This is a genomic window from Bacillus cereus group sp. BfR-BA-01379 (assembly GCF_022663605.1).
Lineage (GTDB): Bacteria > Bacillota > Bacilli > Bacillales > Bacillaceae_G > Bacillus_A > Bacillus_A mobilis.
Window position 1 is genome coordinate 1 of the sequence record NZ_JAKUFT010000029.1, and the last position, 57,671, is coordinate 57,671.

Below are 57,671 nucleotides of genomic sequence, written 5' to 3' on the forward strand. Positions count from 1 at the left end.
CTTCTTAATAACATACTTAATTCCAGCTATTCCCCCTGCGGCAATTAACCCTGTACCTGTAACAGCAGTTACTATACTAACGATTGTCATAATTGTAGATCCTGTGTCTATTAAGTAAATAATTCTATTCGCCGAGAGATGGGTGAGTCCTAATTTTGTAGCTAAAAAACTACTTTGATCCGAAAAACCAGTACTTGTTACAGAGATATCCCCAGTAACTGTACCCAGAAACCCTATCGTGATAATCGCAATCAAAACTAAAGTTGAAACTATCACCTTTTCCTGCTTAGATGCATTTAGATTCATCCACTACCTCCTCTTAATTATTTAAATTCGCTCCCTTTAAAAAACATTTTTATACATTAAAAGAAATAACTGGAAGTGATATTTATAGTTTATATTATACAAGATATTTACATAATAACAAGATTTAAATTAGATTTTTTATACAATTAGAATTATAGAATAGCGACAATTTCACAATAAAGTTTGCGAAGCAATTTGAAATAGGTAATACGTAACACAATAAATCACTATAACTATTTTTTTTAATTTAGTCGTACTTAATAATCTATAAAAAACATATATAGCCAACATTAAAAATGGATTAAACATAACAAAATATATATTTGTAGATGGCGTTATTAATTTATCATCTTCGAATAGATTTAAACAGCCTAATGGGACAGTAATTAACATATTAAAGAAAACCACAACACTTATGATGTATAGGTATTTAATTTTTGAAGTATCATCCTGCATTAACACACCAAAAAAGTAAAATATTATACTAACTAACATTAGACCTACTAATATAAATATTAAAACTAGTATTTGTCCAGTTACTATAAGAGTGATTAACGTCGAATCTTCTAACGAATTTACCCCACTCTGTTTTACTGTATTAAGTACACTATCTAAAAGACTATATTGATAAAATGTGTACATTGTAATTATACCTATCCATACCATTAATACATTTTTAAACGATATTTTCTTATTCATAAATATCTCCTTTTTTAAATACTCACCAACAAAGCCCAGAATAGTCCTAAAGATATAACAACAAAACTAATTAATATAAATTTTTTCATATATGCATTAGAAAAATATTTATATGCTATGATAGAATATAAAATTAAAGCTACTTCAATTAAAGGTAATGCTATAATACTAAATTCCTTATTAATAAAAATAATAATAAAAGCGATTATTATCATTAAAGTGGCAACCTTGTCCATTATTTTCATTGTATTCTCCTTTCCATTATTAAGAAGGCGTTATATACCATTCTATTAATCCGGCTAAGCAAATCAAAATTAAAACTAAAATAATTAGAGTTAGTATCTCTAAAAACCCTTGATAAAGTACTATCCTTACTCTTTTTTTACTAAAATACATTCTTATAATTAGGTCTACCGCTTTAAGTCCTATAGCTGATGCAAGAATTAGGGCTGGAAGCTCCAATATACCATGGGGAATTAATTTCACTAGTATTTCTGATATATCCATATTATTTTGGAAAGCATCCCTTATGGCTACCCCTATAATTAAACCATTAAATAATCCATAAAATAGAGTTGTGCCACCAAGTGTTAAAATGCCAGATGCTAAAAATAAACAAGCAACTATATTATTTATTATAAGATGAAGAGCACTATCCGCCCTAATATACGTATCCATATAAGATTCACTAGTAGATATGTTAAGCCCCATTAATACCCCACTACATAATATGAAAAACGCCATCAAAATAATAACTATATTATTCTTTAAAGATATAACAATTAAACTGCTTGCTTTTCTAATCATTTATATAAATTCCTTTTATAATATCTTCAATCTCAGCCAATGAAAATTCATTTGTAGATAATTGTTCTCGAATGTTTCCTTTGTGCAAAATAAATATTTTTTTGCTTAGTGAATAAGCTAACTCTAAGATATGAGTCGTAAAAATTACAGTATTTAATTCTGCATAATCTTTCAAATAACTTTTTATAGAATCTGTACTTATAAGATCAACTCCTGTTAAAGGTTCATCTAAAAATAATATATCTGGATTATCAATAATAGCCGAAGCTATAGCTATTTTTTGCTTCATCCCATTACTGTAAGTTGTTAGTAATTTATCCTTAGAGTTATATAAGTTAAAAAGCTTTAACTTATCTCTAACAATATCTGAACGCTGTTCTTTCGGAACCCCTAAAATAGAAGAAACAAACATTAAATACTCTTCTCCACTAAGGTATTCATACAAAGAAGGTGTATCTGGTACAAAGCCTAATCTCTCTGTATTTATATTTATATCTCCACTATCATATTTGACATAGCCTAATATCGTTTTAAATAGCGTTGTTTTCCCCACACCGTTTGTACCAACTATAGAATATATACCATTGGATTCAATACTAAAACTTAAATTATTCAATACCTGTTGTTTTTGATACTTTTTATTTAAATTATTTATTTGTAGTATTGTCATTTAATAAAAACATCCTTTATATATTTATTCTTTAAAAATTTTATTGTCAGGAATTGAGCTAATATATATAACGCTAAAATTACAGGGATTAATATAATTAAATACAATTCACTCAAAGAATATATACCCAATTTTTCAGAAAGATATGTAGCTATTAACAAAGGTAAATATAAGGGGATTAATATAATACTTAACAAATTATTAACCCTGGTCCCTTTTTCTGATCCCCCAATTTCAAAATGGTGTTCCCAATTTAGTTTAGGATATAAACCAGTCGTAGCTAATTGAAATAAACCAGATAACATTCCAAATGAGAAAGAAATTGTAGCGGTTAAAAACATTAACAAAAGACTTCTTGACAATAAAAAAACTATTAACCCTACTGTACTAGTTGTTATCAAAACAAAAAAACTATATATATATAATTTTTGTCTTACTAAATTCCATACAGTGTATCCTTTATTTATAAACAAATGAATGCTATTTTTTTCAGCATCAACCGATAATATCGTCCTTAAAGCATCTCCGATTAATTGAAAAGAAGGTATTATAAGTATTAAACATATCGCAATAGCAGATGTATAAGGCGATTCACCGAAGTAATAATAAATAAATGGTAAAGTCATCCCCATAAAAAATAATAGTCCTAGCGTAGTTTTAATAATATATTCAATAAACCAACTCCCTGCTCTTTTCATATGAATCATATCCTTAGTATAAAAAGGAATATCACTTTTTATAAATAGATTCCCTTCACCCTTAACCAAAACATCGCTAGCTAGATTTCTAAATCCTATTAGGTCAAATTTCTTTATTGTATATAGCCACAAATAAGAAAGCCCTACTATACATAAACTTATCAAAAATATGTAAAAGTAATACATATCTCGAATGAGAACAATCCTCATATATTCTATCGCAATGTTTATCGCATCAATTTCTGATATTTCCCTTATTTTATTAAGTACAAATTTATCATTCAAGACTAACGATAGAATCAAATAAGGTATTAGAAAAAGAAATACCCCCATAATAAAATAGTTAAAAACTCTCATAGCACTAATTTTTTTATTTGAATAAAGGATTTTCGAGATATTAAATTGTATATATGTTATTAACAGACTTAATCCTACATTGAATAAAATCATAAAAGGTATAATTTTAATCCAAAATACCATTTCAAAATCCTTGATAAAAATTATAGGTAAAATAAACGGTAAAAAAATTCCTCCCCATATAAAAAACGACTTAAAAAAGGCTGAAAATGTAATACTAGATAAAATTCTCATTTGCTTAAACACAGTTAACGAATCTAGTATTTTTGTTTCATCTAAAAGAAATAAATGTTTATTTTGATAAAAATAACCAAAATTATTTAACATAGATACACAAAATAAAAAAAGTACAAATAATGGTAATAAATCTAATGTTACCTGCGTTTTAACAGTAAAGTATATTGAAAATGTAAAAATCACTAAAAATAAAATAGCAAAAAAAGAAAAAAGGTATTTTATGAATAGTTTAAAGTTGAAATTATGTATATCCCAATCCGCAAAAAACTTTCGATATTTATATTTGGAATTGAAAACAACAAAAGAATAATATTGTTCTAACTTTTTTCTCATTTAAATTCTTCCTTTCACAAAAATCAATCTTTTTCTATTTCCATATTAAGTTGATGGCATATATTTATTATAGATACTCTGAACCTAAAAATAAACCCTTATGCAACCTTTTTTGTAAAATTTTATAAAATAATCCTTTATCAACCTTTTTTGTAATTGTTTTTTATCTTACAACTGAGTCCATAACATACTTTATATCTATGAAATTGATTTCCTACCTTCCTTTACTAACTTATGTTGGTTCTGGGGTAAAGTTATGACCAATTCTTACATCAATATCTTCCGAAAATTGAAGGTGTTCTTAACGATCATCTACAATCTCTTTCAAATAGTTGAGCTTTTCTTTCACATTTGGATTTTCTCGAATCATCTCGTCTTTTTCTACCACTTGAATGACTTTTTGGCAGTATTTAATTTCATCAATTCAGTCATTCGTTATATACACATCATCCTATTTTTGGCAAGAAAAAAAGACCAACATTTTCCTGTTGGTCTTTCGTATATGTATCACTTTTCAAAGCGATCTAACATCTCATCTCTCATTCCGAAACTCACTACCGCAATTCCTACATACATAAACAGAAGGAACGCAGGATGAACTGTGTTGTACCAAGTGCTATCAACAATTAAATAAATCGTTAATGCGACAACAAGAACAAACGCTAAGATAAACATATAAAAGTGTCTTGTACTACCCATAATAAACTCCTCTCTTCTCACTTCACCATTCAACAGTATATTTTATCGAATAATTCGATATGACTCAAGGTTAACTTTCTGTTATGTAATCAAGTTCCACCTTTACAATGTCCTCACATGCTATTGAAATGATCGTTCCTTGCTTATCAATTGCCGTCACTTCTCTATTATCCATTACACGATGCGCTACTCTTTCCAGCACTTTTCCTTGGTCTCGATAACAAAATTCTTTTACATCTTTAATCGTTTTTCCGTTTTCTAAATGGTATATCATTCTATAACACCGATATCCCACATTTTCACCCCCAGCTTGCTCGTTTTTTCACATATACATAAAAATGAGTCATTCCTATCTCATTACATCTTCTTAATTTCAATAAAATTCTAACAAAAATAAATACTTTTATCAAACTGACTTTTTCAACAAAATCACCTATGAAACTGCTTCTTTACGCCATTATGAAACAAAAAATATAAAATAGTAACATTTTCTTCACCACTTCTGCATAAAGTGAAACTTTAATCAGTGGGGGATTTTTGTTCATCTCCATTGATTATCAGCCCACAAATCGCGGGACAAATTCTCCATACAAAAAAGAACCCGCATATAGCGAGTTCTTCCTTTGTTATTTTAATCAAACTTGTACAGGAGCTGGTTTTTCATAACGTAAAACTGGTTTACGTGCAGCCATCGTTTCGTCTAAACGTTTAATGACTGTTGTATGAGGTGCTTCTTGTACAACTTCTGGATTTTCTTCTACTTCTTTAGCAATTTGAATCATCTTATCAATGAAACCGTCTAATGTTTCTTTTGATTCTGTTTCTGTCGGCTCAATCATAATACATTCTTCCACATTTAATGGGAAGTAAATTGTTGGTGGATGGTAACCGAAATCAAGCAGGCGTTTTGCAATATCTAATGTACGTACACCAAGTTTCTTTTGACGACGACCTGATAATACAAACTCATGCTTACAATGTCTATCGAATGGAAGATCATAGAATGGTGCTAGTCTTCTCATCATATAGTTCGCATTTAATACTGCATACTCCGTTACTGCACGTAGTCCATCTGGACCCATAGAACGAATGTATGTGTATGCACGAACGTTAATTCCGAAGTTACCATAGAACGGTTTTACGCGCCCAATTGCTTCCGGACGATCATAGTTAAAACGATAGCCATTTTCCGTTTTCTCTAAGATCGGTTTTGGTAAGTACGGAATTAAATCAGCTTTCACACCTACTGGACCAGAACCTGGACCACCGCCGCCGTGAGGACCTGTAAATGTTTTATGAAGGTTTAAATGTACAACGTCAAATCCCATATCTCCTGGGCGTGCTTGGCTTAATACCGCATTTAAGTTTGCACCATCATAGTATAATTTACCGCCTGCATTATGGACGATTTCTGCCATTTCTAAAATATTTTCTTCGAATAAACCTAATGTATTAGGATTTGTTAACATAAGTGCTGCTGTTTCTTCGTTTACAACACGTTTTAAATCTTCTAAGTCAACAAGACCATTCTCATTTGATTTTACTGTAATTGTTTCAAAACCAGCTACAGTTGCAGATGCTGGGTTCGTTCCGTGAGCAGAGTCAGGCACAATTACTTTCGTACGGTTAAAGTCACCATTTGCTTCATGGTATGCACGAATTAACATTAAGCCTGTCCATTCTCCGTGTGCACCAGCTGCTGGTTGTAATGTAACAGTATCCATACCTGTAATTTCAATTAAATGCTCTTGTAAGTCGTACATTAATTCCATTGCACCTTGTACTGTCTTTTCATCTTGCAACGGATGAATATTTGCAAATCCTGCAAAACGAGCTACACTCTCATTAATTTTTGGATTATATTTCATCGTACAAGATCCAAGTGGATAGAATCCAGAATCTACACCGTGGTTACGGTTTGAAAGTGCTGTATAGTGGCGCATAATGTCAAGTTCAGATACTTCTGGTAGCTCTGCATCTTCTACTCGAATATAATCGCTCTCAAACACATCTTCTAGTTTCACTTCTTCTATATCTAATTTTGGTAGGCTATATCCTATGCGTCCTTCTTTACTCACTTCAAAGATAAGTGCTTGGTCTTGGTTCTTCATTGGATAGCCCCCATTTCGTTTACAAGTGTGTCAATTTCCTCTTTTGTACGAAGCTCAGTTACTGCTACAAGCATATGATTTTCATGCTCTTTATAATCACGGCCTAGGTCGTAACCGCCGATAATATTCTTTTGTAATAATGCATCGTTTACTTCTTTAACTGGACGCTTGCAATCTACAACGAACTCATTGAAGAACGGTCCAGCAAATGTTACAGTGAAGCCTTTCGCTTCAAATTGACGTTTTGCATATTGTGCTTTAGAAATGTTTTGACGTGCCATTTCTTTCACACCTTGTTTACCAAGTGCCGTCATTGCAACTGATGCTGCTAATGCATTTAACGCTTGGTTTGAACAAATGTTAGACGTCGCTTTGTCACGGCGAATATGCTGTTCACGCGCTTGTAACGTTAATACGAATCCACGTTTACCATCTGAATCTACAGTTTGTCCAACAAGACGCCCTGGAATTTTACGCATAAATGCTTTCGTTGTTGCAAAGTAACCACAGTGTGGTCCACCAAACTGCGTTGGAATACCAAATGGTTGTGCATCACCGATTACAACATCCGCACCAAATTTTCCTGGTGGTGTTAATGCGCCTAATGATAATGGATTTGAAGAAACGATAAATAATGATTTTTGTTGATGAACGATTTTTTCAATATCAGCTAATTTCTCAACTTGTCCGAAGAAGTTTGGATATTGAACGATTACACAAGCAACTGTATCATCTACTTCACTTTGTAATACGTCTAAATCTGTTACACCATCTTTATGATTAATTTCAACAACTTCAAGATGTTGACCTTTTGCATACGTTTCAAGTACTGCTCTTGATTCTGGATGAACTGCGCTAGATACAAGAATTTTCTTTTTGCGAGTATGGCCAGCTGCTAGCATTGCCGCTTCAGCTAAAGCTGTACCTCCGTCGTACATAGAAGAGTTTGCTACATCCATTCCTGTTAATTCACAAATCATTGTTTGGAATTCAAAAATTGCTTGTAATTCCCCTTGTGAAATTTCTGGTTGGTATGGCGTGTAAGCTGTATAAAATTCTGAGCGAGAGATAACGTGATCTACAATTACTGGAGCGTAATGATCATATACACCTGCTCCTAAGAAAGAAGCGTACTCTTTTAAGTTAGCATTTTTACTAGCCATTTGAGTTAACTCTTTTAAAAGCTCTGGCTCTGATTTTGCTTCTTTAATTTTTAAATCCCCTTTAAAACGAACACTCTCTGGAATATCAGAGAATAACTCATCGATCGTTTGAACGCCGATCGTTTGTAACATTTCTTTTTTGTCTTCTTCTGTCATTGGAAGATAACGATGCAACATGAAATCTACCCCTCTCCCCGTTACTTTGAACGTTTATAAAATGGTGTTGGAACAACTACTGCTTTGACGCGTTTATTACGAATTTCAATTTCTACTTCTGTATCAACTGCTGCGTATTTTACATCAATTAGTGCTAAACCAATGCTTTTCTTTAACGTTGGAGATTGTGTACCACTCGTTACTTCCCCGATTTTTTCTTCTCCAATAAATACAGGGTAATGCGTACGAGGAATTCCACGTTCGATTACTTCGATGCCGACTAACTTACGAGGCGCACCGTTTTCTTTTTGCTCTTTTAACGTTTCTTTTCCAAAGAAGTCTGCTTCTTTATTTGGTTTTACCGCAAAGCCAATTCCAGCTTCAATCGGTGTAATATCTTTTGATAATTCTTGGCCATAAAGTGGTAATGTAGCTTCGAAGCGAAGTGTATCACGAGCACCTAAACCACATGCTTTTATGCCTTCTTCTGCTCCAACTTCAAGAAGTTTCTCCCAAAGTTTTGCAGCATCTTCACTCTTACAGTAAATTTCAAATCCATCTTCACCTGTGTAACCCGTACGAGATACAAGTGCTGGAATTCCATCTACAAGAATATCGTTTTTAAATTTAAAGAACTTAATTTCTTTCAAATCTTCTGACACAACTTTTTGTAAAATGCCTTCTGCTTTTGGTCCTTGAATTGCAAGCTGTGCAACTTCACTAGAAACATTGACTACTTTCGTATCGCCAATTACATGGCTAGCTAACCATTCGTAATCTTTCTCGATATTTGATGCATTGATTACTAATAAATAGTCTTCTTCACCACGTTTGTAGATTAATAAATCATCTACTGTACCACCATTTTCGTAGCACATAGCTGTATATTGTGCGCCTCCTACCTTTAAGGTAGAAACGTCATTTGTAACAACACGTTGTAAAAATGCTAAACTATCTACACCTTTTACCTCAACTTCTCCCATATGAGACACATCGAACAAACCTGCAGCCGTACGTACAGCTTCATGTTCTTCTTTAATGCTTGAAAATTGAACTGGTAATTCCCAACCACCGAAGTCGATTGTTTTCCCACCATACTTCGCGTATACATCAAATAACGGTGTACGTTGTAATGTAATCATGCTCTCTCCCCCTTATGCTTTGACAAATCAATAAAAGTTGCTCGCCATATCTAAACATTTTCACTCTGAAAAGATAGGATATACGGAATCTCATTATATTTTTTTATGAAAGCGTAAATAAAAAATCACTTTCTTGGATAAAATACGAAAGATTCCACACATTTCACACCATTATCCTAACATTATTCGCTATATTTCATCAATATTCTAGCATAAAAAATAATTTAGAATTTTTTATTCTTAATCTAATTAAATACAACTTTCAAAATTTAGCCCTTTATCTTTGCCTATTCTTTAACTTTTAGTATGTGTAATAGCGCCTTATTACAAGGCTTATATAATAAAGATTTTTTTAAAAATTACTTTAGTTTATAAAAGGTGGGAGAGTCGTAATGAATGTCGATATTTCCGTAGATCGAACGTGGCAAAACAATTTTTTAAATAGAATTGACGAAGATGGCCCTTGGACAAACTGGGATTTATATCATTTAGCTTATAAAACAGAAAAATCGTTACTTGTTCCTACTTTCGATGGATTACAAGCACCGAAGCATTTATCTCATTTCACACCACTTCCTCATCAATTAGAAGTCGCTCAAAATGTCATTGAACAAATGAATGGCAAAGCGATACTAGCAGATGAAGTGGGACTTGGGAAAACGATTGAAGCTGGGCTTATTTTAAAAGAATATATGGTCCGCGGCCTTGTGAAAAAAGTACTTATACTCGTCCCTGCCTCTCTCGTATCACAATGGGCATACGAACTAAATACAAAGTTTTTCATTCCAGCTGTAGCCCAAAGGAAGAGCTATTCATGGGAACAAGCCGATGTGATTGTATCATCAATTGATACTGCAAAACGTTCACCGCATCGCGATATCGTTTTGAACTTAGAATATGACCTTATTATTATCGATGAAGCACATAAACTTAAAAATAACAAAACAAAAAACTATGAATTTGCACAGCGATTAAAAAAGAAATTTTGCTTATTATTAACTGCTACTCCTGTTCAAAATAAGATTGATGAAATTTTCAACCTTGTTTCTTTATTAAAACCAGGACATTTAGGCAATCAATCCAACTTTGAAGAATATTACGCTTCCAAAAATCGTTCCGCCGAATCTGATGAAGATTTAAAAGCTCTTATTAATAAAGTAATGGTCCGAAATCGACGGCATAATACCGGAATTGATTGGCCAAAGAGACATGTACGTACAATTTTCGTTGAGTTTAATGAAGAAGAGCAAGCTTTGTATAACGGGATTGAAAATTGGCGAGGACAAGACGCCTTCACATCCGCTTTCTCATCGTTAACTTTAAAACGAGAAGCTTGTAGTAGTCGTGAGGCTGTGTACTATTCATTAAAAAAACATGTAGAAAAACGACAGAAGGAAAATGAGCATTACATAAAAGACCCGCATATTGATGTGCTAATGGACAAAATTAATCATATTCCTTTCAACTCAAAAGCGAATAAAGCTCTTGAGCTTATAAAAGAAATTGACGATAAAGTCGTCATCTTCACAGAATATCGAGCATCACAAATGTACTTACAATGGTTTTTACAACAACACGGCATTTCTTCCGTTCCATTCCGCGGCGGATTTAAACGTGGGAAGAAAGATTGGATGAAGGAGCTTTTCCAAAACCACGCACAAGTATTAATTGCAACTGAAGCTGGTGGTGAAGGGATTAACTTACAGTTTTGTAGCCATATGATCAATTATGATTTACCATGGAATCCAATGCGCCTTGAACAAAGAATCGGACGTATTCACCGTCTTGGTCAAAAGAATGATGTTCATATTTATAACTTAGCTACAAAACACACTGTTGAAGAACATATTTTGAAACTGTTATATGAAAAAATCAATTTATTTGAGCGTGTTATCGGGGAACTTGATGAAATTTTAACGAGAATTAATATGAAAAACATCGACGCGCACATTCAAGAAATATTTGCGCAATCAAAAAGCGAAGGAGAAATTCGAATTAAGATGGAAAACTTAACATCTATTATCGACTTCGCGAAACGAAATGAAGCTGAGGTGCAAGGCTATGCAGCAACATGAAATTCATAATTACTTATACAATTTTTTCGAGGCGAATAACTGTGAAATTTTAAACCGTTCCCCTCATCTATTAGATGTGCAGCTAACAATTGAGATGGATAAATTATTAATGAATCGCCCTTTTTATTGGCACTATCTTGAGAAAACAGGAGGCGTACCGAATCCGATGCGCCTTACTCTTATTACAAATCCAGAAAATGAAGAAAACGATGGCGAGCTTATTCACTACGGTTCACCACGTCTTCATCAAATTTTCCAAACGACAAAAGAATTAGGCTCTTACATACGTTTATATGAGGAAGTAAGGCATAGCGGGGCAACACATACACCGCTCCATCCGTGGCTCGGTGTAAATATTAAAGTTTCCTATCAATGTGATCGAAAAAAAGACATCCTTCACTCCATTGGGATTCATCTCATTTCTGGCACAATGATCGCAAACTTTCATGAAACATTAGCCAAAATTAAACTTACACCGAAAATACCTGACTTTTGTTTTACGCTCTCGCCCATCATTAAACCGCAAAGTGGTTTACAACGTATAGAGGATGCTTTAAAGAATATTATTGCGGAAGATGACCATACGTGGGCGAAAGAAGCAAGAGTGCGCTGGAATCACGATTTAGACCTTTTAAATCGTTTTTATGAAGAAAGTGATGAACTTCCCGAAAGCTATGAAATTGAAAAACAAGCACTGCAAGAACAATACGAGCCACGCATTACCGTGCAAATTATTAACGGTGGACTCTTTTATGTTACCGCGAATCATTTTCTAGCTTAAAGAAGCCCCTTCTGTTTTAGAAGGAGCTTTTTTTGAGTTATCCTCTATCGCCATTACGCTCTTGTTGTTTTTGCTTTGCCATACGTTTTTGATGCGCACGATCTTTTGCACTCACATGATTTGCATCAGTAGGAAGGTTTTCTTTTGAACGGCCAATTCCATTACTCATCTTTTCCACTCCTTCTTATGTCTTTCAAAATACACCCTTATTTTCAGCTAGAGATACAATCCTTATACAAAAAAATAAGAGCAGCCATTGGCTACTCTTACTTACTCACTCACATATTTTTGAAACATATCATGGATGCCTTTATTTACGAGGTTCGAGATCTGCTCGTCAGATTTATTCGGATAACGATCACGCAATCTGATAGATGCCTTCACCATTAAATTTTCTAATACAGAACGGCCACCTTCTCCATAAATAATTTCAGCATACTTAACAAGCCTTCCATCCTCTACTGTTGCCGGATTATGATTGAAGAAAAATTTACTCATTGTCTCCACCTCTCTTTTTTGATAACGTTTACATTTATATAGATTATTTATGTTATTTATTTCACAATATTGTATGCATGTATATTTAATTAGTTTCATTATAAAGCAACATATCGATAGTAAATATGTGATTTTCCGTCCATTTTGTGAACAAACTAAAAATGAAAGCGTTTCCTTTATTATATACTAAAAAAACTTACTACGCTAGGGGCAATTTTTTCAATCTACTAATCCCTCAAAAAGCGATATATTTTTTCTTTTCCCATTAAACCTTATACAATTTTCAGAAATTATATTATAAAATATATGTATGACTTAAGGAGGCCCTATATGAATCAAAATAAAAAAGCTATATTAGATCTTGTCTTTTATCTCGTAATCCCATTCCTCATTTGGAAATTTGCAAAACCTTATATCGATCCTTATTACGCGATGTTACTTTCCTCTGTTCCAGGAATTATTTATACACTGTATACCTTTAAAAAAGAAAAACAGTTTAACGTAACAGGATTCTTTATTTTAATTACACTCATTTCTAATACAACAGTGGATTTATTATCTGGATCAGCTGAACGCATGTTGTGGAACGATGCGTATTATCACATCGTACTAGGTATTATCGTTATATGTACCATTTTTATAAAAAAACCACTTATGTTATATTTCGCAGCAGATATTGCCGCACTGCAAGGCCATGACCGTGATAAAAGTCGTGAACTGTATCGTGATAGTCGTATCTATCCGGCACTCCAATATTTAACGCTATTTTTCGGGCTACAATTCATATTAAAAAGCTTCTTAAAGATTTATTTCATTTCTGTTTTCGGTGTAGATGGCTATGGTGAAATGAGAGCGATTATGACCGCTGTTGGATGGGGCATTTCCATTTGTATCGGAATTGGATTTGTCTGGGTGAACAATAAAATACATGCCGTTACAGAAGAAAAAGAATCCGTACAGTAAATAAAAATCCCCTAGTAGCATCATACTACTAGGGGATTTTTATTTTGCTACACATATTACGAAATCGTTAACTTGATTTTTTCCTTTTATCTTTTACGTTTCGATAAAACAAAGCAGCACTTAGTGGCATAACACCAAACCATTTATTCATAAATGGCTCTTTTTCAGCACGGCGTTGTTCTTTCTTTTGTTTACGATCTTCTTTTGGAGCATCCATATACGACACAAACTGCTGTGTCACAAAGCGAACATAATCATTAGTAGACATATTATCATCACCTCTACTTGATTAGTATGTCCACTTTTTTATTCATTAATCTTTTCTTTTAAGTCATTCATAATTTGCTTTACAGACTTATTTGTCGTATCGATATAAATATGAGCCTCTTCATAATAAGCTCGGCGCGATTCAAATTTTGCCACAAATGCCTCTATATCTTTCTTCTGAAATAGTGGCCGTGTCGTATCTTCCCGAAGTCTTTCTGCAATTACATGTGGATCACAATATAAATACACGACAGTTCCATTTTCCTTCATCCACTTTCGGTTTTCCTCTCGTTCAATGATGCCACCACCAGTTGTAATAATTACATTACAACTCGGTAGTGAACGTAACATTTCACTTTCATATTCCCGAAAAGCCATTTCGCCTTCTTCAGCAAAAATATTACGAATCGCCTTTTCTTGCTTCTCTTCAATTTTTTGGTCTGTATCGACAACATCCATATGAAGTTCTTTACTTAACGCTTTTCCAATTGTTGTTTTCCCAGCTCCCATATAACCGGTTATGTATATAGATTTCATGTTCGTTCCTCTCAATCATCCGTTATTATTTGTTATTATAACGAATGATTACATTATTTAATAAAAAAACGTTTTGTTCTTCTTATAAAATAAAGAACAAAACGTTTCATACACGCTTTTACTTATAAGCGCCTCTTCTTACCCACTGCGTTGCAATCCATTTCTCACCTTTCGTTACAGGTGCCCCTCCATGTAACGTAAGCTCATTTAATGATTGGTCTTGATAAAAATACTCAAAGTATACTGCCATTCCCTTTCTAGGGTGCACAGAAAGATTTAATTTAGGGAAGAACGTTTCTCCGCCCTCTTCTACATCATTTAAGTACATGACAAGCGTACTAATACGATTATTAGCAGCTGATCTACTATGTTCCGCAAAATAATCATAGTGTGCTTTATATTGTTGATCCACTTCATAATTTAAAATGTGTAATCCTTCTCCATGCGACGCAGGAACATTCATGATAGATGAAATTCGTTTTTCAATCTTCGCAGTAAGTTCATTATCGTCTAAAAATGCACCCTTACTCGTTCGAATATCATTTACATCACGTGATGAACCCACTTTAGAACGTGCTAACTTACTTTTAGACAATTCAATTAATTCATCACATTCTTCATCGCTTAATACATTTCCTAACACGACAATAAGAGGTTCTTCGAATTTTGAAATAATGTGTATTTCCCTATCTTCCGTCATAATTGCATTTCCTTTATGATCAAAAATAGTTTGTTCCTTATTTTCACCTATTTGATTGTTATTTGTCATTTCCCTATTCTCCCTAAAAAAATATGTTTGGATAGCTTGAATATATCACATTCTTTCTACCTTTCTCTTTTTTGAGAAAATTTAAACTTTCAATTGTTTTAAAATGAGAAATTATGGTTTTTGTTCACACATTAAACAGACTATCCTTCTATCCAATCGAATATTTTTCCATCCTTTTTTCTATATCGAAAGCTTACTTTATAGAAAACTTCCTGCTTTATTTTGCACTGCAACGAAACGAGAATATCATCGTTTTCAAAGACGTAATTTCCACTTGCTTCGCCCTTTTCATATTGAAAGAAAAATGTATCTTCCTTTTCTTGTTGCTGTAAACCTTTTTTTATACTTGTAATCGATCGATTTAGTAGTTCCTCCAGTACAAACTTTTGCTCTATTTCAATATAAAATTTTTTATCTATAAGCAACATATTCGTTTCGTATACAAAGAAGGAAGTTAATAATACAAGAAAAATGATTGTTCCTGGCATCGTAAATCCATCTTGTTTTCTCATATATTTATTTCCATTTTGCTATATCTTACAGCTACACCTTCATATATTTTCCCACTCATATCTTTCACATTTATAAAGAGCAAATGAGGTGTTACTTCATACGAAACCATTTCAATATTTTGTAATATAAATTCTCTTCCGCGCATATTCACTTTTCTTATCAGATGATTATTCAATTTTTCATACGTCACTTCATCTCCAGTGCGAAGACGGAAGCGCAAAAGGGTATCTTTATTTTCATTGACTACTTTTTCTACAAAAGATACTTCCCGAAACTCTAACTGTACTTGTCCTAAAAACACATCCCATTCCCAATTATTTAATCCTTTTGATTGATTATTTTCTATCCCAATAAAATTTAAACGTGGCAAGAGTAAAAAGAACAGTGATAACAGAAAAAAACATACGATCATTTCTATTAATGTAAACCCAACTTCTAATTTATTTGTTCTCCTGCATAAAAGCATTGTTCCACCATTCTTCCTTTCACATCTTTCCACATAGCACAAACTTCATTTCCTCCCCAGTATGTGTAATATACATTTCCGTTTACGACTTTTTCTTGTTGTTGTTTCGCTCCATTTTCATATATATATAAAGCCGCTTCTCTTTTTAATAATGCAAATGCTTTATAACGAATTTGTATGTTTTTTCGTTCTTGCATAATCAATACTGTTTGCGGAAGTAGTAAAGACACTGCCATCATTACTATACTTAACGCTACAAGCATCTCAGCCATCACTGACCCTTTTTGACATTTCACGATACGTAAATCTCCCTCTTCCAAGCTGAAATACAATCTCATATTTATAACTTCGATACGAAAATAAAATCGTGCCACCTCTATTAATATTTCCACTCGGATTATATGTCATCGGATTTGGAAAAGTATTCAAATCAATTTGTATATCGCTATCATATTCTCTTTTAATGATAGTAAGATTCGTACTTAGTTCCCCTATATAATACGTATGTCTATCTTTATGCCATCGTAATGTATAGTGTTTTTGACGGTTTATCGCTAATTGTTGCATATACAAAATATCATTTGAAAACTGTCTTAAAAATTGGTCGACTTTTTGTTTTTCATGTAATGAATGTACGTTAAAATATGTGACCATACTTAGTACAGAAATTGCAAATAGAACGAGTAGCATTTCTAAAAGAGTAAATCCTTTTTGTTTCACAGTTTCCCAGTTGTTACTGTGCCATCATTTGAAATGTGAATGGATTCACCGTTTGGACACTTATCAGCTGTAATATATTTTTCATCCCTTAGCTCTTTTAGCGAGGGAATTTTATTATGTTGTAATTGGTATACTTGTATTTGAGCTTCTATAGATTTCACATAGGCTTTACATCCTGTTCCTTCGACGGATGAACGCTGTGTGACTACATTCGGAATAATTAATAGTAATAATACAGTTATGACGACCATAACTAATAACATTTCTAAAAGGGTAAATCCTTCCTCATTCTGCATGCAAACACCCCCTAAATAGAATTCATCATTTGAAACATTGGCATAATCATCGCTAAATACATAAGAACGACTATTCCTCCAATACACGTAAATAAAATCGGTTGAATGATTACTAACATACGTTTAACTTTTTGCTCCATCTTTTCCATAATAAGATCGCTATAGTCACCTAATTCAATCGCCAAATTACCGTTTGCTTGTCCATGCGTAATAATATAAGAAAGTTCTTCCTCATAATATCCACTTTTAGCAATAATAGATTGCAACGGTTCTCCCGCAATTAATTGGCGTTCAATTCGGCCCGCTTCATACTGAAAGAACGGATGATATTTTTGCTCCATCATTATTGTTAGAGCCTCAAGTACTGATAGTCCGCCGTGTAATAAACCGCTTAATTGAGTGGCGAAATAATGTGAATGCTTTAAAATAAGAAATGTTTTTATGAAGGGGATACGAAGCTTAATTTTTACCTGCTTCATATGCGGAAGTTTCCGAAAGTAAAATATATATACGCTACAACCAATCATAACGATAAAAATAGTACTAAAAATAAGATAGGGTAGTAGCTTAATTGCACTTAATATTTGTTCTGTAAATAACGATGCTGTAGAACCGAATGAACTATATACCATATCAACTTGCGGTAATAAAATGCGGTTAAAAATCAAAATCATGATTATTAAAAAAAACGCCAAAAACATAGGATACTGCATGATTTTCATCATATCTTTCCTATACTTATCCTTTTTATAAAGAAGTGCGCTCCCTTGTTGCAATGCAAAAGAAATATCACCATGTTGCTCGGCATAAAATAAATAACTTAACATATCCTGATGAAACTTTAACTGATGAAAAGAATCGTGTAGACTTTTTCCATCTTTTAATTCATCAATCATGTGCTGCAATTGTCCTTTCTTTTCCAAAGGTAATTGAAACCGTAAAAATTCTAATGCCTGCAAAAGGGAGTATCCTTTTTCTAATAGTTCTCCTAATCGTTTCAGCAATACTACTTGATCACTTAAACTCCATATTTTCTTAAACATACACATCCTCTTCTAAAAATCCTAAAGCGTATCCTTTTCGTATCGAAGCTTCTAATGTTTCGTGCTTGTATGTGACACATTCCCCATTTGCTTCTTTAATCGCTTGTTTTAACTCATATCCATATAACAACTCATAAATACTCGCTTGTCTGACTTGCCTCATTGATTTACATAAAGTTGAGCACTTTCTTTTGCAAAACGGACACTTCAATTCGACAAGTCGCTGTGCAGCTATAGCCAATAAAGATTGTTCAATTTCTTGCCTCGTTATACCAAAATCCATGAACCTGAGTATCGCCCCTTTCGCATCATTCGTATGCAGTGTCGTCATTACTAAATGTCCAGTCAAACTTGCTCTTATAGCAATTTTCGCTGTTTCTTCATCACGAATTTCACCGACTAAAATAATATCCGGATCATGGCGTAAAATAGCCTTTAACCCTGCCTCATATGTGATACCTGCTTTTTCATTTATTTGAATTTGTAATACATCGTCATTTCTTTTTTCAACTGGATCTTCCAGCGTAACGATGCGACGTGTTTTCTTTTTTCTAATGACCTCTAATAATGCATACATTGTTGTTGTCTTTCCAGAACCAGTCGGTCCAGTAAATACGAGTAACCCATGGGAGTAATGTAAAAAAGAGAGTAGTTTCTTCGCTGTACTTGGAAATAACGAAAGATGAGATAACGGCTGAATAGATGCTTGTAAATGAAGACGAATAACGAGACTTTCTTGATATACAGTTGGTAGCGTGGAAAGGCGTAAATATACTTCTTGCCCATCCATTTGTAAATACAGTGAACCATTTTGTGGCTTCCGCCTTTCCCCTATATCCATGGATGCTAAAAATTTAAAGTGTGAAACAAGTTTTTCTCCAAATTCCTTTTCGATACAATGCTTCGTCATTAAATCTTTCCCTATACGCAGTTGAACCGCTACATCCTTCTTCCGGGGCACAATATGTAAATCCGAAGCTTGTACCCTGCACGCTTCTTTCAAAATCGTATTCGCAAAACTTTCAATTCCATTCATCATTTTTCCCTCCCCACTATGTATATAGCATGAAAAAATTCATAAGAAAAATCAGTATTTTTGTATTTTCACTAGAGAAAAAAGGAAAAATATGTTTGTGAAATTATGAACAATTTCCGAATTATTGTCTGAAATTACCTATATGAAAGTTTATCTGTATTATAATGTTATTATCTTGGATAAAGTGATAAAGGTGGAGATCCTCATGGAACAAGCTTTAAAAATTACAGGTGTATTATCTGATCCAACTCGTTATTACATTTATAAATATATTTCTCAAAAACATAGTTACGTAACTGTACAAGAAATTGCAGATGAGTTTGAAATTCATCCAAACGTAGCGCGTTTACATTTATCTAAATTAGAAGATGTTCATATGCTGAAATCTGAAACGAAGAAAACTGGAAAAGGCGGACGACCAAGCAGATTATATGTATTATCTGAAGATGTTATCCAATTACAATTTCCATTCCGTGATTATCAATTGTTAGCAAGAATCGCATTTAATTCTTTACTTAGCCTTGGCGCTGCTGGTGAAAAAGCGCTATACGAAACTGGAAAACAGTTCGGAGCCGAATTAATGCAACAACATATGATGCGTTTAAATGTGAATGAAGATGCTTTAACAGTCGAGCAAAAAGTTCAAATTGCAAAAGAAGCTTTCTCAACAGCTGGCTTATCACCTGCATTTGAATTAAGTGCAGATGGAACGAAAATTTTCTATGATGTACACAATTGTCCATTTAAAGAAGTTGCTGTTCATCATCCAACTGAAATTTGTAATATGCACGGAGATATGATGAAAGGGATTTTTGAAATCCTATTCCCTAACACGGAATTAACACGAAATGACAGTCTACTAGATGGATGTAAATCTTGTAATTATAAACTAACAATTTAATTTCTCATATAAAAAGAATCCATTTATAAATGGATTCTTTTTATATGAACGAATATTTACAATAGTAAGAAAAATAAACTATAATGAAGTGAGGTTTACTTTTTTTAGAAAAGGAGGGAGATGGCATGGAGCGCATGTTTCGCGTTCTCGGCTTTTGGACTGGAATTTTCTCGGTTATGTTTTACGTAGGGGATATGCATTCGACCGCACTACTATTTTTAGGACAAACAGGATTCTTCGTACTTTTAAGCTATTTAAATTTAACAGAGCGTATGTATATATACGTATTCGGGGCATATTTGACTGTTTTCTTCATAGGATTTACATACTACACGACGTTTTTACTTGTCCCTGGAGCTGGACATTAAAAGATGGCATTTTGCCATCTTTTTTTTAATTCCGTAATTTCCTAGTTGACTTATAGGTTTTATTACTTTATATTCTATATAACAGATTGGAATTAGGGGGAATCAACATGAATACACTGCTTGTCGGAATTAACGTTGCAGTCATGCTCATCTTAGTTGGCGTATTATATTATATGCAACGTAAGCATGTATCTTTTAATAAACGTGTATTTACTGCTTTAGGAGTCGGAATTATCTTCGGTCTTATATTACAATTTATTTATGAGCCAACTTCTAAAGTAATTATTGAATCAAATACTTGGTTTGGCTTAATCGGTAACGGCTATGTGAAATTACTTCAAATGATCGTTATGCCACTTATTTTAGTATCTATTATTTCAGCCTTTACAAAATTACAGTTAACGAAAAACCTTGGTAAAATTAGTGGTCTTATTATCGGAATTTTAATTCTTACTACAGGAATCGCTGCAGCTGTCGGTATCGCTGCAAGTGCAGGATTTGATGTATCTGCAACAGGCCTGCAACAAGGTGATGCAGAATCAGCTCGTCTGAAGCTAGTTGAAGAAAGATTTACTTCTATTGAAAAAACAACAATTCCAGATAAATTATTAGAACTATTGCCTACAAATCCGTTTCTTGATTTAACAGGCGCTCGTCCAACATCAACAATTTCTGTTGTAATATTTGCAGCATTTATCGGTATCGCCTTTATAGGTGTAAAACGAAAATATCCAGAACAAGCAGAACTATTTAAGAAAATGCTTGATGCTGTATATGCAATCGTAATGCGTATGGTAACATTAATTTTACGTCTTACTCCATACGGCGTATTAGCTCTTATGGCAAAAACAGTTGCTGGTAGCGACATAAATGCTATTTTAAAACTTGGTAACTTCGTGTTAGCGTCTTACGTAGCACTTATCGTAATGTTCGTTATCCACTTATTATTAATTGCTCTATCTGGTTTAAATCCAATTCAATATTTAAAAAAGGTATTCCCTGTATTAACATTTGCATTCACATCTCGCTCTAGTGCTGGTGCAATGCCATTAAATATTGAAGCGCAAAAAGAAAAGCTTGGTATTTCCGAAGGGATTGCCAACTTCGCAGCATCATTTGGAGTATCTATCGGGCAAAACGGTTGCGCAGGTATTTATCCAGCAATGCTTGCAATGATGGTCGCTCCAACTGTAGGAATCGATCCATTACAACCACAATTTATTTTAACTTTAATCGCTGTCGTTGCTATTAGCTCATTCGGTGTTGCCGGTGTTGGTGGCGGTGCAACGTTCGCGGCGTTAATCGTACTATCTACAATGAACTTACCAATCGGTATTGTCGCTCTGGTTATCTCAGTTGAACCATTAATCGATATGGGTCGTACAGCTCTTAACGTAAGTGGTTCTATGACAGCAGGTCTTATTTCTAGTAAATGGCTTGGTGAATTAGATCAAGATACGTACAATCAAGATGATACAAAAACTGGTGAAATTGCTTCATAATGAAAAGGCCGCTAACAAAAACTGTTAGCGGCCTTTTTTAGTTCTTTTCATCTTTCTCTTTGTCTTTTATACATAAGGCATCACGTATAGATATAACGAAAATATACCGTTTTTCATTTTTTAATAACTATTTGTTTTAAACTAAAGACTAACTATTATTCCTCATCTGCAAACTGTAAAAACTCTTCCAAGCGCTCCTTTAACTCCTCTTCTATCTCACAATAAGATTCATCAACAAGCTCACCACTTAACTTACTTCCCCAAAGCCTTATTTGAAGCGGTACTCCTAAAAAATAATTACAACATTCCCAGATAGGAACAGTATAAAATTCAATCATCTTCCCTTCTTCATCTAATACAGCTATCGAAACGGATGAAGAATATCCTGTTTCAAAAGGATATTCTTTATCTCTGATGAGTTCTATAAATAATTCCATGTTTTTCTCTATGTAAAAATATGAATAATCTTTAAAAAGTTTAAATGATATTCGCTCTATTTCCTTCTCCATACATTGAATATTCTCTTTTAACTCCAATGTAAACTCCTGTTCTTTATATTTCATTTTCGCCTCCTTAAACATAGAAAAAGAGAATACAATAACATATCCTCTTCTCTCAAATATATTTCATTATCTCACAGCCCGTCCTTCTCACAAATAACCATTTTGTTCGCACCATTTATGAAATTGTCCTACGTCTACTCCAACTAACACGATATCCTTTAGCTCTACATCAATGCTTTGTTCTCCAATTACAATAGCAAACTGCGATTCTAATTTTGTCTCGTCTTTCTTTACAATTCCAATTCGGTTCCGATGCGGTCCATCTTTTATATATGCTTTTTGTCCTACAATATCAAAGTTCAAGATTTTCACCTCTTTTACTGCGCTCAAATTGGAAATACGATCTCCACCTCGGAAAATTTCCTTTCATTGCACTATTTCTCTATATATATGACGAAACAATAAAAGAGTCCTTCCTTCTTTACAATTATTTTTTCTTTGTTTCATTTTTGTGATCGAAACGTAAAGTTTATAATAAAATACACTTGGAAGCGCTTTCTATGTAATTTTTTATGTTATACTATATAAGTAGAACTTCGTAAAGAGGGTTAAAAAATGAATATAAAAATGATAAAAAAGGTAATTGAAGCATTAAAAGTATATGGCTTTCAGAATGTATCATTCTGTGACAAAACGAAGCAATTTTTATTTCATAACGAAATGGATATTATGAGCGGCTATGCAGAAATAACATATAGTAGTCAATTTGAAAAATTCAACGTACAAATTCATCCGATTGAAACACATCACCAAGCAGAGTTGCAAGAGGTTGAAAGACATATACAGGCCTGTATAAGAAAAGTGGAATATTTAAACGCACTTCTTAGCGGACAGACAAAACTAGATGATAAAATTATTATAATGTAAAAAAAAGAACGTGATAGCCTCACGTTCTTTTTTTACATTATACGTTCATCTTTTCCTTCAGTTGTAATCCTGTAATGGATTGTAATACATCCATTGCTTCTCCAAATGTCATATCAAAAATTGTTTTATCTTCTATGTATGGAAACTGTCTAAAACGCTTTTCTAACATTTTCACGGCGTCCGACGTAAAGTTTGCACTATCAATTCCAAATTCTGTTTCAAGAAGAACGATCCAATCTAACACGTGAAAACCTAATCCATTTACGAATGAAATAAGTTTTTCTTCTGGCTGTGAAGATAAGAATACACATCGTTCCATCTCACTAAAAAGTTCTTCTCCTAAAATATCAGCTAATTCCTCATCATGTTCACGGTCAATAATTTCTTCATAACCATAATCATCAACAAGCTCCTCAACTTCTTCACTATCCTCACAAAGCAATTGACTAAGAAGTGCATCTTTCTTAAATTCACTATTTTGTACGACTTCTAAAAAGCTCGTTTCCCATCCATTTTCTAATTTCATATTATATACTCCTTTATATACGTTTCTTATCATCACTGTACCCAAAAGATCACTTTTATAACCTTTTAGACAGTTATTATTATTTCACGTGATCCATAACATAAGATGCAAATTCAGTTGCATCTCCTTCAAAAATATTTATTTCTGGCAAATGATAGAACGTTGTTTGAAGCGGGTTTCTTTCATGGTATACATATATCTTTTTCTCTAGCGCAATCGCCATTCCAAACTCTGTATGGCTCCCGTTTCCGCCATCTAATATAAGTAAAAAGACATCCGCTTCTTTTATAGCATTCTTTTCTGCCTGACCAATTTCTCTTAATTGATCTTGATTCACTGCTCTTTCGTTTCTTGTCCAATCATATGTATGGTGCCATCCTGCATGTTTCAGTTCATTTGCTATAGAACGTACAAGATGTTTATTTTGGAATCCTGAGGCGACATAAAAATTCATTTATATACACTCCTTCATTATGTATGGGAAACTCCTTTTAGCGTTACTTGCTATACACATAATAAAGAACGACTTCAAAAAAAAATCCCCATCTTTAAAACTTATTTGCGTTTAAATGATGGGATTCTTCATGCTCTTCTTTTATTTTTTTCTTTTTATAACTTTCATCAGCTAACATTTCTAGTTCAGCTGTTATTTCTGATTTTTCAAGTTCTCTTTCTTGCGAAAATTTCCTTGAAATATAAACAATAACACTACCAACGTACAACACAAAGCATATAATAAGTGCAGTATTTTCATAGAGACTTAGCTCCAACACAGTCACTCCTAATCCATTCGTATTTTCACGCTTCATTAATTGGAATTCCCCTACTAATCCATTTGTTATTGTAACATAAAAACACTGTTTCTTGGAATCTTTCATCCTATTAAAAGAGGCATGATTGTTTCATCATGCCTCTGAAATATGTTGAATAATTGTTTGAATTGCTTCTTTTCCATTATATTTTTTCAATGCTGTTTTATACATCTCATTATTTTGATTTAATTCTTCGACATGCTTTATAAGAGATTTTACAGTCACATCTTCTTCGTACAATACAGAAGCATATCCTTGTCTTTCAAAAGACTCTGCATTTAATATTTGATCTCCACGACTTGCAAATTTCGATAGCGGAATTAAAACCATCGGCTTTTGCAATGTTAAAAACTCAAAAATGGCATTAGAGCCCGCACGCGAAATAACAAAGTCTGTTATCGCTAATATGCCTGGCAGCTCTCCATGTATATATTCAAATTGTCTATATCCTTCTTTATTTTGTAAACTTTCATCAAGATTACCTTTTCCGCAAAGATGAACGATTTGATATTTTTTCAGAAGTTCTGGTAACGCCTCTCGAACCGTTTCATTAATTTTCTTTGCGCCCAAACTTCCTCCCATGATTGTAATAACTGGCTTTTTACGTGAAAAACCTAAAAACGCTAAACCTTTTTCACGATTTCCCTTTAGCACTTCTTCACGTACAGGAGATCCTGTATAAATTACTTTTTCTTTCGGTAAATGTTTCGCAGCTTCTTCAAATGTAACAAAGATTTTCGAAGCAAAACGGAGCGCAATTTTATTTGCTAGTCCTGGCGTCATATCAGATTCATGTAATAAAACAGGGACTCTATTTAGCCATCCTCCAATTACGACTGGTACAGATACGAAACCACCTTTTGAAAAAATCACATCCGGTTTTAGTTTTCGGATCCTTACATACGCATCCATAACACCCTTCATTACAAGAAAAGGATCTTTTATATTTTTCAAATCAAAATAACGACGTAGCTTTCCGCTTGCAATACTATAGTACGGAATGCCTTCCTTTTCTATAATCGTTTTCTCAATTCCTTGATGAGAACCGATATAAGAAATATCCCAATTCTGTTCTTGTAAATGTGGAATGATGGCTAAATTAGGTGTTACATGCCCTGCCGAACCGCCACCTGTAAAGACTATTTTCTTCATACGTCTCCCCCTTCTACACTATAATACACTAAAATATCTTGCCTCAGGGTGAGAAAATACCATAGCCGTCACAGATGCTTCTGGCTCCATCATAAATCCTTCTGTTAATGAAATACCTATTTCTTCTGGGTGAATTAAGCGAAATAACTTTTCTTGATCTGCAAGTTCTGGACATGCTGGATAACCAAAGGACACGCGTATACCTCTATATTTCGTACGGAAACGTTCTTCCATCGTCAGTTCTGGTGAATCTGGAATACCCCAGCGATCACGAATGAGCATATGTGTTTTTTCAGCAAGTCCTTCTGCTAGTTCAAGCGCTAACGATTGAATGGCATGACTGCGTAAATAATCACCCTTCACCTTCCACTCTTCAGCAATGTCCCGAACACCTTCCCCAACCGTAACAGATAGGAAAGCAACATAGTCCATCTCATCTCCAACTGGGCGTAAATAATCACCTAAAGTACGATATGGTGCTTTTCCTTGTCTAGGGAATGTGAAACGCTCTATAACACGCGTATGATCTTCTGGATCATATATTACAATATTTTGTCCGTCGCTTTGCGCTGGGAAAAATTGATACACTGCTTTCGGTTTTAACCAAGATTGTCCTTCCTGCAATAGTTCGTCTATTAAATCATTTAATTCGTGTGCCCTTTTATCTCCGTCTCGCAAGAGCTTCTTCACATTTCCTTTTAATCCAAGGTGATGTCCAAGTAACATCTGTCTATTTAAAAATGGAGCGAGATGAAGGGCTGGAATATCACGTAATACAATTCGCTTTGTTGAATCAGGCACTATAACCTCAGCCTTCGGTAATGGCTCAATTACTGCTGGAATCTCTACTTTCTTCTCCTCTTTTTCTACGATATGGAGATGACGCTCTTTTTTATCTTGTTTCATCTTCTCGCGCTCTTCTTCCTTTTGAAGCTTATTAATAATATCAAGACCATTCATCGCATCACTCGCATAGCATACAAGTCCTTTATATGATGGTGAAATTCGGTTATCTGTAAACTTTCTCGTTAACGCTGCCCCGCCTACAACGATTGGAACATCAATATTTGCTGCTTTTAAATCTTCAGCAGTCGTTACCATTTGTTGCGCTGATTTTACTAATAAACCAGAAAGACCGATAATATCAGGCTTTTTTTCTTGTACTTCTTGTACAATTCGATCCGAGCGAACATTGATTCCTAAATTAATAATCTCATATCCATTATTCGATAAAATAATTTCAACGAGGTTTTTCCCAATATCATGTACGTCACCTTTAACAGTTGCTAATAATACTTTCCCTTTTTTCGCACTATCGCTAGATTCCATATGTGGCTCTAAATAGCTTACCGCAGCTTTCATACTTTCAGCACTTTGCAATACTTCAGCAACGATAAGCTCATTATTATTAAATAATCGTCCTACCTCATCCATTCCTGTCATAAGTGGGCCATTAATAATATCCAAAGGCTTTCTTCCTTCTGTAAGTGCAAGACTTAAATCTTCTTGTAGTCCTTGCTTCGTACCTTCTACAATGTAATTTGCTAGCCTTTCATCAAGAGTTAATGCTTCTTGGATAACGACATCTTTCTTTTTTGCCACGCGATAGAAGTTTGTAAATTTTTCTAACGTCTCTTGCGTCGTTTCAAAAAGCAATGCATCTGCAAGACGTTTTTCTTCCTCAGGAATTGACGCATACCGCTCTAATTTTTCCGTATTCACAATTGCATAATCTAATCCTGCTTTCGTTGCATGATATAAAAAGACGGAATTTAATACTTCGCGTCCAGCTGGTGGTAAACCAAATGATATGTTACTTACACCTAAAATCGTTAAACACTCTGGTAACGCTTCTTTAATAAGGCGAATTCCTTCTATCGTCGCTGCCGCCGAGCCAATATATTCTTCATCTCCTGTACCTACAGGAAATACAAGTGCATCAAAAATAATATCTGACGAGCGTATACCATATTTCGTCGTCAATAACTCATAACTTCTTTTTGCAATTTCGAGTTTTCGTTCTGCACTAACCGCCATACCATCTTCATCAATTGTTCCTACAACAATAGCAGCACCGTATTTCTGAAGAAGCGGCGTCACTTTTTTAAATCGTTCTTCTCCATCTTCTAAATTAATTGAATTAATAACAGCTTTTCCTTGAATATAAGTAAGAGCTCGCTCCATCACATTTTCATCTGTTGAGTCGATCATAATCGGTACTTTTAACACTTTCGTAACTTCTGCCAAGAAGTTTTCCATATCTTCTATTTCATCGCGATCAGGATCTGCCATACAAATATCAATAATATGAGCATTTTTCTTCACTTGCGCTCTTGCGACTTCAGCAGCCTCTTCAAATTTCCCTTCTGCTACTAATCGTTTAAATTTACGTGACCCAATAACGTTTGTTCTTTCACCAACAAATAACGGTCTCATAGAGTCATCATATTGAAGCGCCTCTAATCCACTAACCCCGTGTCCAGCTCTTTCGTGGTGTTCACGCGGATTAAGAGAAGCTAACGCAGCTTTCATTGCTTTTATATGTTCTGGTGTTGTACCACAGCAACCACCGATAATATTAATCCATCCTTCTTCAGCAAATCGCTTCACTTTTTCAGCGAGAGAAGATGGAGATTCATGATAATGTCCATCTTCATCAGGAAGACCCGCATTTGGATAACAAGAAATGTAACACTCCGACAAATCGGATAGGGAACGAATATGGTCTCTCATAAACTCCGGACCAGTCGCACAGTTTAATCCAACAGATAATGGCTTCATATGTTCTATTGATAAGTAAAAAGCCTCAATTGTTTGCCCAGCCAGAGTTGTTCCCATCGGTTCAATCGTTCCGGAAATCATGATAGGCACAATTTTATTTAGTTCGTCAAAAGCTGCTTGAATTCCAATATAAGCAGCTTTCACATTACGCATATCTTGACTCGTCTCAACGAGTAATACATCAACTTCTCCCTTCAATAAGCCTCTCGTCTGCCGTGTATAAGCTTCAATTAATTCTTCAAACGTCACACCACCAGTAACACTAATCGCTTTCGTTGTCGGTCCCATTGCTCCCGCAACATATACTTCCTTCCCACTTTCGTTGACCGCTTGCTTCGCTAAACGCGCTGCTTTCTCATTTAGTTCCTCGTCTAAATGAGACAACTCATAATCACTTAATACAATATTTGTCGCCCCAAATGTATTTGTTTCAATAATATCCGCTCCAGCTTCAATATAAGCTTTATGAATCTTTAAAATGACATCAGGCCTTGTTTCTACTAAATATTCATTACAACCTTCGTACTCTTCTCCTCCGAAATCTTCCGCAGTTAAGTCCTCTTGCTGAATCATTGTTCCCATTGCACCATCTAATATTAAGATGTTATTTTGTAATTTTTCTTCTATACATTTCATCAGTTAATACCTTCTTTCACTTCTTGCTTTTCTCTCACATATTTAACAAGATGTTCTGTAATTTCATATTTTAGAAATGGTGTAATAAGATAAATGCCGTTAAAATATTTCATCGCTGCATCGATCAATTCTTGTGAAATGCGAATCCCTTCCTCAATTGCTGCCTCTTTCGTTTCATGTCCATCCATTCTCTCCCTTATTTCTTCAGGTAGCGTAATTCCTGGCACCTCAAAATGAAGAAAATCTGCATTCCGTTTACTTATTAATGGCATAATCCCAATGAAAATAGGTTGTTCCAAATGCTTTGTCGCTTCATACACTTCTTCAATTAACGCAATATCGTAAATTGGCTGTGTTAAGAAATATTCCGCTCCAGCATCTATTTTCCGTTCCATTCGCTTAACCGCTGCTTTTAAATGTCTTACATGCGGATTAAACGCACCTCCTACTGAAAATCTTGTTGCTGGACCTATTGATTTCCCTAAAATGGAACGCCCGTCGTTCATTTCTTTGATCATTTTAATGAGCTCAATAGAGGACAAATCATATACAGAAGTAGCACCTGGAAAATCACCAACGCGCGCTGGATCCCCAGTTAAAGCTAGCACTTCTTCCATGCCTAACGCTGACAAGCCTAATAAATGAGATTGTAGTCCGATGACGTTATGGTCTCTACACGTTAAATGCGTCAATACCGGAATATCGTGCTTCGTTAATAATGCCCCCATTGCCATATTCGAGACGCGAGGCGATGCTAATGAATTATCTGCTAGAGTAATAGCATCTGCTCCAGCTCTTTTCAATGCTCTTGCGCCTTCAAAAAACCGCTGCGTATCTAACGTTTTCGGTGGATCTAATTCCACTACTACTGTCGTTTGTTTTTTTGCTTTCTCTGCTAAAGTGACATGGGCTTTCGAACGTTTCTCCTGTGTATGAACTACTTTCGGTCTTTGAATCGTATCCTTTTCTATTACAGGTGTAGCATTTGCAATTGCACGTTTCATACTTTCAATATGTTCTGGAGTCGTGCCACAACAACCACCTAATAAACGAATACCTTGCTCAATAAACTTCGGCGTCATCGCTTCGAAATAAGCTGGACTTCCCTCATATACGTAACGTCCCTCCACATAATTTGGAAGACCTGCATTCGGATATGCTGACAAGTATCCATTTTGCGGAATCGATATCATTTTAAAAGCTTCCGTCATATGAAGTGGTCCTAGTTGGCAGTTCAATCCAACCACATTTGCACCGTAATCTAAAAGCTGTTTTAATATTTCATTTACATCATTTCCATTTTGAGTCGTACCTGCCTCATGTAACGCTAATTGAGCTACAATTGGAATGTTCGTTTGCTTTCGTAACACCTGAACAGCATGAAGTAATTCAAACTCATCATAGAAAGTCTCTAATAGCAGTCCATCAACCTGTTCTTCTAGTAATGCACTTGCCTGCTCAAGTAGCATAAATTCTCTTTCCATATCAGTCGTTGTAACAGCTCCGATATGTTTCATACCGCCAATCGTTCCTAAAATTGCATTTCGATCTGTCACAGATGCTTTCGCCAATTTTACTGCCGCTCTATTAATTTCAGTAACTTGATTTTCTAAACCATACATACGTAATTTCGCTTCATTTGCTCCGTACGTATTTGTTTGAATTACATCAGCCCCAGCAGCTACATATTGCTTATGAATCGATATAATTAAATCTGGATCAGATATATTCAATTCTTCAAAACTACTTTGCAAGCCATGTGAATGTAATAATGTCCCAACCGCGCCATCACCTATTACAATTCCTTTTGATAATAAATCTAGTAATTTCACAAATCTCCCTCATTTCTATCAATATAAAAACCCCCTCTTCACTTTGAAGAGGGGGACATAATCGTTCCTCCTCTTATCATGCAAAACATTCGTTTTGCAGGTATTAGCACCGTTTCAAACATTTCGTTTGAAGGTTGCCGGGTTTCACAGGGCCTTTCCCTCCACCGCTCTCAATAAGAGTTTGTCTTTATTATTTTATTTATGTAGCTAAAAGGAAATGCGTTCCCCTTTTAACAATGTTTGTTAATTTTTTAATAAATTTAGCATGCACAAATGCAAAAGTCAATGACACTTGCGGAAAAATAAAAATTATTTAAAATAAAGTTGCAATTCAATTATCTTTTGTTGTAAAGTTAAAAACATAATAAAATTTCATACGAACATTCTTATCTAGAGAGGTAGAGGGACTGGCCCTATGACGCCTCAGCAACCATTAACATTTGTTAATAAGGTGCTAATTCCAGCAAATTGTGAAAGATTTGACAGATGAGAAGAAGACTCTATTCAAACCGAAAGCCTTCTTCTTAGAAGGCTTTTTTTATTTTACCCCGCTATTTGAGGGCAGTAAGATCCCCAACTCAAGATTCAGCTGGAGCAAAGAAGTTAAGTGGGAATCGACTGCCCGTAAAAGCCCGATTGGTGAAGGCTGATAATCAGTGGGGGATGAATCCCTCACTGATTAAAGTTTCACTTTACATTCACTTAATTGTTAATTTAAAAAGGAGGAATTTTCACATGTCAACTATTGAAACAAAACTAGCACAAATCGGAAACCGGAGCGAAACTACAACAGGAACTGTTAATCCGCCTGTTTATTTCTCAACTGCTTATCGTCACGAAGGAATTGGTAAATCGACTGGTTTTGACTATTCACGAACTGGAAATCCAACTCGCGGTCTTTTAGAACAGGCAATCGCAGACTTAGAATACGGCGAACAAGGTTATGCCTGTAGCTCCGGAATGGCGGCTGTTCTTCTCGTCCTTTCGCTATTCCGTTCTGGAGACGAACTTATTGTGTCTGAAGATTTATACGGCGGCACTTATCGATTATTTTCTGAGCACGAAAAAAAGTGGAACGTTCGATGTAGATACGTAAATACACAATCTATTAAACAAATTGAGAAAGCTATCACAACTGAAACGAAGGCTATTTTCATAGAAACTCCAACTAATCCATTAATGCAAGTTACTGATATTGCCGCTGTCGCAACTGTAGCGAAAAGACACGGACTACTCCTTATTGTAGATAACACATTCTACACGCCTTATATACAGCAACCATTAACAGAAGGTGCTGACATTGTACTTCATAGTGCAACGAAATATTTAGGTGGGCATAACGATGTACTAAGCGGACTTGTCGTTGCAAAAGGAAAGGAACTTTGTGAGGAAATTGCTCATTACCATAATGCCTCTGGTGCAGTCTTAAGCCCATTTGACTCATGGCTTTTAATTCGTGGTATGAAAACGTTAGCGCTTCGTATGAGACAACATGAAGAAAATGCAAAAACAGTTGTCGCTTATTTAAATGATGAGGACGGGGTAACAGATGTATTTTATCCTGGAAGAGGCGGCATGATCTCATTTCGCCTGAAAGATGAAACATGGATCAATCCATTCTTACAATCTTTATCCTTAATTACATTCGCTGAAAGTCTTGGTGGTGTTGAAAGTTTAATGACATATCCAGCAACGCAAACACACGCTGATATTCCTGAAGAAATCAGAACAGCAAACGGTGTATGCAATCGTCTTCTTCGATTTTCCGTTGGCATCGAAAATAGTAACGATTTGATTCAAGACTTAAAGCAAGCCATTAAACTTGTAAAAGAAGGTGTAAGAATATGAGTTATTCTATTGATACACTCTTACTGCACAACCAATATAAGCATGACTTGCAAACAGGAGCTGTTAACGTTCCCATCTATAACACATCAACATTCCACCAATTTGATGTAGATACGTTCGGGAAATATGACTATAGCCGCTCTGGTAATCCAACACGTGAAGCTCTTGAAGATATCATTGCATTATTAGAAGGCGGAACAAAAGGATTTGCCTTCGCATCGGGAATTGCAGCGATTTCTACTGCATTCCTCCTTCTTTCACAAGGTGATCACGTACTCATTTCAGAAGACGTATACGGAGGCACTTATCGAATTATAACTGAAGTTCTCTCCCGTTACGGTGTTTCACATACATTTGTTGATATGACCAATCTAGAAGAAATAAAGCAGAACATTAAGCCAAACACAAAACTCTTTTATGTGGAAACACCTTCTAATCCACTTTTAAAAGTGACAGATATTCGTGCTGTTTCTCAACTTGCAAAATCTATTAATGCCCTTACTTTTGTTGATAATACATTTTTGACACCACTATTCCAGAAACCACTTGATCTTGGTGCCGACGTCGTTCTTCATAGTGCCACAAAATTCATTGCCGGTCATAGTGATGTTACTGCCGGATTAGCGGTTGTAAAAGATGCCGAACTCGCCCAAAAACTTGGATTTTTACAAAATGCATTCGGCGCTATTTTAGGTCCTCAAGATTGTTCTCTCGTGCTTCGCGGCCTAAAAACATTACATGTACGTCTTGAACATTCAGCTGCTAACGCCAATAAAATTGCATACTATTTACAAGAGCACGCTAAAGTTCAAAATGTCTATTATCCTGGTTTACAAACACATCTTGGATTTGACATTCAACAATCTCAAGCTACATCAGCCGGAGCTGTCCTATCTTTCACTTTACAATCAGAAGACGCACTCCGCCAATTTTTATCAAAAGTAAAATTACCTGTCTTTGCCGTTAGTTTAGGAGCTGTCGAATCGATCCTTTCCTACCCAGCTAAAATGTCACATGCAGCACTATCGCAAGAAGCTCGTGATGAAAGAGGGATTTCTAATTCATTACTTCGATTATCCGTCGGCCTTGAAAATGTTGACGATTTAATATCCGATTTTGAAAATGCCCTTTCTTATGTAGAAGAACCTGTAAATGCATAGAGAGAAAAGAAGATATGAAATTAAGTTATCATATCTTCTTTTTATGCTGTTGCGTATATTTTACTTTTCATATAGTTCATAAAAAACGAAAGAGCACCATCTATTTCCAAGTAATAAATTAATTGATATATTAAGAAGTAAAAAAAGGGGCAAAAATAATGGATACTTGTGCAGATGTTTTAATCGTTATCGATCTACAAAATGGAGTATGTTATAGCGAAGAACATTTATTTGATTTACAAAACTTACTTACAAAAGTAAATAACAGAATTTCTTCATACAGAAAATCAAATAAACCAATTCTTTTCGTTCAACATTGTGATGATGATTTAGTACCCGAAAAAGAACTTTGGGCTATTCATGCTGATCTAGATGTTCAAGAACAAGATTTTTTTGTAAGAAAAACACATGCCAATTCATTTTATAAGACAAACTTAAAAGAGATTTTAGATCAATTATCTGTACATCGTATTGAATTTTGTGGTGCCCAAACAGAGTACTGTATGGATGCTACGATTAAATTCGCTCATGGACTAGGATACGAAAACTTCATGGTACAGAAAGCAACCTCTACGTTAAATAATCCATTTATGTCTGCAAAAGATACAATTGATTTTTATGAAAATATATGGAATCACAGATTTTTAAAATTGATACAAAGTAAACGCTAGAATATATAACTAATGTCTTGGTAATTCTAAGATTTATCAGCTATATTCAAACATTTCGTTTTCACCATAAAGAAGCTGACTACATTCAGCTTCTTTTCTTATAACCTGTTTTATATTCTATATATAACATTATAATTCCTTTGTCATATTATTTTAAAAATTTCGTACATTCATTTGAAAGAATAAGAAAATCATGATAAAATTGTGTTACAAATATATCTATATCTTTCAATTTTTAAAACGCATCGAAATTTTCACCCAAAAATGTCATTTTACAAAACCGTGCTAATTTATCTACTTTATTTACATCAGGGTCTCTTTTCTTACAATTTCTTTACTTTAGGAATTTTTTTCTGCAACAACTGTTTTCTTTTCTTTAATTTTTTGGTATGTATAGTATGGTATAACAGCTCACACGGAGGTGGAAAAGAACATGTTAGAAACCTTTCAAAAAGAAATAGAACTATATGAAAGCAATGCAGAATTATTGAAAGTACTTGCTCATCCTGTTCGCTTATGTATTGTAAAAGGATTAATTGAACGTGGTCCAAGCAACGTTTCTACAATGTACACTGGCTTAAACATGCCACAATCTACAATTTCACAGCATTTAGCAAAGTTAAAAAGTGCTAAAATCGTTTCAAGTGAAAGAAAAGGATTGGAAATTTATTACAAAGTAGAAAACGAGACAATTATTCAACTCGTTCGCGTATTATTGGGTTAGGGACTCATAAACAGAGAAAAAGGACGTATTCTATATTTTTTATCTCATATCTTTAATATAAATATATATCATGAGAGGAAATATATGATGCTACATAAGTCGTATTAAAAAACAAGACACAGAAATATGCTGTGTCTTGTTTTTTTATATTTTCAAATACCGATCCAAGTGTAACTGTTGCATATGTTTCGTATGTATCACAACATCAAATGCACTCCCTAATCCTCCGCTCAAAATCATAGAACGAACTGCACGATTTTGTTTTTGAATTTCAGAAAAAGGATTTCTATCTTGGTGACCTGTAAGCTGATCTAGTATTCCTGCTGCTAACAAGAATTCAGACTGCTTCTTATGCCATACTGTATCCATGCCTTGCAAGCTAAACATCTCTTTCAGTTCATCCCAATGAATATGAGCAGTAAGATCCATTTCACCTGGATGTGCTAAAGGATTACGGATTAGCTTATGCTCGTAATATCCTCGTAAACTTCCTTCTTGATGTGCAGGATGCATCCATTCTTCTTTTGTATATCCATAATCAACTGTAATACATATACCTTTTTGAAACCATTTCGCAATGTCTTTTATATATTCTTCCATCGCAATTGGCACTTCAAAACGCTGCCCTTCTGCAAGATGAATATTATATTTCAATAAGTATCGACCGATGCTTTTATGTAACGGCCTCCTTACTTCTGCAAGTTTCCCTTCCTCCGTGTACGTAACACGTACCTCATACAACATTCCATTTCTCTTCTCAATTACTTCAACAGGAAATGCATCAAATAACTCATTCGAAAAAAGAATCCCATCGAACGATTCTCCCATTTCACTATGCGACGTATAATACGAAACATTTGAAAACGAACAAAGATTTTTCTGCTGTAAATTTCTATGAAAAGGACTCATTTCAATCATTGAATAGTTTAAATCAATAAAGGTTTCTGGAGAGACTTGCTTCCACTCTTGTAAAACATCATAGGCAAACCTTCCTGTTCCCCCACCAATCTCACAAATATTCGGAGCAACTTCACCACTTTCAACAAGACGAATAAAAAACTTAGCAAAGGTTTTTGCAAAAACAGAGGATACATTGCTACTTGTAAAAAAATCCCCTTGCCTTCCAATTTTTTCACGTTCTTTCATATAATAGCCATGCCCCTCTGTATACAATACAAGGCTCATATACGTACTATACGAAATTGAATAATCCTTCTCTTTCCCCATCCATTCTTTTAAAATGAGCTCCATCCCCATAATGACTCCTTACTGTAAAAATGGATTATTTTCTTTTTCAAAACCAATGCTTGTTTCTGGACCATGTCCACATAGCACCGCTGTTTCATCTGGTAATACAAATAATTTTTCTTCAATACTTCCAATCAATTCAGCAAAACTTCCACCAGGTAAATCTGTTCTTCCGATACTCATTTGGAACAATACATCTCCAGAAAATACAGCATTCGCCTCTTTACAATAATAAGAAATACTGCCCGGAGAATGTCCTGGCGTCTCAAAAACCTCAAAATTAAATGAACCAATTGCTAATGCACCTTCTGCATCAATAATACGATCTGCTGGTTTTGCTGTAATGCTGCGATTCATCATAAAAATTTGAGAGCCATTTACAGCTGCATCGCCTAACCAATCTGCTTCTTCTTTATGTACGTACACAGGAATATGAAAAGCGTCTCTTACCGCATCAACAGCGCCAATATGATCGAAGTGAGCATGTGTTAATAAAACAGCCAGTGGCTTTAATTTTTCTTCTTGTAAATATGTAACGAGCTTCTCTCCTTCGTGGCCAGGATCAAAGATAATACACTCATTTTGATCATTCGTTAAAATATAAGCATTCGTTTGTAATGGGCCTAACGGCATTTGTATCCATTTCATATGAAAATCTCCTCCAATTATAAAACTTACTTTCAATGATACAACATTTTTTTCTCTTAGGAAAAGAAAGGATGCTATCTCGACAATCATTTTTAAAACATGTACAATATAAAAGAGTAAATATTCCAAAAACTCATATTGAGGAATGGGTAGACAGAGGAGGATATTGTATGGGCCTTGTTATTATTTTTGCGCTAGTCACTCTGTTAGCTGTATTTGCTACGCTTAGAACACTTCGTGAAAAGAACTTTTTCGCAGGCGGCTTTGCAATTGCAACTGTACTCGTTTTCGGATGGTTTACGATCATGACTGTTCTATATAACGGGTACCCACCAGCAGCTTAATTCATTAACATGTTATTCTTCATCAAGATTTCACACAAAAAGAGGAAGGGTTTCCCCTTCCTCTTTTCATATTTCACAACTTATACCATCTTCGCTTCGTATTTGTGCTTTTTTACAAGCCAAGCTCCTCCGATAACACCTGCATCATTACCAAGTATTGCAATCGCTAACTTCGTGCTCTTTACAGCACGTGAAAAAGCATATTGCTCGAAATAACGTTGAATTGGCTCTAATAGTGCATCTCCAGCTTTAGACACACCGCCGCCAATAACAATTTTCTCTGGGTTCAACGTACTAGCAAGGTTCGCTACAGCTAATCCTAAATAAGAAGCTACTTTTTCTACTACTTCGCCTGCTAGCTCGTCACCTTGTCCAAGTGCTTCAAACACATCTTTTGATGTAATGCGCCCTTCTTCTGCTAACATAGAACGTAGCATACTCTCTTTATCAGTCTCTTGTATTTTTTGCATAGCAACACGCACAATACCTGTTGCAGATGCAACTGTTTCTAGGCAACCAGACTTCCCGCAATTACATGGGAAAGCATTCTCTGTAACGACTGTAATGTGTCCAATCTCACCAGCAGCTCCACTTACGCCGTGTACAATCTCACCATTGGCAATTACACCGCCGCCAACACCAGTGCCAAGTGTCATACAGATTAAATCTTTTGCTCCTTCACCGGCACCTTTCCACATTTCACCAAGCGCTGCTAAGTTTGCATCATTATCAATAACAACAGGTAATCCTGTTTCTACTTCTAATAAATCTCTTAATGGATAGTTTTTCCATCCTAAGTTAACCGCTTCGTAAATCATTCCAGATGCCACGTGTACAGGACCAGGAGCTCCCATACCAATACCGATTAACTTACTCTTTAATTCACCTAATTCTTCTAACTTTTTATCAATAGCTTTCGCTACATCAAGCGTAATATGTTTTCCTTGCTCATTTGTATTCGTAGGGATTTCCCACTTATGTAAAATTTCACCGTACACATTAATAAATGCTAATTTAATAGTTGTACCACCAAGGTCAACACCAACTAACCATTTCTCTTCCATGTTGCTTACCTACCTTTATCTAATTCTTATTTAGCTCTTTTTGAATTTCTTGCTTCAATAAAAATAAAGCTGTTTGATAGTCTTGTGGATCGATTAGCTGTGATTGATTTAATTCACGCAATTCATCTTGCATTAATTGTAAATCTGCAATTCGATCACCCGTATAAATAATCGTACCAAATTTCTTTAGCAATTGCTGAATATCATAAATAGATACCATTTTATCACCCTCTATGCTCACTTACTATAAAAATTATAATAAGAAAACGTTCACATATTTTATTATAATCAAGAAGAAAAAGTCTCGTCAATTTTTATTTGTCTATACAAGCCCATTTTTAACCATTGTTCCTTTTTCTGTAATAATTTTTTCTATATTTTTATCAAACGGCTCGACCGGAATATGTTCTACCATTTGAAAACTATAAGCTAATGATAGCGTTTTCCCTTTATAATGCACGAGATAACGATCATAATAGCCACCGCCATATCCAATCCGTTCTCCTCGGCCTGTATAAGCTACGCCTGGCACGATTTGAAGATCAATTTCATCTGCATCCACTTCTTCCGTAAGCGCTGGAATTGGTTCACGTAAATTCATATACACTGTTTCTAATTGATCAAAATTACTAATTTGTCGGAAGGACATTGATCGTGTTCCTTTATTACACTTCGGGACAACAACTTTCTTTCCCTCTTCCCAAGCTTTTTCGATAATAGGATATGTATTCACTTCATTTTCCATTGAGAGAGTGATTCCGATTGTTTTAGCTTCAGCCCACTCTTTTTGCGCATACAACAAAAATGCAATTTGCTCTGATAAAGTTGTATACCGTTCTTCTGATAAAGAATTCATGTGCTCTATTATTTGTTTACGTAAACGTAGTTTCTCTTCTCTCACACATTTCCCCCCTCACAGTGATACTTTTCTCTACGATGATAGTGTATCACTTTTAACAGAGGAATCGAATAAAAAAAAGAAACAGTAGGAAAATATTCCTACTGCTTACTTTGTTTCACGGTGTAACGTAGACTTCTTGTCACGCTTGCAATACTTTTTAAGCTCGATACGCTCAGCGTTGTTACGTTTGTTTTTCTTTGAGATATAGTTACGATCTCCGCATTCTGTACATGCTAGAGTAATATTCACACGCATTCTTATTTCCCTCCAGTACTAATAACTTAAATCAGACTATACTATAATACCACTTTTAAAATAAAAATTCTACACCTTTTGATATTGTCTAATTTTTTCTATAAGATTTTTCATGTTTTCCCTTGCTATCACTGGGTTTCTAGCATGCGAATACACTAGAAATTTCGGTTGTTTTGTGTCGGAAACGATATAAGACCACTCTTTTTCGGTATATTTGAATTGTATCCCTTCAAATATACCTTCTTCTTTTCTTTCCATATCAGCTAATAATTTCCTCATTACTTTCCCTTTTTCATTCCATGAACATACAACTTCATCACACAGTAAATAAAGCGGAGGCGATTGCTCTACTATGCTGAGAAAGTTTTTTCCCTGCAATGCTATTAGCTCAAATAATTTTCCTATTCGATATAAAATATCTCTCTTCCATCTCGCTTGAAACGACTTCTTTTCATCCTGCGTATAAAATAGAAGGTAACATTCTCCTAATTTCAAAGACATTGGGTAAATATTTCCTGTCGATTCAAGTAATAAATCCGGAATATCTACCTCTTCAAAATCTGTACCTCGGTAAATATCACCATGATTATCATATAACTCGAAATAATTTCCTTGCTCCGAAAACATAAGTGCCATATTTGCTTTACTTGATTTCATCAAGGCTTTCACATGATCCTTTTGTTCACCTGCATAAATCCATGTAACTGTACATCCGAGCCTTTGCAAAAAGAGCATAAGTAAATGTTGTAACATATCATTTCTTTTATTAATAAGAAGGTGAAACTTCTGTTTTTGAATTTTTTCAATATCAATGCGTTCTAATACAGCCTCTATATAATCATGTAAAGAAACGTGGACTAGCTTATTCCGTCCCATTTCCTTCTCACACACGTAATAAAACGACTCAGACATATATACTTGTTCTATCGCTTTTTGCTGCTTATACGTTAATTGTACCCCATCCTTACCATACAACTTTATTACAACCTCTTTTTCATTTTCCACTTGAATGAAAACCCCACCTGCACATTGCAAATCCTGAATGCTATACTGAAAAAGCGACTCGTTCATTTCTTTACATTCCATCGTATGAACCCCGATACCATGAATCGCATGAAGAAAGAGATTTTTATAAGAAGTCGTTTCTATATATTCTTGACTCCCGATTAATATACTTTCTCCTTTAGCAAAAAGAGATCCATACGCCATCGCAACCTTCACAATAAATTGAGGAGTGATCTCAACATTACCTCTTCCTACAATGCGGCTTTTTTGCAACCACCCTGCACTCTTTTCACTTTCTTGAACACCAGCCGATCCTACTACCGAATAGCTGTCAATCGCCTTATATGGCCATAGTTTTCCCTTTTGCTTAATTACCGTACTTTTCCCTATATGACAATGATCCGCTACAATACTTTTTTGAAACAGTGTAACGTCATCTTCCACCATTGTATGCTCTCCTATTGTCGTTTCTAATAGCTCGCAATACTGCCCAATGTGCGCATTTGCAAAAACAATACTTTTTTGAAGATGAGAATAACTTGAAACAATACTATTTTTCCCGATAATAGAGTACGGCTCAATTACAGCTCCAGCACCAATCTTCGCTCCTTCTCCAATAAAAGAAGGGCCGTGAATTTTCGTTCCTTTTCCAATCGCCACACCTTCCCCCATCCATACCATCGGCAATACTTCCGTATAAGGAATAGGTACTTGCAATTTTTTCGTTAACAAATCAAATTGTGCTTGTCGATATTGATCAAATGTACCGATATCTAACCAATAGCCTTCTGACAAATATGCAAATAACGCTTTCTTATTTGCCAATAATGGAAACACATTTTGACTGAAATCAAAAAATTCTTGGGGCGGTATGTAAGAAAAAATTTCTGGCTCCATAATATATATACCGGTGTTCACAATGTTAGAGACTACTTCATTCCAGCTCGGTTTTTCTATATATCGTGTAACCTCTTGTTCTTTGTTCATTACAACTAAACCGAATGAAAGTGGATTTTCTACTTCCTTTACAAACATAGTTACCATTCTTTTCTTTTGTTCATGAAACGTAATTCCTTCTGATAATTGAAAATCAGTTAACGCATCCCCGCTTATTACAACAAACGTTTCATCTAAAAATGTTTCCGCTTGTTTAATACTCCCTGCGGTTCCAAGCGGTGGAGAGTCTTCAAAGTAGTACAAGTTAACGCCCCACTTGCTACCGTCACCAAAATATTGCTTAATAGCTGTACTCATATACTGAACAGTAATTGCAATTTCACGAATACCATGCTGACGCAATAATTCAATATTGTATTCCAAAACTGGCTTTTCTAATAATGGTAACATTGGCTTTGGAGTATTACATGTTAATGGTCTAAGGCGTCGTCCTTTTCCTCCAGCTAAAATAACCCCCTTCATATACTTCAGCCTCCACTTATATAATGTTCAGTGACTCCATATACGATATGTATATTATCTACCCCGCATTAACTAGCAGTATAAAATGAAACTTTAATTAGTAGGGATTTTGCTGCATCTCCCTCTGATCATTAACCCTGACCACTCAGGCTTTTACAGGCAGTAAAACTCCCTAAATACATGTACCTTTTAAATACCCCGGAAAGAAAGCGCTTACTATCAACTCGCTAAAATATTACTTATTAAAATGAATAGCATGTATGTCCTATTTTTTCCATTACATTATGATACATCTTATCATCATAAACTAAAGGAAACAACGAGCTTTTTTTGTCATGTTTTGACTAAAAAAAGCAGGTGATGTTTCACCTGCTTTTTTTCTTCATTCATTTAATAAGTAATGCTTTCCTTTTACTAAATAAAAAACATTTTCAGCAATATTTGTAATATGATCTGCTACACGCTCGATATATCTCGCCACAAAGGATAATTGTGTAATTTGTGTAATTGCTTCTGGTTGTTCTGGAACTGAAGATATAAATTCACGAATCGCTTTCCCATATATTTCATCAACTGAATCATCCATTTCGGCAATTTGTTTCGCAAAAGTTAAATTTTCTTGCTCGTATGCTTCCAACGCTAACTGTAACATCTTATTTGCAATTGCAAACATTTCATCAAGATTGTGCAAACTAACAACCACCTCTTTTTCCCCAAGACGAATTGTTGATTTCGCAATATTAACAGCATGATCTGCAATACGCTCTAAATCTGTCGCTGTTTTAATTGAAATGAAAATTCTTCTTAGATCACTTGCTACAGGTTGCTGCTTCGTAATAAGCATAAGCGCAAGATCATTTATTTCCTCTTCTAAATTATCCATACGATAATCACCATCTATTACCTCTAACGCTTTCTCTACATCCCTTTTATGAAGACCTTCCATAGCAAGCAATAAAGCTTCTCTTGCTAGCTCTCCAAGCTCAATCACCTTTTGCTGTAACGTTTTTAAATCACATTGAAACTGTTCTCTTACCATTGTTTCTTCCCCCTCAATATTATGTGCCATTATATATAAATCTCCTACCTAGCCTACTGTAATAAGCGTTACGATAGGAGAAGTATTACTTCTCTAATTAAATGAGATAAAAATAAGAAATACCCTCTGTTAAGAGGGTATTTACTCTTATCCTTGCAACGATATCAACCGAATCGGCCTGTAATATAATCTTCTGTACGCTTATCTGAAGGTGTCGTAAATAATTTATTTGTATCTGTATATTCCACAACTTCGCCACTTAAGAAGAAAGCAGTTTTATCTGAAATACGTGCTGCTTGTTGCATATTATGCGTTACGATAACGATACTAAAGTCTTTCTTTAACTCTTGAATTAATTCTTCTACTTTTAACGTTGAAATTGGATCTAGTGCCGATGTTGGCTCATCCATTAAAATAACGTCTGGTTCAATCGCTAAACAACGTGCGATACATAGACGCTGTTGCTGTCCACCAGATAAACCGTATGCATTATCATGCAAACGATCTTTTAACTCATCCCAAATCGCTGCTCCACGTAAACTTTTTTCAACAATTTCATCCAATGTTTTCTTATCACGAATACCATGAATTTTCGGGCCATATGCTACATTTTCATAAATAGATTTTGGAAATGGATTTGGCTTTTGGAACACCATTCCCACATGAGTTCTTAATTCTTCAACCGGGTATGATTTATCAAATATATTGCGCTCTCTATATTCAATTACACCTGTAGTTCGCACGATTGGTACTAACTCTACCATACGATTTAATGTTTTTAAGTACGTTGATTTACCACAACCACTTGGCCCGATAATTGCTGTAACTTCATTCTCATGAATGCTTAAGTTAATATCTTTTAAAGCATGGTCTTCTCCGTACCATAAATTTAAGTTTTTCGTATCGAATACTACTTTCTTTGGCGCAGTTTCGATTTTCTCCTCGTTTTTCACCTGTACATTTACTACTGTTGCTACCATTTGAATTCCCCTTTCATCCATTTCCAACTTATTTTCGATTTCGTAACCATAAGACAATGATATTGATAAAGAGCAACAAACCTAACAAAACAATCATCCCAGCAGCTGCTACATACTGAAATTCTTCTTGCGGCCTACTCATCCAATTAAAAATTTGAATTGGTAAAACTGTAAATCTATCAAACATACTAAATGGAACATAATTTGCAAATGCAAGTGCCCCGATAACTAATAACGGTGCCGCTTCTCCAATCGCTCTTGATATCGCTAACGTACAACCCGTTATAATTCCTGGGAAAGCATATGGCAATACAATTTGATACATCGTTTGCCACTTCGTAGCACCTAATCCGTAAGAAGCTTCTAATAATGAACTTGGTACAGATCGTATCGCTTCTTGACTCGCTACAACAACTGTCGGTAAAACGAGTAAACTCATCGTCAGTGCCGCCGCAATGATACTCTCACCTAAATGAAGAGCATATACAAAAATTGTTAAGCCGAGTAATCCAAATACAACGGAAGGTACTCCTGCTAACGTTTGATTATTAATTTCTATTACCTTTTTAAATATAGATTCCTTCGCATATTGCTCTAAATAAAGTGCAGTCCCGACTCCAAATATAAAGGAGACTGGTATAACAATACTCATAAATAATATTGTTCCTGACAAAGCTGCAGCAATCCCAGCTTCTTTCGGATTACGCGAAGCAAAGTTTATAAAGAAATCTAACGAAAGGTAACTTATACCTTTTTCAAAAATTTGAAAAAGCAAAATAAGCAGTATTACTATTGAAAATAAAATTGCTATATAAAATAACAATTTGTAAACTCTGTCTTTTAAAAAGCGTGATGCCATATTCTCTTGTATTTTTTTATGATTCAACATTCGCATATTATGTCACCCTCCTAAAGCGGCGCATAATAGACTGCGAGATGATGTTCATCATAAGAGTAAACAAGAATAACGTTGCTCCTACAGCATACATGCTGTAATAAGTAATTGTTCCATGCGGAGCATCACCTAAACTCACTTGCACAATATAAGCTGTTAGCGTTTGAATAGAGTGTGTCGGATCGAGCGATATATTCGGTGTTGATCCCGCTGCAATGACAACGATCATCGTTTCACCAATTGCTCTGGAAGCAGCTAATATGATCGCTGCCATAATCCCTGTAAAAGCCGAAGGAAATACGACTTGTTTGACCATCTCAAACCGAGTTGCTCCAAGTGCTAACGAAGCTTCTTTCGTTCCTTTCGCGACGGCTCTCATCGCGTCTTCAGATAGAGACGCAATTGTAGGTATCATCATAAAGCCAATAACAATACCTGGACTAATTGCATTGAAAAACTGTAGATCTGGTATAATCCGTTGTAAAAGCGGTGTGACAACTGTTAATGCAAAAAAACCATATACAATTGTCGGAATACCTGCTAATAGTTCTAACATCGGTTTTAATACTTTCCTTGCACCGTTCGAAGCATATTCGTTTAAAAATACGGCACACGCTAAACCGATAGGAATTGCTACGAGCATGGCAATTGCTGTTACAAGGAACGTTCCACATATAAGTGGTAATATACCGAATTTAGGATCTTCAAAAAAAGGTAACCATTCTTTTCCCATCAAAAAGGAGAGTAATGGTGTTTTTTGAAAAAACATCAATGTTTCATTTGCCAATGTAAAAATAATTCCAAGTGTCGTTACAATAGACACGCTAGCAATTATTTTTAGTAATAATGGAACGATTCGATTGATTCGCTGCGTTTTTTTTCTTTGTTTTGTATTTCTTTCAATCAAATGTTGCACAGAAAATGTAATTTGACTTTTGTCATTATGAGCCAAAGATGAAAACCCCTTTCCACCCTGACATTACCTTTTTATTTCTGTTAACATCCGCAGCTGTTCATTGTATTTTTCTTTTGGTAATTTTACATATCCAACCTCTTCAGCAAGATTACCTACATGCTGAATCATAAACTCAATATAGTTTGCTACATTCATTTTATTTCGGATAGATGCATCATTTACATAAGCAAATAGCGACCTAGATAATGGCTTATACTTACCTGATTGAATGGTATCTTTCGTCGGAAGTACACCATTCACTTTTATTGCTCTCACCTTATCTCGATTGGCCATATAATAAGCATATCCTACAAAAGCAATGGCATTTTTATCATTCATTACCCCTTGCATAATAACTTGATCATCTTCAGACAAAGAGACTTTTTTTACAATGCGACTATTTTGTAAGATGACATTTTGAAAATAATCATACGTACCAGAGTCTACACCTGGCGCATAAAACTTCACCTGTTCACGTGGCCATGATGAATGAATTTGTGACCATCGCTTTTCACTTTCATCTTCACTCCATAATAGACGTAACTCGTCTACCGTCATATTGTCTACCCAAGTATTTTGGCGATTCACAACGATCGTAAGACCATCGTAAGCGACTTCAAACGGTGTAAACTGAATGGAGTTTTTCTTCATTTCATTTTCTTCCACTTGTTTCATTGCTCTCGAAGCATTATTTATATCTACTTCTCCTTTACTGAAACGATTAAATCCTCCTCCTGTTCCAGAAACACTAATGGAGATTTTCACGTTTGGATGCACCTTTGTATATTCCTCCGCTACTGCTTCTATAATAGGAAAAACTGTTGAGGATCCATCAACTCTCACTTCTCCCATTTCATTCACAGCAAATGCAGTAGACGTGCCAACATAAAGGAAACATGTCGACAGTATGAAAACTTTAATCGATGCACTTATCCATTTCACGTGTTCTTCCTCCTAGAAGTAACCGGAAATAACAGGATTACAGATATAAGAATACTGCTAAACTATTAATTCGGTTTTAATTGTTTGTAAAAGTTTTGTAAAGTTCCACAGGAATCAACATAAGGTAAAACTTGAATCCGTATCCACCGTTCATCTTCACAAATAATTAGCTCATAAAATTGTTATCCTCCAGAGGTTTGCGTAAGTATCATTTGTGAGATCTCTCATTTTTTTCGATATAATATGCTTGTCCACCTTATTAAAACGTATGCATGAACCATAAAAAAAAGCACACTATCTTTTCAGATAGTGTGCTTTTTTTAAAACTTTTTATTCATCATCTTGCTCTTTATTTTTCTTTTTATTATCTATTTCCTCTTTTGTAGCTTCACCATTTTCTATTTTTTTCAAATCAAAGTACGCATCCATAATGTCACGGCTAATATATCCGTTAATACCTGATTTATCATCTACCCAAGGTACAACAACAGAAAATGCTACTTCAGGATCTTCAAGTGGCGCATAACCTACTAATGTTAAGTTATATGTTTCCTTACGCTCACCATTTGCTTTTCTACCAATCTCTTTATCTCCGCCATACACAGTTTGAGCTGTACCTGTCTTACCAGCAGCTTTATATGATGCGCCTGTAAAGTATTTCGCAGCTGTACCACCAGACTCATTAAATACTTGTCTAAATCCTTCCTGAACACGTTTAATTTGTGATTCAGGCATATCAATACGATTTAGCACTTTCGGTTCCATTGAATGAACCACTTTTCCAACCTCATCTTGTTTCACTGCCGGTTGACGAATTTCTTTCACAACTTGCGGCTGCATACGGTAACCACCATTTGCAATTGTTGAAACATATTGCGCTAATTGAAGTGGTGTATACGTATCATACTGTCCAATTGATAAATCTAATAAGAAACCTGGCTGAATTCCTTTACCTGTTTGGCCCGCTGATTCATTCGGTAAATCAATACCTGTTTTCACACCAAGTCCAAACTGTCCGAAATAATAACGCATCGTATCAAATGCTTTTTGTGGTATATCTAACGTACCACCTCTCACATATTGAACACCTGCGAGATTCATCGCCGTTTTAAACATATAAACGTTAGAAGACATTTTTAATGCTGTCAGATCATTAATATATCCCATCGTCTTCCAAGAAGATTTTTTCGGCGTTCCTTTCAATACGATTGGTTCATCGAGTTGAACTGAACCTGGTTGAATCGCACCTGTTTGATAGCCTGTAAGTACTGTCGCACCTTTTACAGTTGATCCCATCGGATAAGAGCTTGTCATCGTTCCTAATGCGAAATCTTGTACTTTCGTTTCGCCATTTTCATTCACTAACTGTTTCCCTGCCATAGATAAAACTTCACCATTTTTTGGGTTCATCATTACAACGAATGCACGATCTAAAAGAGGTTGTCCCCCTTTATATCTCAATAAATTTTTAGTGATAATTTCTTCTACACGCTTTTGTAATTCCATATCAATTGTTAAATTCAGATTGTTACCACTCTGCCCTTTTGATACATTAATCGTTTCTAAAATATTACCGTTTTTATCTGTAATATTTCTCACTTCCGCTTTATTACCGTGCAAACTATCTTCATATTGCTGCTCAAGATAACTTTTCCCTACACGGTCATTTCGGTTATAATCACGAACAAGATAGTAATCTAGTCTTTCTCTCGGTAAACCTTCATCAGACGTTGACACCCCGCCAAGTACACTTCGGAATAAATCATCATAAATATACTTTCGATCCCAATCAACATTCGTATCTACACCTGGTAATGCTGCTAGGCTTTCACTAATAATCGCATATTCTTCTTCTGTAGCATCTTTTTTAATGACTTGTGGCGTCATCGCATATCCGCCGTCCATTTTGCTTTTAATCGCTAGTACTTCTAAATCTTTTGCGGATAATTGATTCACTTCTTCTTCTGTCACGCGATTTCGTTGACGCTCATCTAATTCTTTATCGTCAATTTTTTTATCTTTTAACTCTTGACGATCTTTATTCGTAATTTTTTCTTTCGCTTCCTCTTTATGAATAGCAAGCCAATAATCTTTTTTATCGCGATCTGTTAATTTATCTGTCGGTACTTCAATCAAATCTGCTAGCTTTTTCGCTGTTTCTAAGCGAGCCTCTGCAGTTGATCCTTTCATTTTTGTAAATGTAATCGTACGTACAGCTGCATTATCTACTACAGCTCGCCCATAACGGTCAAATATTTTCCCACGTGGTACAGGATTACTTATCGTCGAGTTCTCTTTCCTCTCCACTTCATTCTTATATTCCTCACCGCGAACAATTTGTACATATCCAAGCCTTACAATAACCGCGGAGAACATTAAAAACACGCAGAAAAACAGCACGTTTAACCGAAAAGGAACGTGAGTCTTTTTCTTTTGTTGTTTCTGCTTCTTGCTCATACAAACCCCCTCTACCAACAGCTATGTAATGTGAAAGGGACACCTTCATACAGGTGTCCTCACTGCTGTCTTACATCTTTTTCTATTCTAGCATAAAACAAACGAGAAGTTAACCTTCTGGTTCTGTTTGGTTCTGCGCAGTCGCTTGCGTTACAACACTTGTTTTACTCGCATTTCCCTCATCATATTTGACATTTTTAACTGCAAAATAGATAAGAAAATGTCCTGCACCTAAAATACATAATAAGTAAGGTAAACTTTTTTCAGGCGGAAAGAATAGTACAGCACATAAAAAACTTAAAATCGAGCAAATTCTTCCTGCATTTAACCATAATTCCCGGACAACTACATACTCTACACGCCACTCTCTCGCATTTTTCGCTCTGCCAATTACATCATATGTCATGGACCCGTACGGAACGAGCAAAATAGGGTATGCAATCGCAATACACGCTGCATAAATAAGTAATTTTGCGTATGTAACATTGAATATAACTAAAAATACGACAGCATATAAAATAATGCCTCCAAGCAAAATTGCTTTTTTTCGCCATTCTTTCTTTAACATACGAGTAACTAAATAGTAACACACAAATGATACAGCTGAATTTACTAAGCTATACTTCCCTAATGCGAGCTCGCTATCAGTTGCTAAATACACGTACACGGAAATCACAAAAATAAACGTTCCCTCTCTCAGCCCTTGGAAAAAATGAGCACGTGTAATTCTTCCCCAATTTTTATCAATCTGCCGCTCTTTCAATACTTGTACAATTTCATACCGTCCTTCACATTCTCTCTTAGATACAAAAAAGCTTAAAATGACAGCAATTGCAAATAACAGTAACGAAAGAAAGAATATGACTGTATAGCCACTCCATTTTTCCATACGTGAAATTGTGTATCCAGCTGCTATCGGTCCAATCATGCCAGAGAAGGATGTAAGAAGCCCAAGAAACCCATTAAAGAAATCTCTTGTTTCTGGTTCTGTAATCTCAAATGTTAATAAGTTAAACGCGAGCCAGTAAAAACCATATCCGACTCCTAAAAGAGCCCCCATTAATAAAATATAGTGAGAAGCGCTTTTTCCCGCTACTAAAACAACGATAAAAAAAATTGCCAACGTGCCTACACCTATTCGTAACAAGATTGAGCGATCAATACGTTTCGCTAATTTCCCACCTATAAGAAATGTGAGAGGCTGTAATACAACGCTGGCCAAATTATACAAGCCAAGATTCACATAATTTTGTGTTTGTTTCCATAAATAAATGTTAACAAACGTATTCGATAAAGAAATTGCGAGCGTGTATAAACCTCCAATAAGGAGCAATAACACTAAATCCCGATTCACTTCAACGTCACCAATTATATGTTTCCACTTCATACACAACTCTCCTTTACTTCATGTTCTAGTCTTCCAAAGACAAGCCCAATTATGTAAAAGGAAAGCATAGAAAAAAGCTAGGAGCATTCTCCTAGCTTTTTCTATCGTTATTACAATTATTTAGCTTCTTGGTAACGTTTTTCAGCAGCGTTCCAATCTACAACGTTCCAGAATGCACCGATGTAGTCTGGACGACGGTTTTGGTAATTTAAGTAGTAAGCATGTTCCCAAACATCTAAACCGATAACTGGAGTTTTACCTTCAGTTAGAGGAGAATCTTGGTTTGGCGTGCTTGTTACTTCTAACTCACCATTATTTACTACTAACCAAGCCCAACCAGAACCGAAGCGAGTTGCGCCAGCTTTTGCGAATTCTTCTTTGAATGCATCGAAGCTACCGAATTTCGCTTCAATTGCAGTTGCAAGTTCGCCTACTGGTTGTCCGCCACCATTTGGAGATAAGATTGTCCAGAAGAATGTATGGTTAGCATGTCCGCCACCATTGTTACGTACTGCTGTACGGATTGCTTCTGGTACTTCGTTTAAGTTTGCAACTAATTCTTCTACGCTTTTGTCAGCTAATTCTGCATGACCTTCTAAAGCAGCGTTTAAGTTTGTAATGTACGTGTTATGATGTTTTGTATGATGGATGTTCATTGTTTCTTTGTCAAAGTGAGGCTCTAAAGCATCATACGCATAAGGTAAATTTGGTAATTCGTGTTTTGCCATTGTTATATTCCTCCCAGTTTATGTATTGCCACTTAAGTGACATACAACTTCATTCTACCCTAATTGCCATAGGGTGCAAACAAATAAATCACATTGTCTTGCTATCACTAACGTAGCAAAATTCCCACTTCTTTTCAATTAAAATGCTCATATATTCCGTAAAAAAAGCTCCCTTCTACAAGGAAGCTTCCTGCTGACATAATAAACATGTGAAATGGATATGGACCCTGTAGGACTCGAACCTACGACCGGACGGTTATGAGCCGTCTGCTCTAACCAGCTGAGCTAAGGGTCCACAATTATGTATGTAACAACATATCAAATAAAGGAATTCCTATCGGATATATCCTTTAAGAAATGTAAGATAAATTTACCATATAGAAAAGAAAAGTGTCAATTGTATTTTTCTCATTCAAAAGAAGAAAATTAATAAAAAGAAATTTAGTTATCTCCACTATATGTAAATATAATATATCTTGAGATTCCCTAGATTCCTACGTTACAATGATTTTATACATACATAAAGGAAGTGAATCTATGTCCATATTTACCCAATTAGCAAAAAGCGTATATTCGCCTAAAGATATGGCGCTATTCCGTTTTCAAAAAATCGGAAAAACCATTTTGTATATTATGCTACTTTGTCTAATCACTACTATTCCAAGAACATTCTTTTACGGTAGCTTTATCCAAGATAGTGTTACCATGGTAAATCAAGCAATTGAAAAAGATTTACCTGATTTTAAAATCGAAAACGGTGAACTAAAAGCAGATATTGAACAACCTATTCAAAAGGAAGAGGGAGATGCTCTTTTCGTATTTGATCCCAATACAACAGATATAGAACAATATCAAAACAAAACTGGTTTATTTATTTTAAAAGATAAAGTAGTTTCTATAGGAAATGGTCAGCAACAAACTTACTCCTACAATGATTTATTAGGGACATCTCTTGAGAAGAAAGATTTGCAAGATTTCATTTCTGTTTTCGATAGTATTTATCCAATTTTACTAGTCGTTATCGGCGTGTTAGTATACCTGTTCCAATTATTTATTACTTTCTTAGGAATTACTTTACTTGCGTTTATAGGTTCAGCTATGAGTGGTCAACGTAAATTATCTTATAAGCAAGTATGGACGTTAACTGCATACAGCTACACAATTCCAACCATCTTCTTTATGATTATGGATTTATTCAAAATTGTTGTGCCTGGTTCAACATTCATTTATATCGCCGTTGTTTTAATTGTTCTATACTTAACGATTAAAGAAGTTCCAAAACCGAAAGAAAAATAAGAACAAAAAAATGCCTAAATAGGCATTTTTTTTTTGGACAAGCATATATTCCTAGCAAAGGAGTGAAGAATATGAAGAGATTAGGTATATTCTTATTCGTGCTTGTTCTTGGTTATATATTTTATTACGATATAAAAATCGGCACTTTACCGATGTTAAGTTCATATAAAAAAACAAATGCGGCCCAAACGATAAAACAAGAAAGTACAGATACAAAACAAAATAAAGAAAACAAAGCAGAAAAAGAAACAGATGTCACTTATAAAACAATAGAAGTCAAAACAGGTGATACCGTTCTTTCCATTACAGAAGCGATTAATAAGAAGAAAATTCCTTCTATCGAAAAAGTAATTGATGATTTTAAACAATTAAATAAAAATACATCTGCTACAAAAATACAAATTGGAAAGTCTTATAAATTCCCGTTATATCAATAAGCAATCACTTAATCCTTGTCAATTACATAAAGGCGCTGATACAATAGTAAAAGTGAAACCGAGCACTTCGGTTTCTATAGCCCTGTATCACGTATACTATCATTGATATGAGGGACTAAATAAGAAACTTCTTTTATAAGGAGAGCGATCTATTCGTGAATGAAATGACTCATCGTACAAAAACACGTCCAGTTAAAGTCGGTAATTTAACAATTGGCGGTAATAATGAATTAATTATACAAAGTATGACAACAACAAAAACACATGATGTTGAAGCAACAGTTGCTGAAATTAAACGTTTAGAAGAAGCTGGCTGTCAAGTCGTTCGTGTTGCTGTTCCAGACGAACGCGCAGCAAATGCTATTGCTGATATTAAAAAACAAATCAACATTCCACTTGTTGCTGATATTCATTTTGATTATCGCCTTGCTTTAAAAGCAATTGAAGGTGGCATTGATAAAGTACGTATCAATCCAGGTAACATTGGTCGTCGCCATAAAGTAGAAGCTGTTGTAAATGCAGCAAAAGAACGCGGTATTCCAATCCGTATCGGTGTAAACGCAGGTTCATTAGAGCGTCACATTTTAGAAAAATATGGATACCCAACTGCAGATGGTATGGTCGAGAGCGCCCTACATCACATTAAAATTTTAGAGGACTTAGATTTCCACGATATTATTGTATCTATGAAAGCCTCTGATGTTAATTTAGCAATTGAAGCATACGAAAAAGCTGCACGTGCTTTTGATTATCCATTACATTTAGGTATTACAGAATCTGGAACATTATTTGCCGGAACTGTAAAAAGTGCCGCTGGTCTTGGAGCAATCTTAAATAAAGGCATCGGAAATACACTACGTATTTCATTAAGTGCTGACCCAGTTGAAGAAGTAAAAGTTGCACGCGAACTGTTAAAGTCATTCGGCCTTGCATCTAATGCAGCAACACTTATTTCTTGTCCAACTTGCGGTCGTATTGAAATTGACTTAATTAGCATCGCTAACGAGGTAGAAGAATACATCTCTACACTAAAAGTACCAATTAAAGTTGCAGTACTTGGCTGCGCTGTAAACGGTCCTGGTGAAGCTCGTGAAGCTGATATCGGTATTGCTGGTGCACGTGGAGAAGGATTATTATTCCGTAAAGGGCAAGTTGTTCGTAAAGTACCAGAAGAAATCATGGTAGAAGAACTGAAAAAAGAAATCGACGTAATCGCTGCTGAAATGGCTGCTGAACGAGAAAAAGAAAAAGAAAAAGAAACACAAGAACAATAAAAAGAAGGTTGCCACAATATTTGTGAGCAACCTTCTTTTCTACGTAAAAAGCTCGTCAGTTATATAACTGACGAGCTTTTACTTTGCACATTTTGGACAACGGCCGTATATTTCAAACTTATGACCGGTTACTTCATAACCGGTAAAATCTTTATTCATAAAATCCATCGGGCAGGAAGTAATCTCTTTCGTCCCCCCGCAATCTAAACAAATAAAATGATGATGATGTTCCATAATAGAACATGTAAAACGAAAATGTTTTTCACCATTTAATTCCGTTTGTTCCAGAACACCAATTTCAGCAAACACCGTTAAGTTACGATAAATCGTATCAAAGCTAAGACCTGGATAATCATCCTTCATATGCTCTAAAACGTCTTTCGCCGTTAAATAACGATTGTGAGCTGCAAATAACCTGAGCATTTCTTCCCTTTTCCCAGTATGTTTGTATCCTTTATCTTTCATTAGGCGTAAAGCTTCTGTTAGATTCATATCTATCCCTACTTTATGCAGTTTTTTTCTTTTTCCATAAAATCGCACCAATTAAAATAAGAACTGCTATCATAACAATCGTACCACCTGGTGCTAAATCAAGTTGATATGAAGCAAACATTCCACCAATTACTGCAATTTCACCAAATAAAATGGAAAAGAAAATTGTTTGTTTAAATCCATTCGCAATACGAATACTTGCTGCAACTGGTAACGTCATTAATGATGATACGAGAAGAACCCCTACTACACGCATTGATACTGCAATGACAAGAGCAACCAATATAATGAAAATAAAGTGAATCCACTTTGCACTCAAACCAGTTGATACAGCATATTCCTCATCAAACGATAGTAAAAATAACTCTTTGTATAATAAAGTAATCGTTACAATAACAACAATTGCTACAATGCCAATAATGATTAAATCTGTACTTGTTACAGCACTTACACTCCCAAATAAATAACTAAATAAATCTGTGTTAAATCCATTTGCAAGTGATATAAAAATAACACCAATCCCCATTCCTGCTGAAAGAATAATCGGAATTGCTAATTCTTGATAATGTTTATATACAGTACGTAATTTTTCAATTAGTAACGCCCCACCAATAGAAAAAACCATTCCCATATATAAAGGATTTAAAAATCCTCCTGTGAAAATTGTTTTTTCTAGTAGTAAACTTGCAGCAATACCCGATAATGTCACGTGACTTAATGCATCCGCAATAAGAGACATACGGCGAATAACAACAAATACACCGATAAGCGGTGCAACAAGTCCTATTAAAATTCCTGCATATAAAGAGTTACGTAAAAAGTCATATTGTAAAAAATCTTGTATCATTATATCCTCCCGTGATGCTCATGCTCGTGTTCTAAACGATGAACATGGTGTCCATATAAGACGGACATTTCTGCATCTTCTAACTCTCGGAACTTCTCTACATTTCCATGGAAATGTAGATGTTGGTTTAAGCATGCAACATGTGTTACCTTCTCCGTAACAGCTCCCATATCATGAGTAACGAGAATTAATGTGATTCCTAACCTTTTGTTTAAATCCTCTAATATCTCATAAAAACTTTCTACATTTTTCACATCGATTCCAACAGTGGGCTCGTCCAAAATAAGTAATTCAGGATCACTAACGAGCGCTCGAGCAATAAATACACGCTGTTGTTGTCCACCAGAAAGTTCTCCGATATTGCGCCCTTGAAACTCACTCATCCCTACATCAGCGATTGCTTTTTCTACCTTTTCCTTATCGTTTTTCGTAAAAAAGCGAAACAACCCTTTTTTCGAAACGAGTCCCATTGATACAACTTCAAAAACAGTTGCCGGAAAACCAGAATTAAAGCTATTTGCCTTTTGCGACACATAACCAACTTTGTTCCATTCTTTAAACTTCTTACTATCAACACCAAATAAACGAATACTTCCCTGTTTCGGCTTTAAAACGCCTAATAAACATTTTAGCAAAGTTGATTTCCCAGAACCATTTGGCCCAACTAAACCTAAAAAAGCTCCCTTCGGAACTTGCAAATTAATATCTTCTAACACATTTCGATCTTCATATCGAAATGACAATCCTTCTATCTCTAATATATTATTCATAGCATCTCACCTATTTTAATTCAGAATGATTCCGATTTATATCTATTTGAATTATAGTACAGCTTATTATAGTTGTAAACCAATCTGCATAAAATATATCATTTTTTTCAAGAAACCTTACTATTATAACAAAAAGCAGAGAAAAATTCTCTGCTTTCGAAAAATATTCCTATAAAATGTAATCTTAATCAGATGAGGCAATCTCCTACCGATTATTTGCCCTCAAATAGCAGGATACATGTTTTAGTGAATAGCTGATTTAAACTTACCACCATTTGTCTCTTGTGTGCTCATAATCGTAACAAACGCATTCGCATCAATTTCATACACAATTGATTTTAGCTTTGTCACTTCCAGACGTGTTACAACTGCATAAATAACTTCTTTTTCTTTATCCGTGTAACCGCCCTTTGCTACAAGCTTTGTAGTTCCACGACCAAGACGATGCAAAATCGCATTTGATACTTCCTCATATTGATCTGATACAATTAAAACTGCTTTCGTTTCATCTAAACCTTGAATGACTGTATCAATTGTTTTGAAGGCAATATAATACGCCATAACAGAATACATAGCTTGTTCAACACCAAATACAAATGCTGC

65 protein-coding genes, 1 tRNA gene and 2 riboswitches (1 of these 68 running past the window's edge) are annotated in these 57,671 nt (G+C 34.9%); of the genes, 16 read left to right on the forward strand and 50 right to left on the reverse strand.

Features of this window, described 5'->3' with window-relative positions:
• The 10 genes from MR113_RS13065 to gcvT form a co-directional block, all read right to left on the reverse strand.
• Nucleotides 1-306 (reverse strand): uberolysin/carnocyclin family circular bacteriocin (locus MR113_RS13065; protein ID WP_242254691.1); only part of this gene is annotated, 306 nt, incomplete at its 3' end.
• Between the two features lie 713 nt (nt 307-1,019).
• A complete protein-coding gene (locus tag MR113_RS13070; protein WP_242254693.1) occupies nt 1,020-1,250 on the reverse strand; it encodes a hypothetical protein in 231 nt (76 codons plus the stop codon).
• 19 nt (nt 1,251-1,269) lie between these two features.
• Nucleotides 1,270-1,812 carry a stage II sporulation protein M gene (locus MR113_RS13075; RefSeq protein WP_242254695.1) on the reverse strand — a complete coding sequence of 181 codons (543 nt, stop codon included), beginning with the start codon at nt 1,810-1,812 and terminating at the stop codon, nt 1,270-1,272.
• A complete protein-coding gene (locus MR113_RS13080) occupies nt 1,805-2,482 on the reverse strand; it encodes an ABC transporter ATP-binding protein (protein ID WP_242254698.1) in 678 nt (225 codons plus the stop codon). Before MR113_RS13080 ends, MR113_RS13075 begins: the two co-directional genes overlap by 8 nt.
• Nucleotides 2,479-4,107: a hypothetical protein gene (locus tag MR113_RS13085; RefSeq protein ID WP_242254701.1), complete on the reverse strand. Its 1,629-nt coding sequence runs from the start codon at nt 4,105-4,107 to the stop codon at nt 2,479-2,481. Before MR113_RS13085 ends, MR113_RS13080 begins: the two co-directional genes overlap by 4 nt.
• A 507-nt stretch (nt 4,108-4,614) precedes the next feature.
• Nucleotides 4,615-4,806 carry a hypothetical protein gene (locus MR113_RS13090; RefSeq protein ID WP_000535935.1) on the reverse strand — a complete coding sequence of 64 codons (192 nt, stop codon included), beginning with the start codon at nt 4,804-4,806 and terminating at the stop codon, nt 4,615-4,617.
• A gap of 70 nt (nt 4,807-4,876) precedes the next feature.
• Complete coding sequence (locus tag MR113_RS13095; RefSeq protein WP_000639160.1) at nt 4,877-5,080, reverse strand: DUF3929 family protein; 204 nt, start codon at nt 5,078-5,080, stop codon at nt 4,877-4,879.
• Nucleotides 5,081-5,441: 361 nt separating this feature from the next.
• Nucleotides 5,442-6,917 carry an aminomethyl-transferring glycine dehydrogenase subunit 2 gene (gene gcvPB / locus MR113_RS13100; protein ID WP_242254703.1) on the reverse strand — a complete coding sequence of 492 codons (1,476 nt, stop codon included), beginning with the start codon at nt 6,915-6,917 and terminating at the stop codon, nt 5,442-5,444.
• Nucleotides 6,914-8,257 carry an aminomethyl-transferring glycine dehydrogenase subunit 1 gene (gene gcvPA, locus MR113_RS13105; protein WP_000903246.1) on the reverse strand — a complete coding sequence of 448 codons (1,344 nt, stop codon included), beginning with the start codon at nt 8,255-8,257 and terminating at the stop codon, nt 6,914-6,916. The genes gcvPB and gcvPA overlap by 4 nt, the downstream gene beginning before the upstream one ends.
• A gap of 20 nt (nt 8,258-8,277) precedes the next feature.
• Nucleotides 8,278-9,378: a glycine cleavage system aminomethyltransferase GcvT gene (gene gcvT, locus MR113_RS13110; RefSeq protein WP_242254705.1), complete on the reverse strand. Its 1,101-nt coding sequence runs from the start codon at nt 9,376-9,378 to the stop codon at nt 8,278-8,280.
• Between the two features lie 392 nt (nt 9,379-9,770).
• Here gcvT and MR113_RS13115 point away from each other — a divergent pair, with 392 nt between their 5' ends.
• Both MR113_RS13115 and MR113_RS13120 read left to right on the forward strand, forming a co-directional pair.
• The gene (locus MR113_RS13115) at nt 9,771-11,453 is read left to right on the forward strand and encodes a DEAD/DEAH box helicase (RefSeq protein ID WP_061677397.1); all 1,683 of its coding nucleotides are present in this window, start codon (nt 9,771-9,773) and stop codon (nt 11,451-11,453) included.
• Nucleotides 11,440-12,234 (forward strand): YqhG family protein, encoded by a 795-nt coding sequence (locus MR113_RS13120; RefSeq protein ID WP_242254707.1) that lies wholly within the window; start codon nt 11,440-11,442, stop codon nt 12,232-12,234. The genes MR113_RS13115 and MR113_RS13120 overlap by 14 nt, the downstream gene beginning before the upstream one ends.
• A gap of 37 nt (nt 12,235-12,271) precedes the next feature.
• Here MR113_RS13120 and MR113_RS28345 read toward each other — a convergent pair whose 3' ends face one another.
• Nucleotides 12,272-12,403, reverse strand: coding sequence for a hypothetical protein (locus tag MR113_RS28345; protein WP_000064661.1), 132 nt, complete (start codon nt 12,401-12,403; stop codon nt 12,272-12,274).
• Nucleotides 12,404-12,504: 101 nt separating this feature from the next.
• Nucleotides 12,505-12,732, reverse strand: a complete 228-nt coding sequence (locus MR113_RS13125; RefSeq protein ID WP_000032702.1) for a hypothetical protein — start codon at nt 12,730-12,732, stop codon at nt 12,505-12,507.
• 73 nt (nt 12,733-12,805) lie between these two features.
• Between MR113_RS13125 and MR113_RS13130 the strand changes: the two genes are divergently transcribed.
• Both MR113_RS13130 and MR113_RS13135 read left to right on the forward strand, forming a co-directional pair.
• Nucleotides 12,806-12,922, forward strand: coding sequence for a hypothetical protein (locus tag MR113_RS13130; RefSeq protein WP_003279814.1), 117 nt, complete (start codon nt 12,806-12,808; stop codon nt 12,920-12,922).
• A gap of 140 nt (nt 12,923-13,062) precedes the next feature.
• Nucleotides 13,063-13,695 carry a VC0807 family protein gene (locus MR113_RS13135; RefSeq protein WP_001073110.1) on the forward strand — a complete coding sequence of 211 codons (633 nt, stop codon included), beginning with the start codon at nt 13,063-13,065 and terminating at the stop codon, nt 13,693-13,695.
• A gap of 67 nt (nt 13,696-13,762) precedes the next feature.
• On the opposite strand, the gene MR113_RS13140 is transcribed toward MR113_RS13135, so the two are convergent.
• The 10 genes from MR113_RS13140 to comGA all read right to left on the reverse strand — a co-directional run bounded on the left by MR113_RS13140 (nt 13,763) and on the right by comGA (nt 19,342).
• On the reverse strand, nt 13,763-13,963 hold the full coding sequence (locus tag MR113_RS13140) for a YqzE family protein (protein ID WP_000106080.1): 201 nt from the start codon (nt 13,961-13,963) through the stop codon (nt 13,763-13,765).
• A 38-nt stretch (nt 13,964-14,001) separates the two neighbouring features.
• Nucleotides 14,002-14,499 (reverse strand): shikimate kinase, encoded by a 498-nt coding sequence (locus MR113_RS13145; RefSeq protein WP_242254709.1) that lies wholly within the window; start codon nt 14,497-14,499, stop codon nt 14,002-14,004.
• 118 nt (nt 14,500-14,617) lie between these two features.
• Nucleotides 14,618-15,268: a 2OG-Fe(II) oxygenase gene (locus tag MR113_RS13150; protein ID WP_242240398.1), complete on the reverse strand. Its 651-nt coding sequence runs from the start codon at nt 15,266-15,268 to the stop codon at nt 14,618-14,620.
• 140 nt (nt 15,269-15,408) lie between these two features.
• Complete coding sequence (gene comGG, locus MR113_RS13155) at nt 15,409-15,780, reverse strand: competence type IV pilus minor pilin ComGG (protein WP_242254711.1); 372 nt, start codon at nt 15,778-15,780, stop codon at nt 15,409-15,411.
• Nucleotides 15,777-16,247: a competence type IV pilus minor pilin ComGF gene (gene comGF / locus MR113_RS13160; protein WP_242254713.1), complete on the reverse strand. Its 471-nt coding sequence runs from the start codon at nt 16,245-16,247 to the stop codon at nt 15,777-15,779. The genes comGG and comGF overlap by 4 nt, the downstream gene beginning before the upstream one ends.
• Complete coding sequence (locus MR113_RS13165) at nt 16,217-16,519, reverse strand: competence protein ComG (RefSeq protein ID WP_242254714.1); 303 nt, start codon at nt 16,517-16,519, stop codon at nt 16,217-16,219. The genes comGF and MR113_RS13165 overlap by 31 nt, the downstream gene beginning before the upstream one ends.
• Nucleotides 16,512-16,967: a comG operon protein ComGD gene (gene comGD / locus MR113_RS13170; protein ID WP_242254715.1), complete on the reverse strand. Its 456-nt coding sequence runs from the start codon at nt 16,965-16,967 to the stop codon at nt 16,512-16,514. Before comGD ends, MR113_RS13165 begins: the two co-directional genes overlap by 8 nt.
• The gene (gene comGC, locus MR113_RS13175) at nt 16,964-17,263 is read right to left on the reverse strand and encodes a competence type IV pilus major pilin ComGC (RefSeq protein WP_242254716.1); all 300 of its coding nucleotides are present in this window, start codon (nt 17,261-17,263) and stop codon (nt 16,964-16,966) included. Before comGC ends, comGD begins: the two co-directional genes overlap by 4 nt.
• An 11-nt stretch (nt 17,264-17,274) precedes the next feature.
• On the reverse strand, nt 17,275-18,306 hold the full coding sequence (gene comGB / locus MR113_RS13180) for a competence type IV pilus assembly protein ComGB (protein ID WP_242254717.1): 1,032 nt from the start codon (nt 18,304-18,306) through the stop codon (nt 17,275-17,277).
• Entirely contained in the window at nt 18,299-19,342 is a 1,044-nt protein-coding gene (gene comGA / locus MR113_RS13185; protein ID WP_242254718.1) for a competence protein ComGA, read from the reverse strand. The genes comGB and comGA overlap by 8 nt, the downstream gene beginning before the upstream one ends.
• A 205-nt stretch (nt 19,343-19,547) precedes the next feature.
• Between comGA and MR113_RS13190 the strand changes: the two genes are divergently transcribed.
• The 3 genes from MR113_RS13190 to MR113_RS13200 all read left to right on the forward strand — a co-directional run bounded on the left by MR113_RS13190 (nt 19,548) and on the right by MR113_RS13200 (nt 22,113).
• On the forward strand, nt 19,548-20,243 hold the full coding sequence (locus MR113_RS13190) for a helix-turn-helix transcriptional regulator (protein WP_242254719.1): 696 nt from the start codon (nt 19,548-19,550) through the stop codon (nt 20,241-20,243).
• A 125-nt stretch (nt 20,244-20,368) separates the two neighbouring features.
• Nucleotides 20,369-20,611: a DUF2626 domain-containing protein gene (locus MR113_RS13195; RefSeq protein ID WP_000440714.1), complete on the forward strand. Its 243-nt coding sequence runs from the start codon at nt 20,369-20,371 to the stop codon at nt 20,609-20,611.
• 107 nt (nt 20,612-20,718) lie between these two features.
• Nucleotides 20,719-22,113 (forward strand): L-cystine transporter, encoded by a 1,395-nt coding sequence (locus MR113_RS13200; protein WP_001094339.1) that lies wholly within the window; start codon nt 20,719-20,721, stop codon nt 22,111-22,113.
• Nucleotides 22,114-22,268: 155 nt separating this feature from the next.
• On the opposite strand, the gene MR113_RS13205 is transcribed toward MR113_RS13200, so the two are convergent.
• Nucleotides 22,269-22,676: a hypothetical protein gene (locus MR113_RS13205; protein WP_242254721.1), complete on the reverse strand. Its 408-nt coding sequence runs from the start codon at nt 22,674-22,676 to the stop codon at nt 22,269-22,271.
• Between the two features lie 87 nt (nt 22,677-22,763).
• Nucleotides 22,764-22,979, reverse strand: coding sequence for a DUF3912 family protein (locus MR113_RS13210; RefSeq protein WP_242254723.1), 216 nt, complete (start codon nt 22,977-22,979; stop codon nt 22,764-22,766).
• 252 nt (nt 22,980-23,231) lie between these two features.
• Here MR113_RS13210 and MR113_RS13215 point away from each other — a divergent pair, with 252 nt between their 5' ends.
• A complete protein-coding gene (locus MR113_RS13215; RefSeq protein ID WP_242254725.1) occupies nt 23,232-23,543 on the forward strand; it encodes a hypothetical protein in 312 nt (103 codons plus the stop codon).
• 37 nt (nt 23,544-23,580) lie between these two features.
• Here MR113_RS13215 and MR113_RS13220 read toward each other — a convergent pair whose 3' ends face one another.
• The 6 genes from MR113_RS13220 to MR113_RS13245 form a co-directional block, all read right to left on the reverse strand.
• Nucleotides 23,581-24,069 (reverse strand): hypothetical protein, encoded by a 489-nt coding sequence (locus MR113_RS13220; RefSeq protein ID WP_061677376.1) that lies wholly within the window; start codon nt 24,067-24,069, stop codon nt 23,581-23,583.
• 79 nt (nt 24,070-24,148) lie between these two features.
• Nucleotides 24,149-24,523 carry a nucleoside 2-deoxyribosyltransferase gene (locus MR113_RS13225; protein WP_088028802.1) on the reverse strand — a complete coding sequence of 125 codons (375 nt, stop codon included), beginning with the start codon at nt 24,521-24,523 and terminating at the stop codon, nt 24,149-24,151.
• A gap of 94 nt (nt 24,524-24,617) precedes the next feature.
• Complete coding sequence (locus MR113_RS13230) at nt 24,618-24,878, reverse strand: DUF3966 domain-containing protein (RefSeq protein ID WP_000817963.1); 261 nt, start codon at nt 24,876-24,878, stop codon at nt 24,618-24,620.
• Nucleotides 24,879-24,974: 96 nt separating this feature from the next.
• A complete protein-coding gene (gene murG / locus MR113_RS13235) occupies nt 24,975-26,033 on the reverse strand; it encodes an undecaprenyldiphospho-muramoylpentapeptide beta-N-acetylglucosaminyltransferase (protein ID WP_242254727.1) in 1,059 nt (352 codons plus the stop codon).
• A gap of 18 nt (nt 26,034-26,051) precedes the next feature.
• On the reverse strand, nt 26,052-29,450 hold the full coding sequence (metH, locus tag MR113_RS13240; RefSeq protein ID WP_242254729.1) for a methionine synthase: 3,399 nt from the start codon (nt 29,448-29,450) through the stop codon (nt 26,052-26,054).
• Nucleotides 29,450-31,282 (reverse strand): bifunctional homocysteine S-methyltransferase/methylenetetrahydrofolate reductase, encoded by a 1,833-nt coding sequence (locus MR113_RS13245; RefSeq protein ID WP_242254730.1) that lies wholly within the window; start codon nt 31,280-31,282, stop codon nt 29,450-29,452. The genes metH and MR113_RS13245 overlap by 1 nt, the downstream gene beginning before the upstream one ends.
• 70 nt (nt 31,283-31,352) lie before the next feature.
• Nucleotides 31,353-31,462: riboswitch (SAM riboswitch) on the reverse strand.
• Between the two features lie 203 nt (nt 31,463-31,665).
• Nucleotides 31,666-31,775, forward strand: a riboswitch (SAM riboswitch).
• A gap of 242 nt (nt 31,776-32,017) precedes the next feature.
• Here MR113_RS13245 and metI point away from each other — a divergent pair.
• The 4 genes from metI (at nt 32,018) to MR113_RS13265 (ending at nt 35,685) form a co-directional block, all read left to right on the forward strand.
• Nucleotides 32,018-33,130, forward strand: a complete 1,113-nt coding sequence (gene metI / locus MR113_RS13250) for a cystathionine gamma-synthase/O-acetylhomoserine thiolyase (protein ID WP_242254731.1) — start codon at nt 32,018-32,020, stop codon at nt 33,128-33,130.
• Nucleotides 33,127-34,290 carry a cystathionine beta-lyase gene (metC, locus tag MR113_RS13255; RefSeq protein ID WP_242254732.1) on the forward strand — a complete coding sequence of 388 codons (1,164 nt, stop codon included), beginning with the start codon at nt 33,127-33,129 and terminating at the stop codon, nt 34,288-34,290. The genes metI and metC overlap by 4 nt, the downstream gene beginning before the upstream one ends.
• Nucleotides 34,291-34,448: 158 nt before the next feature.
• Entirely contained in the window at nt 34,449-34,961 is a 513-nt protein-coding gene (locus tag MR113_RS13260; protein ID WP_242254734.1) for a cysteine hydrolase family protein, read from the forward strand.
• A 433-nt stretch (nt 34,962-35,394) separates the two neighbouring features.
• Nucleotides 35,395-35,685: an ArsR/SmtB family transcription factor gene (locus MR113_RS13265; protein WP_000894375.1), complete on the forward strand. Its 291-nt coding sequence runs from the start codon at nt 35,395-35,397 to the stop codon at nt 35,683-35,685.
• 144 nt (nt 35,686-35,829) lie between these two features.
• Here MR113_RS13265 and MR113_RS13270 read toward each other — a convergent pair whose 3' ends face one another.
• Together MR113_RS13270 and MR113_RS13275 are read right to left on the reverse strand one after the other, a co-directional pair.
• Nucleotides 35,830-36,942 (reverse strand): class I SAM-dependent methyltransferase, encoded by a 1,113-nt coding sequence (locus MR113_RS13270; protein WP_242254737.1) that lies wholly within the window; start codon nt 36,940-36,942, stop codon nt 35,830-35,832.
• A 9-nt stretch (nt 36,943-36,951) separates the two neighbouring features.
• Entirely contained in the window at nt 36,952-37,581 is a 630-nt protein-coding gene (locus MR113_RS13275; RefSeq protein ID WP_242254739.1) for an MBL fold metallo-hydrolase, read from the reverse strand.
• 170 nt (nt 37,582-37,751) lie between these two features.
• Here MR113_RS13275 and MR113_RS13280 point away from each other — a divergent pair, with 170 nt between their 5' ends.
• On the forward strand, nt 37,752-37,925 hold the full coding sequence (locus MR113_RS13280; RefSeq protein ID WP_000524846.1) for a DUF2759 domain-containing protein: 174 nt from the start codon (nt 37,752-37,754) through the stop codon (nt 37,923-37,925).
• Nucleotides 37,926-38,005: 80 nt separating this feature from the next.
• Here MR113_RS13280 and glcK read toward each other — a convergent pair whose 3' ends face one another.
• The 14 genes from glcK to MR113_RS13350 all read right to left on the reverse strand — a co-directional run bounded on the left by glcK (nt 38,006) and on the right by MR113_RS13350 (nt 52,247).
• Entirely contained in the window at nt 38,006-38,989 is a 984-nt protein-coding gene (gene glcK / locus MR113_RS13285; protein WP_073516517.1) for a glucokinase, read from the reverse strand.
• Between the two features lie 19 nt (nt 38,990-39,008).
• On the reverse strand, nt 39,009-39,209 hold the full coding sequence (locus MR113_RS13290; RefSeq protein ID WP_000253699.1) for a YqgQ family protein: 201 nt from the start codon (nt 39,207-39,209) through the stop codon (nt 39,009-39,011).
• A 102-nt stretch (nt 39,210-39,311) separates the two neighbouring features.
• The gene (locus tag MR113_RS13295; RefSeq protein WP_242254741.1) at nt 39,312-39,890 is read right to left on the reverse strand and encodes a 5-formyltetrahydrofolate cyclo-ligase; all 579 of its coding nucleotides are present in this window, start codon (nt 39,888-39,890) and stop codon (nt 39,312-39,314) included.
• Between the two features lie 105 nt (nt 39,891-39,995).
• Nucleotides 39,996-40,145 (reverse strand): 50S ribosomal protein L33, encoded by a 150-nt coding sequence (gene rpmG / locus MR113_RS13300; RefSeq protein WP_001265616.1) that lies wholly within the window; start codon nt 40,143-40,145, stop codon nt 39,996-39,998.
• Between the two features lie 69 nt (nt 40,146-40,214).
• Nucleotides 40,215-42,569 carry a sugar phosphate nucleotidyltransferase gene (locus MR113_RS13305; protein ID WP_242254743.1) on the reverse strand — a complete coding sequence of 785 codons (2,355 nt, stop codon included), beginning with the start codon at nt 42,567-42,569 and terminating at the stop codon, nt 40,215-40,217.
• A 382-nt stretch (nt 42,570-42,951) separates the two neighbouring features.
• Nucleotides 42,952-43,608, reverse strand: coding sequence for a phosphate signaling complex protein PhoU (gene phoU / locus MR113_RS13310; protein WP_098237943.1), 657 nt, complete (start codon nt 43,606-43,608; stop codon nt 42,952-42,954).
• A gap of 164 nt (nt 43,609-43,772) precedes the next feature.
• Nucleotides 43,773-44,588 (reverse strand): phosphate ABC transporter ATP-binding protein, encoded by an 816-nt coding sequence (pstB, locus tag MR113_RS13315; protein ID WP_000226681.1) that lies wholly within the window; start codon nt 44,586-44,588, stop codon nt 43,773-43,775.
• 28 nt (nt 44,589-44,616) lie between these two features.
• Nucleotides 44,617-45,483 carry a phosphate ABC transporter permease PstA gene (gene pstA / locus MR113_RS13320; RefSeq protein WP_242254746.1) on the reverse strand — a complete coding sequence of 289 codons (867 nt, stop codon included), beginning with the start codon at nt 45,481-45,483 and terminating at the stop codon, nt 44,617-44,619.
• Between the two features lies 1 nt (nt 45,484).
• On the reverse strand, nt 45,485-46,435 hold the full coding sequence (gene pstC, locus MR113_RS13325; RefSeq protein ID WP_242254748.1) for a phosphate ABC transporter permease subunit PstC: 951 nt from the start codon (nt 46,433-46,435) through the stop codon (nt 45,485-45,487).
• A 27-nt stretch (nt 46,436-46,462) separates the two neighbouring features.
• Nucleotides 46,463-47,380, reverse strand: a complete 918-nt coding sequence (phoX, locus tag MR113_RS13330; protein WP_242254750.1) for a phosphate ABC transporter substrate-binding protein PhoX — start codon at nt 47,378-47,380, stop codon at nt 46,463-46,465.
• A 330-nt stretch (nt 47,381-47,710) separates the two neighbouring features.
• Complete coding sequence (locus MR113_RS13335; protein ID WP_242254752.1) at nt 47,711-49,837, reverse strand: peptidoglycan D,D-transpeptidase FtsI family protein; 2,127 nt, start codon at nt 49,835-49,837, stop codon at nt 47,711-47,713.
• Between the two features lie 109 nt (nt 49,838-49,946).
• Nucleotides 49,947-51,224 carry an MFS transporter gene (locus MR113_RS13340; protein WP_097819265.1) on the reverse strand — a complete coding sequence of 426 codons (1,278 nt, stop codon included), beginning with the start codon at nt 51,222-51,224 and terminating at the stop codon, nt 49,947-49,949.
• A gap of 116 nt (nt 51,225-51,340) precedes the next feature.
• Nucleotides 51,341-51,952 (reverse strand): superoxide dismutase [Mn], encoded by a 612-nt coding sequence (gene sodA, locus MR113_RS13345; protein ID WP_001052031.1) that lies wholly within the window; start codon nt 51,950-51,952, stop codon nt 51,341-51,343.
• Between the two features lie 221 nt (nt 51,953-52,173).
• Nucleotides 52,174-52,247: transfer RNA gene (locus tag MR113_RS13350), tRNA-Ile, on the reverse strand.
• 242 nt (nt 52,248-52,489) lie between these two features.
• Between MR113_RS13350 and MR113_RS13355 the strand changes: the two genes are divergently transcribed.
• From MR113_RS13355 to ispG, 3 genes are all read left to right on the forward strand, one after another.
• Nucleotides 52,490-53,248 (forward strand): DUF1189 domain-containing protein, encoded by a 759-nt coding sequence (locus tag MR113_RS13355; RefSeq protein WP_242254754.1) that lies wholly within the window; start codon nt 52,490-52,492, stop codon nt 53,246-53,248.
• A gap of 71 nt (nt 53,249-53,319) precedes the next feature.
• Entirely contained in the window at nt 53,320-53,685 is a 366-nt protein-coding gene (locus MR113_RS13360; RefSeq protein ID WP_242254756.1) for a hypothetical protein, read from the forward strand.
• Between the two features lie 164 nt (nt 53,686-53,849).
• Entirely contained in the window at nt 53,850-54,959 is a 1,110-nt protein-coding gene (ispG, locus tag MR113_RS13365) for a flavodoxin-dependent (E)-4-hydroxy-3-methylbut-2-enyl-diphosphate synthase (RefSeq protein WP_122950842.1), read from the forward strand.
• A gap of 78 nt (nt 54,960-55,037) precedes the next feature.
• Here the strand turns inward: ispG and MR113_RS13370 are convergent, their stop codons facing one another.
• The 4 genes from MR113_RS13370 to MR113_RS13385 form a co-directional block, all read right to left on the reverse strand.
• Nucleotides 55,038-55,451, reverse strand: coding sequence for a Fur family transcriptional regulator (locus MR113_RS13370; protein ID WP_242254758.1), 414 nt, complete (start codon nt 55,449-55,451; stop codon nt 55,038-55,040).
• A 13-nt stretch (nt 55,452-55,464) separates the two neighbouring features.
• A complete protein-coding gene (locus MR113_RS13375) occupies nt 55,465-56,298 on the reverse strand; it encodes a metal ABC transporter permease (RefSeq protein ID WP_097819263.1) in 834 nt (277 codons plus the stop codon).
• The gene (locus MR113_RS13380; RefSeq protein ID WP_001059649.1) at nt 56,298-57,068 is read right to left on the reverse strand and encodes a metal ABC transporter ATP-binding protein; all 771 of its coding nucleotides are present in this window, start codon (nt 57,066-57,068) and stop codon (nt 56,298-56,300) included. Before MR113_RS13380 ends, MR113_RS13375 begins: the two co-directional genes overlap by 1 nt.
• A gap of 243 nt (nt 57,069-57,311) precedes the next feature.
• On the reverse strand, nt 57,312-57,671 hold the final stretch of the coding sequence (locus MR113_RS13385; protein ID WP_061677326.1) for a YitT family protein. 519 nt of this gene lie beyond the right edge of the window; 360 of the gene's 879 nt are visible here — the last part of the coding sequence; its start codon lies off the right edge, out of view — the gene reads right to left on this strand; the stop codon is at nt 57,312-57,314.

Excerpts from the sequence above, each read along its gene's own strand:
- glcK (WP_073516517.1), bottom strand. The coding sequence starts at position 38,989 with ATGGAAGAGAAATGGTTAGTTGGTGTTGACCTTGGTGGTACAACTATT.
- MR113_RS13280 (WP_000524846.1), top strand. The coding sequence starts at position 37,752 with ATGGGCCTTGTTATTATTTTTGCGCTAGTCACTCTGTTAGCTGTATTT.
- MR113_RS13230 (WP_000817963.1), bottom strand. The coding sequence starts at position 24,878 with ATGAAGCGTGAAAATACGAATGGATTAGGAGTGACTGTGTTGGAGCTA.
- MR113_RS13205 (WP_242254721.1), bottom strand. The coding sequence starts at position 22,676 with ATGAAATATAAAGAACAGGAGTTTACATTGGAGTTAAAAGAGAATATT.
- MR113_RS13370 (WP_242254758.1), bottom strand. The coding sequence starts at position 55,451 with ATGAATCTAACAGAAGCTTTACGCCTAATGAAAGATAAAGGATACAAA.
- MR113_RS13130 (WP_003279814.1), top strand. The coding sequence starts at position 12,806 with ATGCATGTATATTTAATTAGTTTCATTATAAAGCAACATATCGATAGT.
- MR113_RS13225 (WP_088028802.1), bottom strand. The coding sequence starts at position 24,523 with ATGAATTTTTATGTCGCCTCAGGATTCCAAAATAAACATCTTGTACGT.
- MR113_RS13190 (WP_242254719.1), top strand. The coding sequence starts at position 19,548 with ATGGAACAAGCTTTAAAAATTACAGGTGTATTATCTGATCCAACTCGT.
- MR113_RS13080 (WP_242254698.1), bottom strand. The coding sequence starts at position 2,482 with ATGACAATACTACAAATAAATAATTTAAATAAAAAGTATCAAAAACAA.
- comGB (WP_242254717.1), bottom strand. The coding sequence starts at position 18,306 with ATGTTTAAGAAAATATGGAGTTTAAGTGATCAAGTAGTATTGCTGAAA.
- comGA (WP_242254718.1), bottom strand. The coding sequence starts at position 19,342 with ATGAATGGAATTGAAAGTTTTGCGAATACGATTTTGAAAGAAGCGTGC.
- MR113_RS13165 (WP_242254714.1), bottom strand. The coding sequence starts at position 16,519 with ATGGCTGAGATGCTTGTAGCGTTAAGTATAGTAATGATGGCAGTGTCT.
- MR113_RS13145 (WP_242254709.1), bottom strand. The coding sequence starts at position 14,499 with ATGAAATCTATATACATAACCGGTTATATGGGAGCTGGGAAAACAACA.
- MR113_RS13335 (WP_242254752.1), bottom strand. The coding sequence starts at position 49,837 with ATGAGCAAGAAGCAGAAACAACAAAAGAAAAAGACTCACGTTCCTTTT.
- MR113_RS13125 (WP_000032702.1), bottom strand. The coding sequence starts at position 12,732 with ATGAGTAAATTTTTCTTCAATCATAATCCGGCAACAGTAGAGGATGGA.
- pstA (WP_242254746.1), bottom strand. The coding sequence starts at position 45,483 with ATGCGAATGTTGAATCATAAAAAAATACAAGAGAATATGGCATCACGC.
- comGC (WP_242254716.1), bottom strand. The coding sequence starts at position 17,263 with ATGCAGAATGAGGAAGGATTTACCCTTTTAGAAATGTTATTAGTTATG.
- rpmG (WP_001265616.1), bottom strand. The coding sequence starts at position 40,145 with ATGCGTGTGAATATTACTCTAGCATGTACAGAATGCGGAGATCGTAAC.
- MR113_RS13195 (WP_000440714.1), top strand. The coding sequence starts at position 20,369 with ATGGAGCGCATGTTTCGCGTTCTCGGCTTTTGGACTGGAATTTTCTCG.
- comGF (WP_242254713.1), bottom strand. The coding sequence starts at position 16,247 with ATGCTTTTATGCAGGAGAACAAATAAATTAGAAGTTGGGTTTACATTA.
- MR113_RS13095 (WP_000639160.1), bottom strand. The coding sequence starts at position 5,080 with ATGATATACCATTTAGAAAACGGAAAAACGATTAAAGATGTAAAAGAA.
- MR113_RS28345 (WP_000064661.1), bottom strand. The coding sequence starts at position 12,403 with ATGAGTAATGGAATTGGCCGTTCAAAAGAAAACCTTCCTACTGATGCA.
- MR113_RS13075 (WP_242254695.1), bottom strand. The coding sequence starts at position 1,812 with ATGATTAGAAAAGCAAGCAGTTTAATTGTTATATCTTTAAAGAATAAT.
- phoU (WP_098237943.1), bottom strand. The coding sequence starts at position 43,608 with ATGGTAAGAGAACAGTTTCAATGTGATTTAAAAACGTTACAGCAAAAG.
- pstB (WP_000226681.1), bottom strand. The coding sequence starts at position 44,588 with ATGGTAGCAACAGTAGTAAATGTACAGGTGAAAAACGAGGAGAAAATC.
- metH (WP_242254729.1), bottom strand. The coding sequence starts at position 29,450 with ATGAAATGTATAGAAGAAAAATTACAAAATAACATCTTAATATTAGAT.
- metI (WP_242254731.1), top strand. The coding sequence starts at position 32,018 with ATGTCAACTATTGAAACAAAACTAGCACAAATCGGAAACCGGAGCGAA.
- MR113_RS13275 (WP_242254739.1), bottom strand. The coding sequence starts at position 37,581 with ATGAAATGGATACAAATGCCGTTAGGCCCATTACAAACGAATGCTTAT.
- MR113_RS13215 (WP_242254725.1), top strand. The coding sequence starts at position 23,232 with ATGAATATAAAAATGATAAAAAAGGTAATTGAAGCATTAAAAGTATAT.
- MR113_RS13085 (WP_242254701.1), bottom strand. The coding sequence starts at position 4,107 with ATGAGAAAAAAGTTAGAACAATATTATTCTTTTGTTGTTTTCAATTCC.
- MR113_RS13120 (WP_242254707.1), top strand. The coding sequence starts at position 11,440 with ATGCAGCAACATGAAATTCATAATTACTTATACAATTTTTTCGAGGCG.
- metC (WP_242254732.1), top strand. The coding sequence starts at position 33,127 with ATGAGTTATTCTATTGATACACTCTTACTGCACAACCAATATAAGCAT.
- gcvT (WP_242254705.1), bottom strand. The coding sequence starts at position 9,378 with ATGATTACATTACAACGTACACCGTTATTTGATGTATACGCGAAGTAT.
- MR113_RS13305 (WP_242254743.1), bottom strand. The coding sequence starts at position 42,569 with ATGAAGGGGGTTATTTTAGCTGGAGGAAAAGGACGACGCCTTAGACCA.
- MR113_RS13355 (WP_242254754.1), top strand. The coding sequence starts at position 52,490 with ATGTCCATATTTACCCAATTAGCAAAAAGCGTATATTCGCCTAAAGAT.
- MR113_RS13200 (WP_001094339.1), top strand. The coding sequence starts at position 20,719 with ATGAATACACTGCTTGTCGGAATTAACGTTGCAGTCATGCTCATCTTA.
- MR113_RS13290 (WP_000253699.1), bottom strand. The coding sequence starts at position 39,209 with ATGGTATCTATTTATGATATTCAGCAATTGCTAAAGAAATTTGGTACG.
- MR113_RS13140 (WP_000106080.1), bottom strand. The coding sequence starts at position 13,963 with ATGTCTACTAATGATTATGTTCGCTTTGTGACACAGCAGTTTGTGTCG.
- MR113_RS13360 (WP_242254756.1), top strand. The coding sequence starts at position 53,320 with ATGAAGAGATTAGGTATATTCTTATTCGTGCTTGTTCTTGGTTATATA.
- MR113_RS13090 (WP_000535935.1), bottom strand. The coding sequence starts at position 4,806 with ATGGGTAGTACAAGACACTTTTATATGTTTATCTTAGCGTTTGTTCTT.
- MR113_RS13270 (WP_242254737.1), bottom strand. The coding sequence starts at position 36,942 with ATGGGGATGGAGCTCATTTTAAAAGAATGGATGGGGAAAGAGAAGGAT.
- MR113_RS13070 (WP_242254693.1), bottom strand. The coding sequence starts at position 1,250 with ATGAAAATAATGGACAAGGTTGCCACTTTAATGATAATAATCGCTTTT.
- MR113_RS13220 (WP_061677376.1), bottom strand. The coding sequence starts at position 24,069 with ATGAAATTAGAAAATGGATGGGAAACGAGCTTTTTAGAAGTCGTACAA.
- gcvPB (WP_242254703.1), bottom strand. The coding sequence starts at position 6,917 with ATGAAGAACCAAGACCAAGCACTTATCTTTGAAGTGAGTAAAGAAGGA.
- MR113_RS13265 (WP_000894375.1), top strand. The coding sequence starts at position 35,395 with ATGTTAGAAACCTTTCAAAAAGAAATAGAACTATATGAAAGCAATGCA.
- MR113_RS13340 (WP_097819265.1), bottom strand. The coding sequence starts at position 51,224 with ATGAAGTGGAAACATATAATTGGTGACGTTGAAGTGAATCGGGATTTA.
- ispG (WP_122950842.1), top strand. The coding sequence starts at position 53,850 with ATGACTCATCGTACAAAAACACGTCCAGTTAAAGTCGGTAATTTAACA.
- MR113_RS13260 (WP_242254734.1), top strand. The coding sequence starts at position 34,449 with ATGGATACTTGTGCAGATGTTTTAATCGTTATCGATCTACAAAATGGA.
- MR113_RS13150 (WP_242240398.1), bottom strand. The coding sequence starts at position 15,268 with ATGACAAATAACAATCAAATAGGTGAAAATAAGGAACAAACTATTTTT.
- MR113_RS13375 (WP_097819263.1), bottom strand. The coding sequence starts at position 56,298 with ATGATACAAGATTTTTTACAATATGACTTTTTACGTAACTCTTTATAT.
- comGG (WP_242254711.1), bottom strand. The coding sequence starts at position 15,780 with ATGAGAAAACAAGATGGATTTACGATGCCAGGAACAATCATTTTTCTT.
- gcvPA (WP_000903246.1), bottom strand. The coding sequence starts at position 8,257 with ATGTTGCATCGTTATCTTCCAATGACAGAAGAAGACAAAAAAGAAATG.
- murG (WP_242254727.1), bottom strand. The coding sequence starts at position 26,033 with ATGAAGAAAATAGTCTTTACAGGTGGCGGTTCGGCAGGGCATGTAACA.
- MR113_RS13380 (WP_001059649.1), bottom strand. The coding sequence starts at position 57,068 with ATGAATAATATATTAGAGATAGAAGGATTGTCATTTCGATATGAAGAT.
- sodA (WP_001052031.1), bottom strand. The coding sequence starts at position 51,952 with ATGGCAAAACACGAATTACCAAATTTACCTTATGCGTATGATGCTTTA.
- MR113_RS13115 (WP_061677397.1), top strand. The coding sequence starts at position 9,771 with ATGAATGTCGATATTTCCGTAGATCGAACGTGGCAAAACAATTTTTTA.
- MR113_RS13135 (WP_001073110.1), top strand. The coding sequence starts at position 13,063 with ATGAATCAAAATAAAAAAGCTATATTAGATCTTGTCTTTTATCTCGTA.